The organism is Streptomyces sp. NPDC090021 (assembly GCF_044748225.1).
Lineage (GTDB): Bacteria > Actinomycetota > Actinomycetes > Streptomycetales > Streptomycetaceae > Streptomyces.
The window spans coordinates 55091-110305 of the sequence record NZ_JBIVFO010000003.1; the positions used below are offsets into that span (position 1 = coordinate 55091).

54 protein-coding genes and 2 pseudogenes (1 of these 56 running past the window's edge) are annotated in these 55215 nt (G+C 72.6%); 26 read left to right on the forward strand and 30 right to left on the reverse strand.

Annotated elements, in window-relative coordinates; genetic code table 11:
• On the reverse strand, nucleotides 1-1046 hold the 5' portion of the coding sequence (egtB, locus tag ACIPXC_RS02635; protein WP_401612712.1) for an ergothioneine biosynthesis protein EgtB. It extends 259 nt beyond the left edge of the window; 1046 of the gene's 1305 nt are visible here — the first part of the coding sequence; the start codon lies at nucleotides 1044-1046; its stop codon lies beyond the left edge, outside the window.
• Nucleotides 1043-2371, reverse strand: a complete 1329-nt coding sequence (gene egtA, locus ACIPXC_RS02640; protein WP_401612715.1) for an ergothioneine biosynthesis glutamate--cysteine ligase EgtA — start codon at nucleotides 2369-2371, stop codon at nucleotides 1043-1045. The genes egtB and egtA overlap by 4 nt, the downstream gene beginning before the upstream one ends.
• Before the next feature lie 108 nt (nucleotides 2372-2479).
• Here egtA and ACIPXC_RS02645 point away from each other — a divergent pair, with 108 nt between their 5' ends.
• Entirely contained in the window at nucleotides 2480-3334 is an 855-nt protein-coding gene (locus ACIPXC_RS02645) for a TIGR02452 family protein (RefSeq protein WP_401612718.1), read from the forward strand.
• 255 nt (nucleotides 3335-3589) lie between these two features.
• On the opposite strand, the gene ACIPXC_RS02650 is transcribed toward ACIPXC_RS02645, so the two are convergent.
• From ACIPXC_RS02650 to ACIPXC_RS02675, 6 genes are all read right to left on the reverse strand, one after another.
• Complete coding sequence (locus ACIPXC_RS02650; RefSeq protein ID WP_401612721.1) at nucleotides 3590-4054, reverse strand: type II toxin-antitoxin system PemK/MazF family toxin; 465 nt, start codon at nucleotides 4052-4054, stop codon at nucleotides 3590-3592.
• A 189-nt stretch (nucleotides 4055-4243) separates the two neighbouring features.
• On the reverse strand, nucleotides 4244-5083 hold the full coding sequence (locus ACIPXC_RS02655) for a hypothetical protein (protein ID WP_401612724.1): 840 nt from the start codon (nucleotides 5081-5083) through the stop codon (nucleotides 4244-4246).
• A 147-nt stretch (nucleotides 5084-5230) separates the two neighbouring features.
• Complete coding sequence (locus tag ACIPXC_RS02660; RefSeq protein WP_401612727.1) at nucleotides 5231-5671, reverse strand: hypothetical protein; 441 nt, start codon at nucleotides 5669-5671, stop codon at nucleotides 5231-5233.
• A gap of 415 nt (nucleotides 5672-6086) precedes the next feature.
• The gene (locus ACIPXC_RS02665; protein ID WP_401612730.1) at nucleotides 6087-7532 is read right to left on the reverse strand and encodes an amidase; all 1446 of its coding nucleotides are present in this window, start codon (nucleotides 7530-7532) and stop codon (nucleotides 6087-6089) included.
• A 362-nt stretch (nucleotides 7533-7894) separates the two neighbouring features.
• On the reverse strand, nucleotides 7895-8677 hold the full coding sequence (locus ACIPXC_RS02670) for a DUF4190 domain-containing protein (protein WP_401612733.1): 783 nt from the start codon (nucleotides 8675-8677) through the stop codon (nucleotides 7895-7897).
• An 18-nt stretch (nucleotides 8678-8695) separates the two neighbouring features.
• Nucleotides 8696-8839: a hypothetical protein gene (locus ACIPXC_RS02675; protein ID WP_401612736.1), complete on the reverse strand. Its 144-nt coding sequence runs from the start codon at nucleotides 8837-8839 to the stop codon at nucleotides 8696-8698.
• A 264-nt stretch (nucleotides 8840-9103) separates the two neighbouring features.
• Between ACIPXC_RS02675 and ACIPXC_RS02680 the strand changes: the two genes are divergently transcribed.
• The 6 genes from ACIPXC_RS02680 (at nucleotide 9104) to ACIPXC_RS02705 (ending at nucleotide 16315) form a co-directional block, all read left to right on the forward strand.
• Entirely contained in the window at nucleotides 9104-9319 is a 216-nt protein-coding gene (locus ACIPXC_RS02680) for a hypothetical protein (protein WP_401612739.1), read from the forward strand.
• Nucleotides 9320-10022: 703 nt separating this feature from the next.
• Entirely contained in the window at nucleotides 10023-11042 is a 1020-nt protein-coding gene (locus ACIPXC_RS02685) for a LacI family DNA-binding transcriptional regulator (protein WP_401612741.1), read from the forward strand.
• Between the two features lie 478 nt (nucleotides 11043-11520).
• Complete coding sequence (locus tag ACIPXC_RS02690) at nucleotides 11521-12720, forward strand: thiolase family protein (RefSeq protein ID WP_401612743.1); 1200 nt, start codon at nucleotides 11521-11523, stop codon at nucleotides 12718-12720.
• A gap of 155 nt (nucleotides 12721-12875) precedes the next feature.
• The gene (locus ACIPXC_RS02695; RefSeq protein WP_401612746.1) at nucleotides 12876-14315 is read left to right on the forward strand and encodes an aldehyde dehydrogenase family protein; all 1440 of its coding nucleotides are present in this window, start codon (nucleotides 12876-12878) and stop codon (nucleotides 14313-14315) included.
• A gap of 117 nt (nucleotides 14316-14432) precedes the next feature.
• The gene (locus ACIPXC_RS02700; protein WP_401612748.1) at nucleotides 14433-14840 is read left to right on the forward strand and encodes a thioredoxin family protein; all 408 of its coding nucleotides are present in this window, start codon (nucleotides 14433-14435) and stop codon (nucleotides 14838-14840) included.
• A gap of 41 nt (nucleotides 14841-14881) precedes the next feature.
• Nucleotides 14882-16315: a dihydrolipoyl dehydrogenase family protein gene (locus tag ACIPXC_RS02705; RefSeq protein ID WP_401612750.1), complete on the forward strand. Its 1434-nt coding sequence runs from the start codon at nucleotides 14882-14884 to the stop codon at nucleotides 16313-16315.
• 33 nt (nucleotides 16316-16348) lie between these two features.
• Here ACIPXC_RS02705 and ACIPXC_RS02710 read toward each other — a convergent pair whose 3' ends face one another.
• Complete coding sequence (locus ACIPXC_RS02710) at nucleotides 16349-16549, reverse strand: DUF5988 family protein (protein ID WP_401612753.1); 201 nt, start codon at nucleotides 16547-16549, stop codon at nucleotides 16349-16351.
• Between the two features lie 174 nt (nucleotides 16550-16723).
• Here ACIPXC_RS02710 and ACIPXC_RS02715 point away from each other — a divergent pair, with 174 nt between their 5' ends.
• Nucleotides 16724-17263 carry a hypothetical protein gene (locus ACIPXC_RS02715; RefSeq protein WP_401612756.1) on the forward strand — a complete coding sequence of 180 codons (540 nt, stop codon included), beginning with the start codon at nucleotides 16724-16726 and terminating at the stop codon, nucleotides 17261-17263.
• Between the two features lie 55 nt (nucleotides 17264-17318).
• Entirely contained in the window at nucleotides 17319-19244 is a 1926-nt protein-coding gene (locus ACIPXC_RS02720; RefSeq protein ID WP_401612759.1) for a hypothetical protein, read from the forward strand.
• A gap of 58 nt (nucleotides 19245-19302) precedes the next feature.
• Here the strand turns inward: ACIPXC_RS02720 and ACIPXC_RS02725 are convergent, their stop codons facing one another.
• The 7 genes from ACIPXC_RS02725 to ACIPXC_RS02755 all read right to left on the reverse strand — a co-directional run bounded on the left by ACIPXC_RS02725 (nucleotide 19303) and on the right by ACIPXC_RS02755 (nucleotide 24111).
• Nucleotides 19303-19656, reverse strand: coding sequence for a DUF2087 domain-containing protein (locus ACIPXC_RS02725; protein WP_401612761.1), 354 nt, complete (start codon nucleotides 19654-19656; stop codon nucleotides 19303-19305).
• Between the two features lie 106 nt (nucleotides 19657-19762).
• Nucleotides 19763-20413 (reverse strand): hypothetical protein, encoded by a 651-nt coding sequence (locus tag ACIPXC_RS02730; protein WP_401612763.1) that lies wholly within the window; start codon nucleotides 20411-20413, stop codon nucleotides 19763-19765.
• Complete coding sequence (locus tag ACIPXC_RS02735) at nucleotides 20410-20973, reverse strand: DUF6114 domain-containing protein (protein ID WP_401612766.1); 564 nt, start codon at nucleotides 20971-20973, stop codon at nucleotides 20410-20412. The genes ACIPXC_RS02730 and ACIPXC_RS02735 overlap by 4 nt, the downstream gene beginning before the upstream one ends.
• Nucleotides 20964-21593: a DUF6230 family protein gene (locus tag ACIPXC_RS02740; RefSeq protein WP_401612769.1), complete on the reverse strand. Its 630-nt coding sequence runs from the start codon at nucleotides 21591-21593 to the stop codon at nucleotides 20964-20966. Before ACIPXC_RS02740 ends, ACIPXC_RS02735 begins: the two co-directional genes overlap by 10 nt.
• A gap of 107 nt (nucleotides 21594-21700) precedes the next feature.
• Nucleotides 21701-22474 (reverse strand): MerR family transcriptional regulator, encoded by a 774-nt coding sequence (locus tag ACIPXC_RS02745; RefSeq protein WP_392574951.1) that lies wholly within the window; start codon nucleotides 22472-22474, stop codon nucleotides 21701-21703.
• 28 nt (nucleotides 22475-22502) lie between these two features.
• Nucleotides 22503-23702 (reverse strand): methyltransferase, encoded by a 1200-nt coding sequence (locus ACIPXC_RS02750; protein WP_401613114.1) that lies wholly within the window; start codon nucleotides 23700-23702, stop codon nucleotides 22503-22505.
• A gap of 58 nt (nucleotides 23703-23760) precedes the next feature.
• Nucleotides 23761-24111 (reverse strand): tetratricopeptide repeat protein, encoded by a 351-nt coding sequence (locus tag ACIPXC_RS02755; RefSeq protein ID WP_401612773.1) that lies wholly within the window; start codon nucleotides 24109-24111, stop codon nucleotides 23761-23763.
• A 105-nt stretch (nucleotides 24112-24216) separates the two neighbouring features.
• On the opposite strand from ACIPXC_RS02755, the gene ACIPXC_RS02760 reads away from it, so the two are divergent.
• Nucleotides 24217-25182, forward strand: a complete 966-nt coding sequence (locus ACIPXC_RS02760) for a pirin family protein (RefSeq protein ID WP_401612776.1) — start codon at nucleotides 24217-24219, stop codon at nucleotides 25180-25182.
• Between the two features lie 667 nt (nucleotides 25183-25849).
• On the opposite strand, the gene ACIPXC_RS02765 is transcribed toward ACIPXC_RS02760, so the two are convergent.
• The 5 genes from ACIPXC_RS02765 to ACIPXC_RS02785 all read right to left on the reverse strand — a co-directional run bounded on the left by ACIPXC_RS02765 (nucleotide 25850) and on the right by ACIPXC_RS02785 (nucleotide 27721).
• A complete protein-coding gene (locus ACIPXC_RS02765; RefSeq protein ID WP_401612779.1) occupies nucleotides 25850-26155 on the reverse strand; it encodes a transcriptional regulator in 306 nt (101 codons plus the stop codon).
• Entirely contained in the window at nucleotides 26152-26649 is a 498-nt protein-coding gene (locus ACIPXC_RS02770) for a hypothetical protein (protein WP_401612782.1), read from the reverse strand. Before ACIPXC_RS02770 ends, ACIPXC_RS02765 begins: the two co-directional genes overlap by 4 nt.
• 211 nt (nucleotides 26650-26860) lie before the next feature.
• A complete protein-coding gene (locus ACIPXC_RS02775; protein WP_401612785.1) occupies nucleotides 26861-27139 on the reverse strand; it encodes a transposase family protein in 279 nt (92 codons plus the stop codon).
• Nucleotides 27140-27364: 225 nt separating this feature from the next.
• Nucleotides 27365-27490 (reverse strand): hypothetical protein, encoded by a 126-nt coding sequence (locus ACIPXC_RS02780; RefSeq protein ID WP_401612788.1) that lies wholly within the window; start codon nucleotides 27488-27490, stop codon nucleotides 27365-27367.
• A gap of 15 nt (nucleotides 27491-27505) precedes the next feature.
• A complete protein-coding gene (locus ACIPXC_RS02785; protein WP_401612791.1) occupies nucleotides 27506-27721 on the reverse strand; it encodes a hypothetical protein in 216 nt (71 codons plus the stop codon).
• A gap of 202 nt (nucleotides 27722-27923) precedes the next feature.
• On the opposite strand from ACIPXC_RS02785, the gene ACIPXC_RS02790 reads away from it, so the two are divergent.
• From ACIPXC_RS02790 to ACIPXC_RS02805, 4 genes are all read left to right on the forward strand, one after another.
• Nucleotides 27924-29972 carry a SpoIIE family protein phosphatase gene (locus ACIPXC_RS02790; RefSeq protein WP_401612794.1) on the forward strand — a complete coding sequence of 683 codons (2049 nt, stop codon included), beginning with the start codon at nucleotides 27924-27926 and terminating at the stop codon, nucleotides 29970-29972.
• A gap of 432 nt (nucleotides 29973-30404) precedes the next feature.
• Nucleotides 30405-30554 (forward strand): hypothetical protein, encoded by a 150-nt coding sequence (locus tag ACIPXC_RS02795; protein ID WP_401612796.1) that lies wholly within the window; start codon nucleotides 30405-30407, stop codon nucleotides 30552-30554.
• A 159-nt stretch (nucleotides 30555-30713) separates the two neighbouring features.
• Nucleotides 30714-32117 carry a hypothetical protein gene (locus tag ACIPXC_RS02800; protein WP_401612799.1) on the forward strand — a complete coding sequence of 468 codons (1404 nt, stop codon included), beginning with the start codon at nucleotides 30714-30716 and terminating at the stop codon, nucleotides 32115-32117.
• 167 nt (nucleotides 32118-32284) lie between these two features.
• Entirely contained in the window at nucleotides 32285-33628 is a 1344-nt protein-coding gene (locus ACIPXC_RS02805) for a class E sortase (protein ID WP_401612801.1), read from the forward strand.
• A gap of 107 nt (nucleotides 33629-33735) precedes the next feature.
• Here ACIPXC_RS02805 and ACIPXC_RS02810 read toward each other — a convergent pair whose 3' ends face one another.
• Nucleotides 33736-33882, reverse strand: coding sequence for a hypothetical protein (locus ACIPXC_RS02810; RefSeq protein WP_401612803.1), 147 nt, complete (start codon nucleotides 33880-33882; stop codon nucleotides 33736-33738).
• Between ACIPXC_RS02810 and ACIPXC_RS02815 the strand changes: the two genes are divergently transcribed.
• Nucleotides 33881-34399, forward strand: coding sequence for a pyridoxamine 5'-phosphate oxidase family protein (locus tag ACIPXC_RS02815; RefSeq protein ID WP_376468562.1), 519 nt, complete (start codon nucleotides 33881-33883; stop codon nucleotides 34397-34399). The genes ACIPXC_RS02810 and ACIPXC_RS02815 overlap by 2 nt on opposite strands.
• A gap of 30 nt (nucleotides 34400-34429) precedes the next feature.
• On the opposite strand, the pseudogene ACIPXC_RS02820 reads toward ACIPXC_RS02815, so the two are convergent.
• From ACIPXC_RS02820 to ACIPXC_RS02830, 3 genes and pseudogenes are all read right to left on the reverse strand, one after another.
• Nucleotides 34430-34567, reverse strand: a pseudogene (locus tag ACIPXC_RS02820) (AAA family ATPase); the annotation flags it as partial.
• Between the two features lie 427 nt (nucleotides 34568-34994).
• The gene (locus tag ACIPXC_RS02825; protein ID WP_401612807.1) at nucleotides 34995-36095 is read right to left on the reverse strand and encodes a peptidoglycan-binding protein; all 1101 of its coding nucleotides are present in this window, start codon (nucleotides 36093-36095) and stop codon (nucleotides 34995-34997) included.
• 180 nt (nucleotides 36096-36275) lie between these two features.
• Nucleotides 36276-37397 carry a hypothetical protein gene (locus ACIPXC_RS02830; RefSeq protein ID WP_401612810.1) on the reverse strand — a complete coding sequence of 374 codons (1122 nt, stop codon included), beginning with the start codon at nucleotides 37395-37397 and terminating at the stop codon, nucleotides 36276-36278.
• Nucleotides 37398-37669: 272 nt separating this feature from the next.
• On the opposite strand from ACIPXC_RS02830, the gene ACIPXC_RS02835 reads away from it, so the two are divergent.
• Nucleotides 37670-38077: a hypothetical protein gene (locus ACIPXC_RS02835; protein WP_401612813.1), complete on the forward strand. Its 408-nt coding sequence runs from the start codon at nucleotides 37670-37672 to the stop codon at nucleotides 38075-38077.
• Between the two features lie 80 nt (nucleotides 38078-38157).
• Here the strand turns inward: ACIPXC_RS02835 and ACIPXC_RS02840 are convergent, their stop codons facing one another.
• Complete coding sequence (locus tag ACIPXC_RS02840) at nucleotides 38158-39762, reverse strand: sigma-70 family RNA polymerase sigma factor (protein WP_401612816.1); 1605 nt, start codon at nucleotides 39760-39762, stop codon at nucleotides 38158-38160.
• A gap of 351 nt (nucleotides 39763-40113) precedes the next feature.
• A complete protein-coding gene (locus tag ACIPXC_RS02845) occupies nucleotides 40114-41106 on the reverse strand; it encodes a hypothetical protein (RefSeq protein ID WP_401612819.1) in 993 nt (330 codons plus the stop codon).
• A gap of 371 nt (nucleotides 41107-41477) precedes the next feature.
• On the opposite strand from ACIPXC_RS02845, the gene ACIPXC_RS02850 reads away from it, so the two are divergent.
• On the forward strand, nucleotides 41478-41759 hold the full coding sequence (locus ACIPXC_RS02850; protein WP_401612821.1) for an isoamylase early set domain-containing protein: 282 nt from the start codon (nucleotides 41478-41480) through the stop codon (nucleotides 41757-41759).
• 34 nt (nucleotides 41760-41793) lie between these two features.
• Here ACIPXC_RS02850 and ACIPXC_RS02855 read toward each other — a convergent pair whose 3' ends face one another.
• From ACIPXC_RS02855 to ACIPXC_RS02865, 3 genes are all read right to left on the reverse strand, one after another.
• Nucleotides 41794-42273 (reverse strand): OsmC family protein, encoded by a 480-nt coding sequence (locus tag ACIPXC_RS02855; RefSeq protein ID WP_401612824.1) that lies wholly within the window; start codon nucleotides 42271-42273, stop codon nucleotides 41794-41796.
• Nucleotides 42274-42527: 254 nt separating this feature from the next.
• On the reverse strand, nucleotides 42528-43184 hold the full coding sequence (locus ACIPXC_RS02860) for a CBS domain-containing protein (protein ID WP_401612826.1): 657 nt from the start codon (nucleotides 43182-43184) through the stop codon (nucleotides 42528-42530).
• 330 nt (nucleotides 43185-43514) lie between these two features.
• The gene (locus ACIPXC_RS02865) at nucleotides 43515-44933 is read right to left on the reverse strand and encodes an MBL fold metallo-hydrolase RNA specificity domain-containing protein (protein WP_401612829.1); all 1419 of its coding nucleotides are present in this window, start codon (nucleotides 44931-44933) and stop codon (nucleotides 43515-43517) included.
• A 194-nt stretch (nucleotides 44934-45127) separates the two neighbouring features.
• Between ACIPXC_RS02865 and ACIPXC_RS02870 the strand changes: the two are divergent.
• The 9 genes and pseudogenes from ACIPXC_RS02870 to ACIPXC_RS02910 all read left to right on the forward strand — a co-directional run.
• Nucleotides 45128-45274, forward strand: a pseudogene (locus ACIPXC_RS02870) (alcohol dehydrogenase); the annotation flags it as partial.
• Between the two features lie 5 nt (nucleotides 45275-45279).
• Nucleotides 45280-45966 carry a helix-turn-helix domain-containing protein gene (locus tag ACIPXC_RS02875; RefSeq protein WP_401612832.1) on the forward strand — a complete coding sequence of 229 codons (687 nt, stop codon included), beginning with the start codon at nucleotides 45280-45282 and terminating at the stop codon, nucleotides 45964-45966.
• A 326-nt stretch (nucleotides 45967-46292) separates the two neighbouring features.
• Nucleotides 46293-46742, forward strand: a complete 450-nt coding sequence (locus ACIPXC_RS02880; RefSeq protein ID WP_401612834.1) for a universal stress protein — start codon at nucleotides 46293-46295, stop codon at nucleotides 46740-46742.
• A gap of 456 nt (nucleotides 46743-47198) precedes the next feature.
• Entirely contained in the window at nucleotides 47199-49640 is a 2442-nt protein-coding gene (ppsA, locus tag ACIPXC_RS02885) for a phosphoenolpyruvate synthase (protein ID WP_401612836.1), read from the forward strand.
• A 465-nt stretch (nucleotides 49641-50105) separates the two neighbouring features.
• Nucleotides 50106-50378: a hypothetical protein gene (locus ACIPXC_RS02890; RefSeq protein ID WP_401612838.1), complete on the forward strand. Its 273-nt coding sequence runs from the start codon at nucleotides 50106-50108 to the stop codon at nucleotides 50376-50378.
• Complete coding sequence (locus ACIPXC_RS02895; RefSeq protein ID WP_401612839.1) at nucleotides 50371-53037, forward strand: cation-translocating P-type ATPase; 2667 nt, start codon at nucleotides 50371-50373, stop codon at nucleotides 53035-53037. The genes ACIPXC_RS02890 and ACIPXC_RS02895 overlap by 8 nt, the downstream gene beginning before the upstream one ends.
• Nucleotides 53038-53054: 17 nt before the next feature.
• Nucleotides 53055-53360 carry a dsRBD fold-containing protein gene (locus ACIPXC_RS02900; RefSeq protein WP_401612842.1) on the forward strand — a complete coding sequence of 102 codons (306 nt, stop codon included), beginning with the start codon at nucleotides 53055-53057 and terminating at the stop codon, nucleotides 53358-53360.
• Nucleotides 53361-53450: 90 nt separating this feature from the next.
• Complete coding sequence (locus ACIPXC_RS02905) at nucleotides 53451-54368, forward strand: ABC transporter ATP-binding protein (RefSeq protein ID WP_401612845.1); 918 nt, start codon at nucleotides 53451-53453, stop codon at nucleotides 54366-54368.
• Nucleotides 54365-55186 (forward strand): ABC transporter permease subunit, encoded by an 822-nt coding sequence (locus ACIPXC_RS02910; RefSeq protein ID WP_401612848.1) that lies wholly within the window; start codon nucleotides 54365-54367, stop codon nucleotides 55184-55186. Before ACIPXC_RS02905 ends, ACIPXC_RS02910 begins: the two co-directional genes overlap by 4 nt.
• Nucleotides 55187-55215: the final 29 nt, after the last annotated feature.

Here is a 55215-nt window from a genome sequence, read left to right on the forward strand (position 1 = left end):
GCCGGGTAGCTGCCCGCGCGGGACGGGCGCAGGTGCCGCTGTCCCAGGTTGGCGTGGGCCGGGGTCGGGTCCGCGTCGCCCCACGGGTAGCGGGCCGAGCGACCGGTCGCCGGGTCGAAGCGGGCTGCCTTCTCCCACTCGGTCTCCGTGGGCAGCCGCCGACCCGCCCACCGGGCGTAGGCGTCCGCCTCGTACCAACTGACATGCAGAACCGGTTCTTCATCGGGGACGGCCTCGGTGACCCCGAAGCGGCGGCGCAGCCATTCGCCGCCCTCCCGGTGCCAGAACAGCGGCGCCTCGATCGCGTGCCGGCGGATCTGGTCCCAGCCGGCCGCCGCCCACCATCGGGGTTCGTGGTAGCCGCCGTCCGCGATGAAGACGCGGTACGCGGCGTTCGTCACCGGCAGCGTGTCCATCCAGAACGCCGCGGTGTCCCGCTGGTGCGCCGGCCGTTCGTTGTCCAGCGACCACGGCTCCGTGGAGGTGCCCATGGTGAACGGGCCCGCAGGTATGAGGACCTCGGGGGCGCCCGGAGGATCGTAGGGCGCGTCCGGCTCCGGCGCGGTCAGCACGGGAGCGCCACGCCGCAGCTGATGGGTGATCAGCATGGTCTCGTCGTGCTGCTGCTCGTGCTGGGCGACCATCCCGAAGACGAAGCCGTCGTCGAGGAGCGCACTGCCCTCCAGCGGGGACTTCTCCAGGAGGTCGAAGACCCGGCCGCGGACCTCGGCGGCGTACCGGCGGGCTTCCTCGGGCCCCAGCAGCGGCAGCTTCGGACGCTCGGCACGCGGGTGCTCGAAGGCGTCGTAGAGGGGATCGATCTCGGGACGCATCGACTCGCGTCCGGCGACCCGGCGGAGCAGCCAGAGCTCCTCCTGGTGGCCGATGTGCGCCAGGTCCCAGACCAGTGGGGACATCAGGGGGGAGTGCTGGGCGGTGAGGTCGGCGTCGGTCACCGCGTCGGTGAGCGCCGCCGTCCGGGCCCGCGCGGCGGTCAGCGACGCCGCCGCCCGCTCCCGCAGCCCGGGGTGGGATTCGGTGGTCATCGCAGGGCCTCCTTCCCTTCGGGCCGCAGCTGCGGCGGTTCGTCACCCGGACACCGGCCGCGCAGGACGAAGCGCTCGGTGAACGCCCCCACGGTGTCCCGGACGTGCGGGGACGCACCGAGCCGGGGCAGGGCATCCGCGGCCGCGCGGAAGCAGGTCTTGGCGGCCGCCCGCAGTTCGGGATCGGTCAGAGCGTGGCGGGCCGCGGACCGCCACAGCGGATTGCGGGGAGCGGGCTGCGCGCCGTAGGAGTCGGCCAGGGCCTTGGTCACCCGGTAGGCGGTCTCGGCGGCCTCCGGGTCGTCGAACAGCGCGTGCACGACGGCCACCGGAACCAGCCAGCCGTTGTCGCCCGGCTGCGCGTCGATCATGCGCAGCTCCATGTGGCCGCGCGGCCGCACGGGCGGGAACAACGTCGTGAGGTGGTAGTCCAGGTCCTCGGCGGTGGGCGCCCGCAGGGCCTGCCCGTCGTCGCCCGCGCGCAGCCAGTCGCGGAAGGTCGTACCGCGCGGGACGTCCCACGCCTCGCCCTCGTACGACCGTACGCACATCACCTCGGTGTCCAGTGCCTGGCGGACCCAACCGTCCCGCGGCTCCACGTCCAGCGGTGGGGCGAGGGTGCGCCGGGCGTCCAGGTCGTTCCAGATCCCCTGACGGGAGCACCGCCAGCCGGCGTACGGTCCCTCGTCCGCGGGGGAGTTGGCGAAGGCGGCCACCAGGACCGCGCCGAGCAGGTGGGCGAGGCGCCAGCGCCGGCCGTGGCCGAGCACCCCCGGCTCCTCGTACCCGGCGTCCACGCAGACCTGCACGGAGGCGGAGGCGCACATCATGGCGCGGCCGGCCGGGCCGGTGCGGTCGAAGTAGGCCTCCATCGCGTCGTAGCGCGGGCTGTCCAGCAGCCGCCGGTACGGCAGGCGGGGATCACGGCCGAGGCCGCGCAGCACCAGCCCCTGCTCGCCAAGGGCGGCGCGGACGGCGGTCAGGTCGTCCTGGAGCCCGTCCACGCAGCCTGTGAGGGAGGTGGCGGGGGCCGAGCTGAGTTCGAGCTGTCCGCCCGGTTCGACGGTCACCCGGGAGTGCAGGGGCAGCGCGCGGGCCGCGGTGTGCGCCGCTCGGAGCCGCTCGGGGGACACGGTCAGGGCGGGCCGCTCGGCGTCCACGACCAGCCATTCGAGTTCGGCGCCGACCAGACGGGGCGGGCCGGTCTTGAAACAGATCCCGTGGATCAGGTGCTCCGCCTGTTTCTCGCTGATCGAGGGGGAGGGCGGGGCGTCGGAGGGTGGCGCGTCCGGCGCGGGTGGGGGAACGGGTGGGTCGAGGGGCATGACCGGGTCCTCTTCTCCTGTCGTCGGCCGTGACATCACCCGTGCCTACCCCTCCCTCGGGCACAAAATCCTTTGCCGCCGGGAAAGTGAGGTGTGCAGGATGGAGGCGTGAGCGGCAGATTGCGCGAGATCGCGCGGGAGAACGCGGAAATCCTGGCGGCCGGCGGGTACCGGACGCGGTCGGGGCGGCAGGTTTCCCTTGCCGCCGCCCTGGCGGACGCCAAGGCAGGAACCAGAATATATGGGCCGAACCAGGTCATTCCAGGCGAGCAACCCCTGGGTACGGGTCGCACGACGGTCGTCGAGGTCACCGGGGAGAGCAGTACGGTCGCTGCCCGTAGGCTCGCCGCGCATGCTCCGGCGGGTCCGGGGGCCGGGCGGTCCGGGGCGCCGGTGGCGGTCCTGAACTTCGCCTCGGCCCGGAATCCCGGGGGCGGCTACGTCCGCGGGGCCAAGGCGCAGGAGGAGGCCCTGTGCCGCGCCTCCGCGCTGTACGAGACGCTGCTGGAGGCTCCGGAGTACTACGCGGTGCACCGTGCGGAAGTCAGCACCTTCTACACCGACCGGGTGATTCACTCGCCCGGTGTGCCGGTCTTCCGTGACGACCGGGGCGAGCTGATGGAGTCGCCGTTCCTGGCCGGTTTCCTGACCTCGCCCGCTCCGAACGCGGGCACGATCCTGCGGCAGGAGCCGGAGCGGGCCGCCGAGATCCCCGCGGCGCTGGCCCGGCGCGCGGAACTGGTCCTGGAGGTGGCGGCGTCGCACGGGTACCGGCTGCTGGTGCTGGGGGCCTGGGGGTGCGGGGTGTTCCGCAACGACCCGGCCGAGGTGGCCGAGGCCTTCCGCGGGCTGCTGGCAGGCCGGTTCGCGGGGACCTTCGAACGGGTGGTGTTCGCGGTGCTGGACCGCAAGCCGGACACCCGGGAAGCCTTCGAGCGGGCCTTCGCGGACGTCGCGGCCTGACTCCGGGGAGCCCCGGCGGCACCGGAACGGGCGGCCGGGCCGCCGGAGCGGCCGCGGGCGCCGCCGGGCCGGGAGCCTGCCAGGTCGGGAGCCCGCCGGGCCGGATGTGTCGTTGAGCCGCTGGGGACGGGCCGCGGTCGCCGGGCGGTCGCCGGCCCCGCCGTGGCGTGGGCCCGCCGGTCCGGAAAGGCCGCCGGGCGGCGGGCGCCGCGCAGCCGGGACGGTTCGCCGTCCCGGCCCGGTGCGTTCCCGCGGCTACTGCCAGCCGTAGCGCTCGCGCAGCCGGTTCACCACCAGCCCGAAGCGTCCCCGGTCCAGTGCGCAGGCCTCCCGCCGCATCCCCGACTCGTGCACCCGCAGCACCCGGTCGACATCCACCCACGACTCCCGCCCCGCGCTGTCCCACGGGCCCGTCCCGATCGGCACCCACTCGTGGTCGCGGTCGTGCCGCTTGCTGGACAGCTGTACGGCGAACAGCGTCGGGCCGCCCGGCTCGCGGGCCACGACCAGCACCGGCCGGTCCTTGCCGCGGCCGTCGTTCTCCTCGAAGGGCACCCAGGTCCACACGATCTCGCCGGGGTCGGGGTCGCCGTCGGGATCCGGGGCGTACTCGGTCCGTACCGGCCCGATGGCGCGCGGATCGGCCTCCGTGGTGGCCGTGGCGCCGTCGCGGCCCGGTTGCTCCGTGTAGCCGCTGCTGTGCTGTGAAAGTGCCGTCATTGCGGGGAGATTACTGGTTTCCCGGCGTGAGGGACAGCCGCGGGGGGTCACGCTCCGTATCCGTCGCGCATCCTCCGGCGAAACCGCTGTGCGCAGGTGTGGCGAGAAGCGCGCCGTCTGAGGGATCGTGCGGCCGGTTCACCGTGGGGTTGCGCCGCGACTCACCGGCTTGACGCAACGGTGTTGATGTCAGCCCCCGGGCCGGGCTTCGACCGGTGAGAGACGGTCGTTGGCGGTCGGCAGCAGCGCAGAGGACGGCAGAGGGCTGAGCACGTTGCGCCGCCACGTCGCGACGAGGACCACGGGGATCAGCACAAGCGAGAACCGTCCCATGAAGAGGGTCACCGGCTCCGTCTCCAGCAGAGCAGGGAGGGCGAAGTAGGCGAACATGAGCCCGACCGTGAGGACGAGGACGAGGGCTCTGGCGATCCGCTCCGGCTCGAATCGGCAGGTGCCCAGCGTGTACGGCAGGATGTCGCGGTAGAAGTCGGTGATCGCCCAGATGACACCCCACGTGCCGACGACGAAGATCCACCACCGAGACACTCCGCTCGCCAGGACGAAGTGCGTCACATCGCCGTCGGGTGCGAAGTTCCGCATGGGAACGTAGTCGTAGAGATTCGCCAGGCTGCTGAAGAAGTACCAGAACAGCACGTACAGGACAACCGGGCGTCGGGCGAGCCAGGTTCGCTTCATGAGCCCGAAGCGAACGATCAGGTAGGGCAGCAGGTTGCCGATGCCGAGGCCGGCGAACGCAACTACCGCGACCTGGGTGTTCTTCCCGGCGGCCAGCGCGGCGCCGTAGTCGACGTTCTCGTCGATGTGCGCGAGGAGCATGACGTTCCAGAGGCTGCTCCCTCCCCAGTCGATGTTGCCCGGCTCGTTCTTGATGCCCAGCATCCAGGCCGTCACCGAGTGGGAGAACTCATGCGGGAGGACCGCGAGATAGTGCGTCAGCACGAAGATCAGAGGTGTGAGGCCGGTGAGCCACCACACCAGCCGTGAGTCCGTTCGGGCTTTCGTCTCCACCTTGACACCTCACACCTGGACGATGCGCAGCCTTCCTGCCCCCGCCGTCCCCGAGGCTCCGGCCGCCCGGCGGCTCGGCCGGTTCGCCAGGTCGAGCCGCCGGGCCTCGTCGGTCCTCGTCGGGCCGACGGGGACAGACAGGGCAGGTCAGGGCGCGTCCGCCTCGTGGTGCGCGCCCGTGCACAGGGCCCAGATGACCAGGATGTTGACCGCGATGAGCACCAGTGCCCACAAGGGGTAGTACGGCAGCCACAGGAAGTTGGCGAAGGCGCCCAGTCCGGCGACGGTGATACCCAGATAGCGCGCCCACAGGGCGCCGGTGAAGAGGATGGCGCAGCCGGCCGCGACGAGGACGATGCCCAGGATCAGGTGGACCCAGCCCCAGCCGGTCAGGCTGAACTCGAAGACGTAGTGGCGCGTCACGACGAACAGGTCGTCGCTGGCGAGGGCGGCGATCCCTTCGAAGAACGCCATCGCTCCACCGAAGATCATCAGGACTGCCGCCGCGACGGTTCTGCCCGACGTGGCCGCGTGCCAGGGGTCCGGGTGTGTGCGGGCCGCCTGGGGCCTGCCGGCGTCAGTTGCCATTTCGGTCTCCTCGGGTGGCAGGGCCGGCCGGGCGGGGCCGGAACCGGCGTGATCCCCCTTTCAGCGTGTCACGGGGGCCTACCCTCGGCATTCCGACCTGCCCACCGCCCGCTGCCCGCCCGCTCCTGCCTGCCCCGCCGCGACCTGTCCGCCCCGCGGCGATCCGCCTGCCCCGCCGCGATCCGTCCGCCCCGCTGCGATTCGCCCGCCCTGCGGCGACGCGCCTGCCCCGCCGCGACGCGCCTGCCCCGCCGCGATCCGTCCGCCCCGCTGCGATTCGCCCGCCCTGCGGCGACGCGCCTGCCCCGCCGTGACGCGCCTGCCCCGCCGCGATCCGTCCGCCCCGCTGCGCCCCGTCCGTCCCGCCGCGATCCGCCCCGCCGCGCAGCCGAGGCTTCCCGCCGTCGGCTTCCCCTCAGCCCGGGCGGCGCGCCGCCCAGCCCTCGACCGCCTCCACCTGCGCCGCCAGCCCCAGCAGCAACGGCTCCGAGTTCGCGGGCCCGAGCAACTGGGCCCCCATCGGCAGCCCGTCCTCCGTCAACCCGGCCGGGATGTTCACCCCGGGCCAGCCCAGGACGTTCCACGTCCAGGCGTACGGGCAGGCGGCGATCATCGCCCGGTCCGTCGCCATGGCCCCCAGCCCGGCCAGCGCCCCGACGCGCAGCGGCGGAGTGGCCGTCGTAGGAGTCAGGACCACGTCGAAGCGGCCGAAGATCTCGCCGACCCGCCGGCGCAGCAGGGTCTCCGCCCGACGGGACACCCGCAGCGGCAGCCCGCCCAGCAGCCGTCCCGTCCGTACGGCCTCGTGCGTCCGCGGGTCCAGCAGCGTGGGATCCGGTATGCGCGCGGCCCAGTCCCGTACGCCGCTGGTCGCGCGGGGCACGAAGGTCAGGCCGATCGGGCCGTAGCGGGGGTCCTCCGGGATCACCTCGTGACCCAGCGACTCCAGCCGGGAGGCCAGCCGCTCCACCGCGGAACGCACCTCCGGGTCGAGCGACTTCGGCGTCGCCGTGAACGCCATCCCGAAGGACAGGGCGATCCGCAGCCGGCGCGGGGTGCGCCGGGCCGCCTCGACCGCGCAGATGCGCGCCGGACGGTGCAGGTCCTCGGGGTGCGGACCGCTCGCCGCGTCCAGCAGGAGCGCCGCGTCGGCCACGGTCCGGGCCAGCACCCCGTTGACCGTCAGCCCGTTGAACGACTCCGGCTCCGGCCAGGTCGAGATGCGGCCGCGCTGCGGTTTCACCCCGACCAGATGGGTCCAGGCGGCGGGGATCCGCACCGACCCGGCGCCGTCCGAACCGAGCGCGGCCGGGACCAGGCCCGCCGCCACGGCGGCCGCCGAGCCGCCGGAGGAACCACCCGGTGTGTAGGACCGGTTCCACGGGTTGCGGGTCTCGCCGAAGGCATCGCCCTCGGTGAAGGGCCACTGGCCCAGCTCCGGCGTCTGGGTCTTGCCGACGATGACCGCACCGGCCGCCCGCAGCCGGCGCACCGCCTCGCTGTCGGCGGTCTTCGGGGCGAAGGATCCGGCGCAGCCGAACGCCGTCGGCTGCCCGGCCACGTCCATGTCGTCCTTCACCGCGAGCGGCACGCCCAGCAAGGGCAGCCGCTCGCCCGCGGCGAGCCTTCGGTCGGCCGCGTCCGCCTCGGCGAGCGCGGCTTCCGCGCGCACGGTCCGGAAGGCATTGAGCCCGGGCTGCGCCGCCGCGATCCGGCGCAGTGCCTGCTCGGTCAACTGCCGTGCCGATACGCTCCCTTCGGCGAGCGCGGCGGCCATCGCGACCAGTCCGCCGTCCGTCGCCGACTCCGCCGCGGACCGAGCCGGGACCGCCGCCGCGGCAGGACCCGAGGACTCCGACATCGTGAACCACTCCCCCCATTACCGATCGGTAGGAAGACGGTAACGGGGAGGGGGAGCCACGTCATCCGTCAGAGTCAGAGCAGATGCGAGACCTCCTCGCCCCACGACGCGAGCGTGTCGACGGCGCGCAGGCGGTGGGGGCCCTCGCGGAGGCACGTGGTGTCAAGTGGCCCACCGCATACGCGGCCTGCGTCGGCAGGGCCTCACGCAACCGACGGGACCGGGAAGCCGCGCACCGCGTGGTGCCGCGCCGCGGCCGACACGAGTAGGTCCGCGTCCGGGCGGGGCGGAAGTGCAACAGCGCGGGGCCGCCACCGGGTTCGGTGGCGGCCCCGCGCGGGGGTGGCGTCGGCGACCGCGGGTCAGGAGCCGGTGGCGCGGGCCGATCCGGTGGCGGCGCCGCTGGTGTCGCCCAGGAAGCAGGTGACCTCGCGGTCACCGAGGGCCCAGGTGGCGGCCTGCGGGAAGTAGTAGAAGACTTCGAGCTTCTCGGAGAGCTTGGGGTCCTTGCCCACGTAGTCCGTCAGCAGCGTCCCGGAGCACTTCTCCTCGGCGAGCGCGGTGACCTTCTCCGTGCCCGGGTACGCCCCGTTGTCCAGGTTGAAGACCGCGTACGCCTCGCCCTCGTGCGGCTGGTCGCAGGGCAGCACGCGCACCGAGAAGGAGGCCTGGCCGCCGTCCTCGTCCTGGTACTCCGCCAGGTCCCCGCCCGTGTTGAAGCAGTCGCCCTTGCGGATGTCGCTCACCTTGCTGGAACCCGAGCCGGTGACCTGGCCGTTGGTGTCGCGCTGCGGCGACGGGCCGTCGTCCAGCGCGCCGGAGATGCCGAGGACCAGGAGGATCCCGTAGAAGGCGATCGTCACGCAGTGGATGACGATCGCGGCCACGGCGAAGCCCTTGCCTTTCTCGCCGCGCTTGCGGATCTGGGAGAGCGCCACGATGCCGAGGACGAGCGGGACCAGCGGCAGTGCGCACGCGAGCGACATCACGAACGCGACGATGGCCAGCGCGTTGTTCTTCTGCGGCGCCTGCGGCGCGTACCAGCCCTGCGGGCCGCCGTACGGCGCGGGCTGCCCCGGATGTCCGTACGGTCCCGGCTGCGGGTACGGCTCGTGGGACGGCGGGGGACCGGGCGGTATGGACATGCGAGGGGAGCTCCTTGCTCAGAGGGTGAGCTCGATGGTCGCACGGGGCACTGACACCCCGGACCCCGGTATCCCCGTGAACCAGCGCGGGGGTGCGTCCAGGACCCACCCCTCCAGCGAGGCCGTGGACCCGTCGAAGCCGTCGTGGTGGATGGTGGTCACCCTCGCCCCGGGTCTGCGTGTGCGTCTGCGTGTGCGTGTGCGTGTGCGACGGCACGGTGGTGCCCATCTCGGTGGCGTTCGGTGAACGGCGAATTTCGGTCGAAGGCATGGACCAATGGGGTACGGACCAGAGGGGCTCGGCGCCCGCCGCGGATCGGCTTGACGGCCAGGGCTGCGGCGGCCGCAAGTACGGCTGCGACGGCGAACAGTGCGGCGGTCCGCGGCCCGGCGTCGGCGACGTCGAGCACGCCCATGTCGCGAGCGGTGACCTCGGCGCCGGCCTACGCCGGCGTCACGAGCGCGGTGTCCACCGCCGTGCAGCAGCCCGACGCCGGCCCGTGGACGGCGGCGAAGGCCGGCAACGCGGCCGACTCGTGGAGAGCGCGGGGCGACCAGCGGGGCGGCCGACAGGACGGCGCGGCCTCGGGCCTCCTACCGCAGGGGAGCACGGTGTGGTTCTGCGGGACGCAGAGCCGGTAGCCGCTCACCGCGAACTACCCGAGGACGAGCAGGGCCCGGCCGATCAACGCCCTCCGGAAGTCGTGGTCGTGGCGGCGCCCGCCACGAGCGCGCCGGGGACGAGGCAGCCGGTGCGGCGGTCCTCGGAGAGGCCGCCCCGATCAGGCGACCGTGACCGGCAGGTTCGTGTCGGCGAAGCCGAGCAGGAACATCGCCGGTACGGCGGCCGGCCCGCCGCCTCGTCCGCCGGGTCGACGTCCTCGGCCTTGAAGTGCGAGCAGGCTCCCCGCCACCAACGTACAGCGGGTACGTGGCGCTGTTGCCGACGAGCAGCAGAGGGAGCGGGCCGCGCCGCGGCGCGGGTCCGGCGGAGGCGGGGAGATCGGCGCTGCCGGGGGGAGGAAAGGGCCGCGCACCCTCCTGGGCGGGGTGCGGGTGCGGGTGTCGGTGGGTGCTGGTAGGGAGGGGCCGGTGGTGGTGTCCGCGCAGGTACGGCGAGGGGTGCGCGCCGCCCTGTCGCGACGGCGGGGGTGCGACGGAGCGCGACGGGGCGGCGGCACGACGGGCCATGCGCCAGGTGCGGTGACGCATGGGTCACGGCGGTGCGATGAGGATGCAGCGCAGGATTTACACGTGTCAATGGCTCGTGTCACCACCCTGTGGTATCCGTTTCCGGCCATCCGCCGGACCCGGGGTGCATTCGTTCTGGAAAGATGCCACGGCCATGTCTGAGTCATCGAAGTCGCCGAAGCCGCTGCCGCTCCCCGTGCCCACCAGCGCCGATGTGGCCCGCCGCGCGGGCGTGTCCCGTGCGACGGTCTCGTACGTGCTGAACAACGCCGAGGCCGTCCGGATCAGCGAGCCCACCCGCCGCAGGGTCCGCGAGGCCGCCGAGGAACTCGGGTACGTCCCGCACGCCGCCGCCCGCAGCCTGCGCGCCGGACACACCAGGATCGTGCTGCTGCCCACCCCGCACGTGCCGATCGGCCCCCTGTACAGCACCTTCCTCAACGAACTCCAGTGGGCGCTGCGCCGGCTCGACTACACCGTCGTGCAGTACGGGAGCCTCGGACTCGACGGGGACGAGGCCGTGCGGGCGTGGGCGGAACTGCGTCCCGTGGCGGTCATATCCCTCGGCGAGATCACGCTCTCCTCCCACAACGTCGCCACCCTCAAGCGGGCCGGTGCCCGTGCCGTGATCACCATGGGCCCGGTCGGTGTTCCCGGGGCGCACGCCCTGGTCATGGACCAGCAGGAGGTCGGCGCCCGGGCCGCCGCGCACCTGGTCGGGCGGGGGCGCCGCAGGATTGGTGTGGTGGTGCCCCGGGAGGAGGGCATGGAACTGTTCTCCGTACCCCGGCTGGCGGGTGCCCGACGGGTGGCGGGCGCGGAGGTCGAGGCCCTGCCGATGGCGTACTCGGAGGAGTCCGCGGCGGAACTCGCCGCCCGATGGCGCGGGCTGCGGCTGGACGCGGCGTTCGCGTACAACGACGAGTACGCGATGCTGCTGATGCGGGCCCTGCAGGACGAGGGGCTGCGCGTTCCCGAGGAGGTCGCCGTGATCGGCGCCGACGACCTGCTCATCGGACGACTGCTGCGGCCCCGGCTGAGCACGGTGCGGATCGAGATGCCGACGGGCGACCACCTGGCGTCGCTGGTGGACCGCGCGGTGCGCGAGCCGTCGGAGGTCACCGAGCAGCACGACCTCATGACCGCCGAGGCCGTTCACCGCGAGTCGACCTGACGCCACCCGGCTCCGCCCCCCCGGCCTGCCTGGGTCCGTCCCCCGGCCCGCCTGGGTCTGTCCCCCGGCCCGCCTGGGTCTGTCCCCCGGCCCACCCGGCTCCGTCCCCCGGCCCGCCTGCGTCCGTCCCCTGGCCCGCCTGCGTCCGGTCCCCCCGGCCCGGCCGCTCGGCCCGCCCCGGCCCGCCCGCGTTCGGCCCCGGCCCGCCCGCGTTCGGCCCCGGCCCGCCCGCGTTCGCCCCCGGTCGCGCCCCGCCCCGCCCCACCCCGATCGGCCGCCCCCGGGCCCGCTGCCGCCCGGCCGCACCGGCCGCGCGGGGCCGTCCGGCGGCCCGCATCCCCGGGGGGCCGTTGACAGGCGGTGACCTGCGGACGGAGACTGCGGGCGCGCCCCACCGGGCGTGCCCGGTGGCGTGCCCCGGTGCCGACACCGGCGCCGATGCGCCGGCGCCCGTACGGATCCGCCCAGGAGAGACCCCATGAGCATCCGCACCGTCCGCGACGTCTACGTCGTCGACGCCGTCCGCACCCCGATCGGCAAGTTCGGCGGCGCCCTCGCCGGGGTCCGGCCGGACGACCTGGCCGCGCACGTGGTGCGCGCGCTGGTGGACCGTACGCCCGACCTCGATCCGGCCCGTATCGACGACGTCGTCTTCGGCGACGCCAACGGCGCGGGCGAGGACAACCGCGACGTGGCCCGCATGGCGGTGCTGCTCGCCGGTCTGCCCGTCACCGTCCCCGGGGTCACCGTCAACCGGCTCTGCGGATCCGGCCTGGAGGCCGTGATCCAGGCCGCCCGGGCCATCGCGCTGGGCGACGCCTCGGTGGCCATCGCGGGCGGCGTCGAGTCGATGAGCCGTGCCCCCTGGGTGGTCCAGAAGCCCGAACGGGCCTACCCCGCCGGTCACCAGCAGATGTGGTCCACCACGCTGGGCTGGCGGATGACGAACCCGCGGATGCCCGCCGAGTGGACCGCCTCCCTCGGTGAGGGCGCCGAACTGATCGCCGACAAGTACGCCGTCACCCGCGAGGCACAGGACGCCTTCGCGCTGGAGAGCCACCGCAAGGCCGCCGCCGCCTGGGCCGCCGGCCTGTACGACGGCGAGGTCGTGCCCTACGCGGGCGTGGACCTGGCGCGGGACGAGTGCATCCGCGAAGGCTCGACCCCCGAGGCGCTGGCCAAGCTCAAGCCCGCGTTCCGGACCGACGGCCGGGGCACGGTCACGGCGGGCAACGCCTCCCCGCTCAACGACGGTGCGGCCGCACTGCTGCTGACCGACGAGGCGGGCCTGGCCGCCACCGGACGGGAGCCGCTCGCCCGCATCAGTGTCTCCGCCGTCACCGGCATCGAGCCCCAGCTCTTCGGCCTCGGCCCGGTGGAGGCGGTGCAGCGCGCCCTCGACAAGGCCGGACGCGGCTTCGGCGACCTGTCCGTCCTCGAACTCAACGAGGCTTTCGCGGCCCAGGCGTTGGGCTGTCTCGCGGCCTGGCCCGAGCTGGACCCGGCCGTGGTCAACCCGCGTGGCGGCGCCATCGCGATCGGCCACCCGCTCGGTGCCTCGGGCGCCCGGCTGGCCGGCTCGGTCGCGCACCAGCTGGCAGCGGCGGGCTCCGGTACGGGTATGGCGGCGCTGTGCATCGGCGTCGGGCAGGGCATCGCGCTCGTCCTGGAGCGCTGACCCCCCTCCCACCAGGGCGTCGATCGTTTCCGGTCAGCGTTCGTCGCCAACTGCCCAATAACTGAACAGAAGTGGCGCCTCCGGTCTGGCACGATGGCGCGTGCTGCCGCCCCCCGCCCGGCATCCCGCCCATCCCCACCCGGAGGCCCCGCGCCATGCCGCTCCTCGACCCGACGTTCTGGCAGGACGGACCCACACTCACCGGCGGCGCGGCCCCGGTCGTCGAACCCGCGACCGGCCGCACCCTCGCCACCCTCGACCTGGCCGCGCCCGCCGACGTGGCGGAGGCCGCCCTGCGCGCCCGGGCGGCGCAGCGCGACTGGGCGCGCACCACCCACCCGGAGCGGGCGGCCGTGCTGCGCCGCGCCGGGGACCTCTTCACCGCCCACGCCGACGAGTTGCGGCAGTGGCTGGTGCGCGAGTCCGGGTCGATACCCGGCAAGGCCGACTTCGAGCTGCACGTCGCCGCGCAGGAGTGCTACGAGGCCGCCGCGCTGGCCTCGCGCCCGACCGGTCAGGTGCTGCCCAGCGAGGCCCCGCGGCTGTCCTTCGCCCGCCGGGTCCCGGCCGGTGTCGTCGGTGTCGTGGCTCCCTTCAACGCCCCGCTCATCCTGGCGATCCGTTCGGTCGCGCCGGCCCTGGCGCTGGGCAACGCGGTGCTGCTCAAGCCGGACCGGCGCACCGCGGTCTGCGGCGGACTCGCGCTCGCCGCCGTCCTCGCCGGCGCCGGACTGCCCGACGGGCTGCTGCACGTCCTGCCCGGCGGCGCCGCGACGGGCGCCGCGGTCGTCGCCGACCCGCTGGTGCGGGTGGTGTCCTTCACCGGATCCACCGCGGCCGGCCGTACCGTCGGCGAACTGGCCGGCCGCCATCTCAAGCGCGCACACCTGGAGTTGGGCGGGAACTCGGCTCTCGTCGTACTCCGCGACGCCGACGTCGGGGCCGCTGTCGCCCAGGCCTCCTGGGGCTCTTTCTTCCATCAGGGCCAGATCTGCATGACGGCCGGCCGCCACCTGGTGCACGCCTCGCTCTTCGACGAGTACGTCGAGCGGCTCGCCGCCCGCGCCGAGGAACTGGCCGTGGGGGATCCGTACCGCGAGCAGGTCCACCTGGGCCCGCTGATCGACCGTGCCCAGGTGGACCGCGTACACGGCCTGCTGCAGGCCAGCACCGCGATGGGCGCCAAGCTCGTCGCGGGCGGCACGCACCGGGACCTCTTCTACCGGCCCACCGTGCTGGCGGGCGTCGCCGACGACACCCCCGCCTACACCGAGGAGGTCTTCGGCCCGGTCGCGCCGGTACGGTCCTTCGCGACGGAGGACGAGGCGGTGGAACTGGCCTCGGCGGGACCGTACGGCCTGTCCCTCGGGATCGTGACCCGGGACATGGGGCGCGGACTCGACCTGGCAGAGCGGATCCCGACCGGGATCGCGCACGTCAACGACCAGACGGTGGGTGACGAGGCGGTCGCCCCGTTCGGCGGTGTCGGCGCCTCCGGCACCGGCGCCCGTTTCGGCGGGGAGGCCAATCTGGACGCCTTCACGGAACTGCGCTGGACCACGGCCCGCAGCACCCCGGCGGGCCACCCGTTCTGAGGAGTGTCCCGCCGCTCCGTCCGGCGCCCGCCGCACGCGCCGGACGGAATCGCGGAATGCCGGGGGCGGGCCGTTCGTTCCACCAGCAGACGCCAGACATCAGGAGGTCCGGACACCGTGGCTACAGTCGAGCTCACCAAGGAAAACTTCGACCGGACGGTCAGTGAGAACCCGTTCGTGCTGATCGACTTCTGGGCGGGCTGGTGTCGGCCGTGCCTGCAGTTCGCGCCGGTCTACGAGCGCGCCTCGGAGGCCCACCCCGACCTGGTCTTCGCCAAGGTGGACACCGAGGCCCAGCAGGAGCTGGCCGGTGCCTTCCAGATCACCTCGATCCCGACGCTGATGATCGTCCGGGACCAGGTGGCCATCTTCGCCCAGCCCGGCGCCCTGCCCGAGGCGGCCCTGACCGACCTCATCGGGCAGGCGCGTGCCCTCGACATGGACGAGGTGCGCGCCAAGATCGCCGCCTCGCAGCAGGGCGTGCGGGATCCCGGCGCGCAGGGCACCGGCACGCCGGAGGCCTGATTGCGTGACGCGGCCGCCGATCAGCGGTGAGACTGGGCCGCATGACTGAAGCCCTGGAGTACGACGTCGTGGTGCTCGGCGGGGGACCGGCCGGCGAGAACATCGTCGACCGGACCCGCGCCGCCGGGCTGAGCACGGCCCTCGTGGAGAACGAACTGGTCGGCGGGGAGTGCTCGTACTGGGCCTGCGTACCCAGCAAGGCGCTGCTGCGCCCGGTGCTGGCGCGGGCCGACGCCCGCCGGGTGCCGGGTCTGGCGGGCGCCGTCGCGGGCCCCCTGGACACGGCGGCGGTGTACGCCCACCGCGACTACTGGACGGGCGACTGGAAGGACCAGGGCCAGATCGACTGGCTCGACTCCATCGGTGCCGACGTCCACCGCGGCCACGGCCGTCTCGTCGGGGTCCGCACGGTGGCGGTCACCGGCCCCGAGGGCGAGCGGCGCACGCTGTCGGCCCGGCACGCGGTGGTCGTCGCGACCGGGACCCGGGCCGTGGTCCCCGACCTCCCGGGGATCGCGGGAGCCCGCCCGTGGACGAGCCGGGAGGCGACCTCCGCGCGGCAGGCCCCCGGCCGGCTGGTCATCGTGGGCGGCTCCGTGGTCGCGTCCGAGATGGCAACGGCCTGGCAGGGGCTCGGCTCGCAGGTGACCGTCCTGGCGCGAGGCTCCCGGCTGCTGCCGCGGATGGAGCCCTTCGCGGGGGAGCTCGTCGCCGACGCCCTGCGCGAGGCCGGGGCAGTCGTCCGTACGGGTGTGGCCGTCGAATCGGTCGTACGGGACGACCCCACGGGCCCGGTCGGCGTGGTGCTGGCGGGCGGGGAGGTCGTGGAGGGCGACGAACTGCTGATGGCGACGGGTCGCGCGCCGCAGACCGAGGACATCGGGCTGGAGAGCGTCGGACTGACCCCCGGCGGCTGGATCGGGGTCGACGAGACCTGCCAGGTGCCCGGTTTCGACTGGCTGTACGCCGTCGGGGACGTCAACCACCGGGCTCTTCTCACCCACCAGGGGAAGTACCAGGCCCGCATCGCGGGCGCCGCCATCGCCGCCCGTGCGGCGGGCACCCCGCTGGACACCGCGCCCTGGGGCGCCCACACGGCCACCGCCGACACCCACGCCCTGCCGCAGGCCGTCTTCACCGACCCGGAGGCTGCCGCGGTCGGCCTGACCCTGGCCGAGGCCGAACAGGCGGGCCACAGGGTGCGCGCCGTCGACTACGACCTGGGCCGGGTCTCCGGTGCCGGGCTGTACGCCGACGGCTACCGCGGCCGGGCCCGGATGATCGTCGACCTCGACCGGGAGGTCCTGCTGGGAGCCACCTTCGTCGGCCCCGGCGCCGCCGAGCTGGTGCACGCGGCCACCATCGCCGTGGCCGGGGAGGTCCCGGTCGCGCGCCTGTGGCACGCCGTACCGGCCTTCCCGACCGTCAGCGAGATCTGGCTGCGCCTGCTGGAGGCCCACCGCGACCAGGGATAGCCCGGGGGCCGTCCCGGCCGGCGGCGTCCGGGCTCATTCGGCGATCTCGGTGCGTTCCCACCACTCGTAGACCGGGAGCCGTCCTTCGGGGCCCTCCCGGGTCCGCGACGTGCTGCGGAAGTGCTCGTATCCGCCGCGGTGCGCAATCTTGAGGTCCTCGCCGGGAGGGGGAGCCTCGACGATCCGTTCCTGCAGATCGTCCGGGCCGCCCTCCAGGGCTGCCTTGTTCGCCATGCCACCAGTGTTCCCATCAGCGCGCCCGCCCGCATCAGGAGAGCCGTCCGCGGGGGCTCGTGGCCCGTTCCGACAGGTGGTCACGTGGCGTGAATCAGCCGTACACGCTTGATCGAGATTAGGTTAGCCTTACCTCAGTTCCGCTGATTCCCGCACCCGAAAGGTGTTCCCGTGATGCGTGCCGCCTCCCTGCCCCGAACCGCCGCCCGCGCGGCCGTCGCCGCCTCCGCCACCGTCGCGCTGGCCGTCGGAGCGGCCGGTTCCGCCTCGGCCGCCACTTCGACGCGTACGGTCACCGACGGCTCGACCACCTACAACCTCAGCGTCACGGCGCCCTCCTCGGCCGCCGCGGCCGGACAGAACATCACCGTCAGCGGCAGCGGTTTCAACACGGGCAGGGGCATATACGTAGGACTCTGCGCGGTGAACGGCCCGCAGGGCGCGAGCAAGCCCACCCCCTGCCTCGGCGGTTCGGACCAGTCCGGGACCACCGGCGCCTCGCACTGGATCAACAACATCTTCGGCGGCACCCTCGCCAACACCTCCACGTACGGCCCCGGTGGCACCTTCAGCGTCACCATCCACGTGAAGGCCGACCTGGGCGGCGGCCAGATCTGCGGCGAGACGGTCGAGTGCGCCGTCGTCACCCGCGCCGACCACTTCAACTCCTCGAAGCGCACGTACGACGTCCACGTGCCGGTGACCTTCAACTGACGCTCCCGCGAGCCCTGTCCGTACCGCAGCCGGTCCGCCCGTCGACGAGGAAGCCATGACACCCCGACACCCCCTCACCCCCGGCCGCGCCGGAGCCGTCTCCGCGGCGCTCGCGCTCGTGCTGACCTCGGCCGCCGCCGGCAGCCCCGTCCGGGCCGCCGGGGGTGAGGGGGGCGACATGCCGCAGGGCACCGTCGTGTACCGGGCGAGCGCGCAGTTCACGACGGCCGGCCGGGCCCGCGACCTCCTCCTGCACCCCGACTCGAAGAAGCTGTACGTCGGTTCGGACGACCTGCCCGAGACCACCGGCTCCAACGAGAGCGGCCTGCACGTCCTCGAACCCGCCGACGGCACGCTCCGCAGCACCGTCAGCCAGGCCCCGGGCCCCACGGGCACGCTCGGCCACCGGGCCGTGCGGCAGCTCGTGGCGCCCCTGCCCGGGGACGGGGCCGTCTTCGTCTATCCGCTGCGCGGTATCGGTACCGCCCAGGACGGGGACGCCGCGGCGGCCGGGGCCTGGGTGCCGGGCGGGCCCGTCACCGACGCGGCTCCGGGCCCCGGCCCCTCGACGGTGCTGGTGGCGCAGGGCTCCGTCCTGTCGGAGGTCGACCTCGCCACCGCGGCCGTCAGGCGCTCCCTCACCCTTGAGGGCGGCGACCGGTTCGCGTACGACCGGGCGCGCGGCACGGTGTGGTTCACCGACTTCGCACAGCGCCGGATGCACCGCGTGGACCTCGCCGCCTTCCAGGTCGCGGCGACCGTCGAACTCCCGGCGGGCGACGGCTTCGGGGGCTTCACCGAGGTCGATCCCGAGACCGGTGCCGTGTGGGTCGGACTGGACACCTCCGTCGTCGTCCACGACGCGGCCGGCCGACGGATCGGTGCCATCCGGGGCGGTGGCGGGGCGGACATGCCCCGCGCGGCCGGTTTCGACGCCGCCACGCACGAGGCCTTCGTGGTGTGGCAGGACCCTGGGGACACCTCCCAGCCGGGCAGCGACGACAACGGCGCGCTCACCGTCCACCGCACGCGCGACCTCCAGGAAGCCGCGAAGCCCGTCGTACTCCCGGGCAACCACGCCCAGTCGGGCAGTGCCGCCGTCGCCGTCCAGCCCGGCGGCGCCACCGTTTTCGTGTCGGACCCGGCCGCCGGCCGGATCACCCGGCTGGAGCGCTCCACGTCACCCCGGATCACCCGGAGCCCCGAGGACCGGACCGTCACCGCGGGAGCGGAGGTCTCCCTGACCGCGGGGGCCGAAGGGACCCCGGCTCCCACCGTCGTCTGGCAGGTCAGCACGGACGCGGGCCGGACCTGGCGGGCCGTGCCGGGCGCGACCTCCGCCACGTACTCCTTCAAGGCCGCGGCCACCGACAACGGCCGCCGCTACCGGGCGGAGTTCACCAACGACGCCGGTGTCGGCCGCACCGAACAGGCCGTGCTCACCGTCACCGCCGCGGACAGCGCGACACGCGGCGGTGGCACGGCGGGCACCTCCGACGGCGCCGACAGCTCTGACGGCTCCGACGCCACCGACGGCTCCGCGGCCACCGGCGGCGGGGCCGGTGCGGCAGCCGGACCGGCCGGGGGTCAGGCAGGCGGATCGGCCGGGGGGCCGGCCGGTGGGGCATCCGGCACCACGGTCGGCGGTACGGGCACCACCCCCGCCGGCGGCGCGCTCGCCTCCACCGGAACGGCCGTGGCCTCCCTCGCGGGCGCCGCATTCGGGCTCACGGCGGCGGGATGGGTACTGGTACGCCGCACCGCCCGAACCGGGCAGGCTGAACTCCGGCGACGGGAACGACCGGGCGTTCAGGTCTCGTTGACGCGTCCCCGTGCGGCCACGCCCACACCGAGGCCGCCGCCTCCTTCGCGGGCCGGCCGCTCCTGGTGGCGCCCGGTGCCGTGTCCACCCTCCGGCTGCCGTGGGAGGGACGCACCGGGGCCTCCGAGCACGTGCACCTCGACGAACCGCCGTCCGTAGCCTTCCACTTCAACTTCAACTTCCACGTGCTCGGTGACGGCGGCCGGCCGACCACCCCTTACACGGTGGTCGTCGACCGCCGGTAGCTGCGGCCGTCACGGGTCCGCGTGAGCAGGCCCGAGGTGATCAGGTAGCGCCGCAGCGCCGAGCAGTCCTCGTGCACCGTGCGCAGGGCCTCGTTCACCTCGGGCTCCGTGTAGGTGCGGCCGGCCGGGAAGAGGGTCTGCGCCAGGTGGACGAGCAACTGCTCCCGCCGGGCGGCCTTGCGCGGGATCGTGACGAGACGGCCGCCGGAGAAGAGGTCGCAGACATCCCGGCGGACCGGGCGCGGGCCGGACTGCTGCGGGTCGGACTGCTGCCGGCCGGACTGCTGCCGGTCGAACTGCTTCGGGTTTCCGGTGCTCTGTGACATGCCGTCGACCCTCTCGCGGCCGGTACGGTCGGGCAACGCAATTTCCCGTCCGGCCCCGGAGCGCTCCGGGGCCGGACGGGTCTGCTGTCGTACGGGCGGGGCGCGGTCAGGGGCCGACGGTGATGTCCTGCGCCGGGTCGGTGACGTCGGAGACCTTGTAGACGGCGTTGAAGACGGACGCGGTCGCGCTCGTCGGGCAGCCGAACCCGCCGGTGACCTTGACCGGTACGGAGGCGTTGGTGAAGGTCAGGCTCGACGGACTGCCGTTCGCCCAGGCGCCGGCGACGCTCGCCGGGGCCGTGGGCGCCGCCGTGACCGTACAGGAGGCGAGTCCGGTCGTCTTGAGCACCAGCCCGCCGGTCGGCACGGTCATGGTGGCCGTGATCGGCGAACCGTCCTGCATGGACACCGCCCACGCACCGCTGGTGGTGACCGTGGGGGTCACCCCCGGCATGCTGGAGGTGCAGGAGCTGTACGTCGGCGGCGAGATCGGAGAGGACACCGGCCCGGCCGGGTTGCTGTTGCCGGGGGCGGCCGGCACCGTTCCGGTGGAGACGGAGACCGTGCAGGTCACCGTGACCGAACCGGCCTTGAGGGTGGCCTTACCGCTGAGGACGGCCTTGAAGTCGTGGCCGGCCGGGGTGACCGTGGTCGACCCGGCCAGGGGCGCGGGAGCGGCGGAGGCGGTGATCGAGGCGAGCGCTATGGCTCCGGCGGCGGCCGTCCCGAGGGCGAGCGCGGTGCGCGTGCGGCTCATGGCTGTGCTCCTTGGGGATCGGAGTGCGGGGTGGGGGGAGCGGTCGCGCTCCGGGGCGGGGCCGGAGCGGATACCGGGGTCCGCGGTGGGGACGTGGCGGGGACCGGGGTGAGGGCGGGAGAGGGGCCGGGTTGCGTCCGCTCTCCGGCGCCGCCCGAGGCGCCGGCTGCGTCCGCGCCCCCGGCGCCTCGCCCGGCGCCTCGCCCGGCGGCGTACGGCTGCCAGGCGAACATCAGGCCGCCGCCGAGGATGCCGAGGAGGGTGCCGATCAGGAACCCGCCGAGGTTCGACAGGACCAGCGCGGCCGTGGCGATCACGGTGGTGAGGACACCCGCGAGACCGCGCTGGGGCGGCGAGAACCAGGCGGTGAGACCGAGGACGACCATCACGATGCCCATCAGGACGGACGGGATCCCCGCCACCCCCTGCTGGAGCATGACCTTCAACGGTGCCAGCGGGAGGACGCAGATCCACGCCCCGGCCAGGATCGCGAACAGCCCGCCCCAGAAGGGCCTGCTGCGCCGCCACCGGCGCAACCGCCGGCGGCGGCTCAGAAGCATTCCTTCTTGCCCTTGCTGACGTTCATGCTGAGGCCGGAGAGCTTGAAGGTGCCGGCGTTCGTCGCCCACGCCGTCTGCTGGAGACCGGTGATGCGGACCGTGTCGGCCTGTTGGGCGAAGAGGTCCTGCATCCCCTGCGCGTCGGCCGGCCCCTTGTCGAGGGTGGAGGCGTCGCGCCCGATCTCGATGTTGCTGAACACGGCGTCGCCGGCGAGCTGGGTCGCGTCGACGAAGAGGTTGCCGGCCTCCACCGGGGTCTTCTTGCCCGCGGTGAGGTTGAGCGAGATGTCCCCGATCACCGGGAGCGTGGTGACCACGGACTGGCAGAGGTTGTTGAGCTTCGCTTCCCGGATGGCGGTGACGGCCACCGGGATGAGCTCGCCACGGGCGTTGACGTCGACGCTGCCGTACTGGGCGAAGCCCTCGCCCTCCAGGCTGCTCGCCGACACCTTGAACTGCTGTCCCGACACGGCGAACGAGGCGGCCAGTGCGCCCTGGGCGAGGGCGATGCCGAGGCCGGCGGTCACCGCGACGGCGGGGACGGTCAGGACGGCGAACCGGCGCCAGCGGACGCGGCCGGAGTCACTGTGCTCGTCGGATAAATGGGGGGAACCGGTCATGGAATCGTCCCTTATATCGGCTGTGCACCGTTGTTACCGACGAGTTGAATGTAAGAGTGCCAATGGCGGTTGGCAAGGTTGTGCGAGTGCACCCTTTGAGCCGTCTCCTACTGCTCCGTACGCAGCAGTTCGGCGACCTCCGCATCGACCCGCCGGGCCATCGCCCGGGCGAACTCCGTGGCCACGACCTCACCCGCCACCGGCCGCAGGGCCGTCACCGCCGCCGTGACGTGCTGGATCCGGGTGGCCGAAAGCAGCTCCAGCCCCTCCGCGCCGATCACATGCCGCCGGAACAGTCCGACGAACCGGTCGGCGAGGGCGGCCGCCTGCGCCTGTACGAACTCCCCGGCGTCCAGGATCTCCGTCAGCGGCACCCCCTGCCGCACCAGCGCCAGCGTCGCCTCCAGCAGCCGCCGGCTCGGGTAGGTGACCAGCTCCCCGTCGACCGTGACGTAGCCGAGTTCCGCGGCCCGCCGCGTGTCCGCCGCGGTGGCCGTCGGGCCGAACAGCTCGCGCAACTCGGCCCGGGTCAGCGTCACCGGCTCCTCCTGCACCCAGTCCCGGGTCATCTCCCGTTCCAGGCCCAGAAGTTGTGACAGGCCGCCGCCCTCCTCCCACGCGTTCAGCAGCTCCGCGATGCCGTTGACCGTGTAGCCGCGGCCCAACAGGTCGCTGATCAGCCGCAGCCGGGTCAGGTGGTCGTCGGAGTACCAGGCGATCCGTCCCTCCCGGCGCGGCGGCGGGAGCAGCCCCCGCTCCTGGTAGTAGCGCAGGTTGCGCACCTTGACGCCGGCCGCCCGGGCCACGTCCTCCCGGCGGTAGCGCCCGCCACCGCTCGCGTCCCCCACCTGACCGCTTCCGTCCCCCACCTGGCTGCTCACGCGCCAGAGTGTAGGACGTACCGGCAGGTCACATGGGGCGCGTGCCGCGCGGACGGTCCTGCTTGACCGCCCGCAGGACCACGAACTTCGGCTCGCTCGCGACGACTTCGCTGTTGCCGAAGAGCCGGCGCAGGTGGGTGTGGTAGCCCATGTGCCGGTTGGCGACCACCCACAGCTCGCCGTGGGGCCGCAGCACCTTGCGGGACTGGGCGAACATGCGCAGCGCCGTCGCGTCCGTCGTGGCCTGGTGGGAGTGGAAGGGCGGGTTGCACAGGATCAGGTCGACCGAGCCCGGGTCCAGCATGGCCACGCCGTCGCCCACGAGGAAGTCGGCCCGCTCGCGCTCACGGTGCACGTTGGCGCGGAAGGTGGCCTTCGCCGAGGCGACCGCCTGGTACGACTCGTCGGTGAACACGATCTCCGCGCGCGGGTCCGCGACGGCCACGGCGGTGCCGACGATGCCGTTGCCGCACCCCAGGTCCACGACCCGGGCGCCGTTCGTGTTGGTCGGGATGCTCTGCAGGAAGAAGCGCGTGCCGACGTCGAGCCGGTCCGCGCAGAAGATCCCCGCGTGGTTGACGGCCGTCAGCCCGGCGCCGGAGCCCGCCTCCTGGTCCAGCTTGTACGTCACCGGCCACGGGTCCTCGCCCTCGCTCCGCGCCGCGGTGGCTCCGGGCGTGCAGAAGATCAGCCGGGCCTTCCGCTCGGCGAGGGAGGTCCTGGTCGGGCCGAGGATCCGCTCGAAGAGGTTCAGCGTGGAGGTGTGGATCTCCTTGACCATGCCCGTGCCGACGATGACGGTGCCCGCGTGCACGTGCGGGGCCAGCCGGTACAGCTGGTCCTCCAGCAGCGCCAGGCTCTTGGGCACCCGTACGAGGAGTACGTCGATCCGCTCGGGCGGCGGGTCCTGCGTGGTCAGCAGCCGCACCGTCGACTTGGCCGTACCGATCCCGGCCCGGTCCAGATTGGCCGCGGTACCGGCCCGGGAGAGGTAGGAATCGGTGATCTGCGTCGGGTGGTAGGCGGCCAGTGCCGTCGTCAGCGCACCCCAGCGGTCACCGAGGATGGTGATCTGCCCGGCGCCGGCCAGGTCCACCGGACCGCGTTCCCCCGTACCGGAGTCGAGGTGGCGCAGCAGGTACTCGTCGGCGGCGTCCCAGGCGCGGAGCCGGTCGCGCGGGTCCTCGGGGAAGCGGGTGAGCTCGTAGGAGCCGAAAGGCGTGGTCAGACGGTTCATCGTGCTCCCAGGCTAACCGAGGCGGCCGCCCTGCCCCGCACCCGCGCGGCTACTCGGGGAAGTCGCCCGCCATCGCGGCGGCCATCCGCAGATGGGGACGGGCCTCGTCGGACCGCCCCAGGCGCTCCAGGGTGCGGCCGAGCATCAGCCGGGCGTAGTCCTCCACCGGCCAGCGCTCCAGGACGGCGCGCAGTTCGCGCTCGGCGCGGGAGAGCTGCGCGGAGTGGTAGTAGGCACGGGCCAGCAGCAGCCGCGGAGCCAGCTGCTCGGGGACCTCGCCGGCCAGCGGCTCCAGGATCCGGGCAGCCGTCGTGTACTCCCGCGCCTCGAAGAAGAGCTGGGCGCGCGCCCAGCGCTCGGCCGCCGTCCCGTGCTCGTAGTACTCCGTCGGCGCGTTCATCGTGCCCCTTCCGCCGTTCAGGTGGTTCCTCCGCCGGCTCCAACACGCTCGGCGAGTGGAACATTCCACTCAACACGGCCGCCCCTGCGGGGCTAGGTTGTGCGCATGAGCAATCTCGATCGCCAGCCCGCTCTCTCCGCCTGCGGAGGCCGCGGATTCGTCGTGGCCGAACCGGTGCGCGAGCTCCTCAGCCCGCGCACGGTCAAGCTGGGGGAGTCCACCGAGGTACGCCGACTCCTGCCGAACCTGGGCCGCCGCATGGTGGGCGCCTGGTGCTTCGTGGACCACTACGGACCGGACGACATCGCCGACGAGCCCGGCATGCAGGTCGCACCGCATCCCCACGCCGGACTCCAGACGGTGAGCTGGCTCCACGAGGGCGAGGTGCTGCACCGCGACAGCGTCGGCAGCCTGGAGACGATCCGGCCGCGCGAGCTGGGCCTGATGACCTCCGGCCGGGGCATCAGCCACTCCGAGGAGAGCCCGCGCCCGCACGCGCGTTTCCTGCACGGCGCCCAGCTGTGGGTGGCCCTGCCGGACGCACACCGGAACGTGGAACCGCACTTCCAGCACCACGCCGACCTGCCGACGGTGACGGCCCCGGGTCTGACGGCCACGGTCATCCTGGGCACCCTGGACACGGCGACCTCGCCCGGCACGGCGTACACCCCGATCGTGGGCGCGGACGTGGCCCTGGCCGCGGGCACCGGGACCCGGCTCCCGCTCGACCCGGACTTCGAGTACGCCGTCCTGTCCATGTCCGGCGAGGCCCACGTCGACGGCGTCCCGGTCCTCCCGGGCTCGATGCTCTACCTGGGCTGCGGCCGCACGGAACTCCCGTTGCGCGCGGCCACGGACGCGGGCCTGATGCTCCTGGGCGGCGAACCGTTCGAGGAGGAGATCGTGATGTTCTGGAACTGGATCGGCCGCTCCCACGAGGAGATCGCCCAGGCCCGCGAGGACTGGATGAGTGGGTCGAGATTCGGCGAGGTGAAGGGCTACGACGGCCCTCCGATTCCGTCCCCCGAACTGCCGCCAACTCACCTGAAACCCAGGGGAAGACTGCGTTGACCTGCCATTTCATGCCGCCCCAGACTGGGCGCAGCGCGCGCGGCGCCCTTTCCGCTTCTTGTTGCCGAACGGGGGTCGTCGGACATGGTCCGACGGCCTTCGGGGTGCGCGATCGAGTCTCAGGTGTTGTCGGCTGTAATCAACCCTGGTTGGACGAATGCTGACCTTGCGCTGACTTTACTGACGAGTGGTCAGATCGGTCCTAGGTTTGCGCTGGATTGCCTTGCCCGCAAGGGAGGGCAGATATGTCCCTTGCCTCGTCGGCTCCGACGGCCTTGTCGGCGGAGCCGGCCAGGCCGTTCGATCTGTCGCCGGAGTGGACGCGTGGGCATGTGCTGGACCTTGTGGGCAAGCCCGGCGGCCTGCCGCCCGGTCGGCCTCGGTCCGGTCCGGGTGACGACCGTGGAGTGGACCCCGGAGGGACGTCCTGCCCGCGGGGCCGGACCCGCTGGGCTGACCCTCGGCGCGGGACCCGTCCGAATACTCCGAGGAACACAAGGTGAGAGTGCCGAACACGGCAACGACCGCAACGGCGACGGTGGGCGACGTTCTACGCGTCGTGGTCGCCATGGAACCCCGCCCCGACTGGAACCTCCCGGCCCTCGCCCAGGCAGGCGCGCCGCCAAGACGCCCTGGGGTGGACATTCGCCCCCACGCAGTTGGCACGCTATGGCCCGACGATGGCGCGCAGGGCGGCGAGGTGCGCCTGATACGCCTCGCGCCCGTGCCGGGTCAGGCGTAGCCAGACGCGTTGGCGGGTGTTGCGCACGGCCTTGCGCTGCTCGACGTAGCCGGACTCCATCAGCACGGTGACGTGCTTGCTCAGCACGGAGGCAGAGACGTCGAGCTGCCGCTGGACCACTGCGAACTCGGCCTCGCCGGCCGTGTCGAGCAACGCGCAGATACGAAGCCGGTTGGGCGCGTGGATGGTGGCGTCGAAGCCGTCCATGGGGTTGGTGGCGCCGCTGTTCACGAGGCTTTCCGGTGCACGCGTACGAAGGCGAGGTGGAAGGCGATCGACACCGCGGCGCCGATGGCGGAGGCGGCGAACAGCCAAAGAGGCTCCCGGCTGGCGCGGAAGGCGAAAGCCGAGCCCACCAGCAGCGCAGGCAGCCCGATCCCGAGCGGTACGGTGGCGCGCTTGGGCAGCACATCGAAGCGCAGCGCCACGCCGGTCTTCTTGCGCCAGTTCACGCCCGCGACACTGAACAGCACCATGTACGCCGCGGTCATCACCAGCATGATGACGCCCCAGGCGAGGTTGGGAAGCAGCCACCGGGGACTCGCCAGCGTGCCCCCATAGACCGGCGGTATGGCAGCGATGTACAGCGTGAGAGTAATGGCGAACCAGCGCGGCCAGGGGGTGGCGGACAAGGCGGCGACGGATGCCCGGACCTGCTCAGTGTCGGCCAGCGCGGCGCGTGCCTGTTGTGCGGTCGGGCGAATGGCGTCCTCGTTAGTTTCCATGACGGAAAGACTAGTGATGTGTTTCCGTCACGGCAAGTTGAAACTTTCTGTCACGGAAAGACTCTTCTCCAGTCCGCGGGCAGCGTCCTCCGCCCAGGGCTGCCCTGGGGACCCTCCCGAGGCGCATGTCTGCGCTGCGGCCACCCTCGATCACGCGGTCTTGTAACCACTTCGCTGGTTGGAGTTCAGCAGACTCGCGGGCAGGGCTGATTCAAAGTCGCGGTGATCTTGTTGTGGTGCTGGTCAGCTGATGCCCAGGAGCTTGGGTGTTCTGCGGCGCCGCCTTGGACCACTGACCGATCGCCGCCCATGTGCGGGCACCGGCTGTCACCGCGCACGCCGCGACCAGCAACACCGCCACGAACGGGTGACGCACTCCACGCCGCCGGCGCGGATCGGGCAGCACCGCCAGCCGGTCCACGAGCGACGGCAGCACACGATCTGACGCGACGGCGACTTGATCAAGCAGAGGGTGGCAGACTGGCGGCACATCGAAGCTCCGGCTGAGAACGGCGACCTGGCAAGGTCATCCGTCTTCAACCGGAGCTTCGATGCATCCGTCGTGGCCCCCGAACCGATCGTCACATCCCTGCGGCCAGGCACCCCACAAGATCACTACGACTTTGAATCAGCCCTGGGCAGGCAGCAGAGCGACGTCGGGGGCGAGGCGGGCGTGGTGCCGGAACAGGAATCCGGGCCGAGTCGGAGTAGATCTTCAGCTGTGCCCGCGGGATGAGACCGGCGAGCAGGCGGGAGTAGCGGGGAAGATCATCGGGTTGCCGTTGCCGTTGCCGTTGCCGTTGCCGTTGCCGTCGCCGTCGCCGTCGCCGTCGCTGTTCACGACGTACACCGGCGCCTATGTCGTGGTAACCCGTTCCAGGAGCGAGGTGTCGGGGCTGCCGCAGGCGGTGACCGCGTCGTACTGCGCCCGGTGCGTCCGCCACGCGGTGCGCACGCCCAGTTGCTCCCGCGTGAACATCCGGCCCGTGGCCTTCTCGCCGGCCGACCGGATCTCGGATCCGCCGCCGCTGATCCGCGGATGCCCTTTCCGTACCGCCGTCGTCGACGGCAACGGGAGAATTCCCGGAGGCTGCCCATCTCGCCCGGCGGCGCAAGCCTTCCGTCCTCACTCATGTACCCGACACGAGGCCCCATTCTTCGTGTTTGAATGGAAAATGGCGCAATAGGGATGCCGCTATGACCAGGTAGGGGCCATGGAACCATCTCCGCCCAGCCCCGGGGCCGGCCCCGGTATGGAACACGTGGAAGCTCTCATGGCCGAGGTGATGCGGGAGACCGGTGCGTCGGCCGGCTTGCTCTACCTGCTGCCGCCCGGGGACCGGCTGCTGTGGCTGGCTCTGCTGTCCGGTGTGCCCCGGCAGATCGCCGCGCCGTGGTCCCGCGCCTCGCTGGACGCTTCGACCCCGGTCACGGACGCCATCAGGCAACGGGGCCCGGTCTGGCTGGAGAGCCAGGAAGAGGTGGCTCGTCGCTACCCGCAGCTGGGCCTCGTCCTGCCCTACGACTTCACACTTGCCGCGGCTCCCTTCACCAGCGACACCCGGGCATGGGGCGGCCTGGCGCTGCTGTGGCCGGTCGGGCACCCTTCCCACCTGAGCGCTCAGCAGCGTGCGGCCGTCACCGCACGCTGCCGGCAGACGGCGCTTCTTCTGCAGCAGGCCGCCGATCAGGGCTACCCGCTGCTGCCACCCGAGGAACCCCGCTACCTTCCTGCTCCCCCCGAGGACGCGGACCCCGCCCGGGCCGCGGCCGCGCTCGGCTTCACCGAACGCCTTCCCGTGGGCTGCTGCGCACTGGACCTGGAGGGCCGGCTCACCTTCATCAACTCCGCGGGGGCCGATCTCGTCGGCGCCGATGCCGCCTTCCTCGCGGGCCGCCGACCCTGGGAAGCACTGCCGTGGCTGCACGCACCGGTGAGCGAGGAAAGCTACCGCGCGGCTGTGATCACCCGCCTGCCCACCTCGTTCACCGCTACGCGGCCCCCGAACGCGCCGTTGCTCTTCCAGCTCTACCCCGACGACAGCGGGATCAGCGTCCACATCACCCCTGCCCCGCGACGGGCGGCCACCATGCAGGCCACGCCGTCCGGTGAATCAGTCGGCGCCCTGGGCCTGTACCACCTCACATACCTGGCGGCCGCCCTCACCGAGGCAGCCACCGTCCAGGACGTGGCCGGCGTCGTCGCCGACCAGATCGTGCCCGCCTTCGGGCCCCAGGGTCTCGTCCTCATGCTCGCCGACGAAGGGCGCCTGCACATCGTCAGCCACCGCGGCTACAGCACCGAGTTCATCAACCGCTTCGACGGCACACCCCTGACCTCCCGTACCGTGACCACGCACGTACAGGCAACGGGCGATGCTGTCTTCTTCCCCAGCTTCGCCGACTTCCGGCGCGCCTATCCCGACGCACCCCGCTACGACGCCAGGAAAGCCTGGGCGTTCCTGCCACTGACCGTCTCCGGCCGCAGCACCGGCTCCCTCGTCCTCTCCTACGACCAGCACCGCCCCTTCCCCCCGGCCGAACGGGCTCTCCTCGCCTCCATGGCCGGACTGATCGCGCAAGCCATGGACCGCGCCCGCCTCTACGACGCGCAGCACTCCCTCGCCCACACCCTCCAGACCGGCCTGCTCCCTCCGGCCCTGCCGCACGTCCCCGGCCTGGACGTCGCCGCCCGATACCAGTCCGTCGGCCACGGCACGGACATCGGCGGCGATTTCTACGACCTCATCCACGGGCCCGCCGCGACCACAGCCGTGATCGGCGACGTCCAGGGCCACAACACCGCCGCCGCCGCCCTGATGGGACAGGTCCGCACCGCTGTCCACGCCCACGCCAGCGCCGGCACCTTCCCGGGCGAACTCCTGGCCCGCACCAACCGCCTCTTGGTCGACCTCGACGCCGGGCTGTTCACCAGCTGCCTGATCGCCCGCCTCGACTTCGCCCGTCACCGCGCCAGCCTCGCCACCGCAGGCCACCCCCCACCCCTGCTCCGCCACCCCGACGGCCGCACCGAAGTCCTCAGCGTGCCCCCCGGGCTGCTGCTGGGCATCGACCCCGACGCCGAGTACCCCACCACCGAGATCCCGCTTCCACCCGGCGCCGTACTCGTCCTGTACACCGACGGGCTCGTGGAAGTCCCCGGCACCGACATCGACCACGCCACCGATGTCGTCGCCCGACACCTTGCACAAGCAGAAACCCACAGCCTCGACGACCTCGCCCAGAGCCTCCTCCGCCACGCCGAACACTCTGCGGGGCACCACGACGACATCGCCCTCCTGCTCATCCGCCCCCACCCGTGACTCGGGGCTCCGTCACCCCGCTCCCCGGTTGCCGCGATCGACGACCCCGCAGTGCCGCGGAGAAGGGCCCGCACGGACAGTTGGGTGCGGGCCAGGGGCAGACCTTGTCGACAGGTGAGGTGACGCTGATCCGCCCAGGAGGGACAACACCCGCATCGGACAGGAGGAGGCGGCGGTCGACGGCAATCGGATGGTGTTCCGGCTGCCCCCGGGCACCGAGGCCCCCCCCGCGGAGCTGAACATCTTCTTCCCCGCCCGCAAGGCGCTCTGCATGGCCGAGACGCCGCCAACAACCTGCCGACCCCGCGCGGCGCCCAGGTACGCGACCCTCACGTGTCGTCGTGCCACCTGACCGGGGCGATCAATCCGTACGGCGCGGACGCGGAGGTCGCGTTCGCCTCGCACCACTGACCGGAGTGGGGCCGCAAGCGGGTGATCTCCCTCCCACCGGAGCAGCGCGCCCTGCGCGACCAGACGCTGCGAATGCTCAACCCCGGCCTGACCGGCCAGGAGATCGCCGAGCGGATGCAGGTCCCGCCCATGCTGAAGAAGGCCTGGCGCACGCATGGCTGCGCGTGTTGACGCGGACGACCAGCGGCCGCAGGTCACCGACCGCCCGAGGCGACTTTCGCAGCGGCCGCCCCAGCCGAAGGTAACGAGTAGGTAACGCCGCACCAGGGTGCGGCGGGCGTTCGCTCTTTTCCAGTGAATCAGCCTTCGAGACACGGGAGCACAGAGCGCATGAACACGAGAATCGGCAGGGTCCTGGCCGCCGCGGCGTCCCTCACCACGGTGGCGGTCGGGACCTCGGCCTCCCCGGCCGCGGCTGACGACGCCAAGACCGGGCGCGTCCTGGTCGTCGTGGCGAACTTCGCCGACCGCGCGCACCCGGACGCGGCCGCGATGCGGGCGGACGCCCTGGACAAGTACTTCGGTCCGGGCGAGTCGCTGTCCACCTACTTCAGTGAGACGTCGCGTGGCCGGTTCACCTTCGGGCCCGCGGCCAAGGAGAAGGTCCTCGGTCCGCTGACCCTGAAGGAGAAGGCCGGCTGCGGCGGTAACGGCCAGCTGCGGATGGTCCGTGAGGACGTCGAGGCGCAGGTCGCGGCGAAGGGCCTGGTGCGGGGGAAGGACTGGGACTACCTGTCCATCGTCCTGCCCCACATCAGTTGCTACTGGTCCGGCATGGGATCCGTCGGTGGCCGCTACACCTGGCTGAACACCGGCAACAACAGTGTCTCCGAGACGACGATCCGTCACGAGTTCGGCCACAACATCGGCTTCGGCCACCAGGTCCGTTACCAGTGCAAGGACGGCAACCTCGTCGCCTGCAACGACCGTGCCGCCGTGGAGGGCCGTTCGCCGATGGGAGGCAACGGGGCGGCCGGGCTGTCCGCCAACCAGCTGATCCGGATGGGCTGGCTGGAGACCGCCGAGCACCAGCGGGCTACCGGCTCCGGCACCTTCAGCCTCAAGGCTCTCTACGGCTCGCAGAAGGGCACCCGGGCGCTGGAGATCCCGATGGGGGACAAGCAGAGCCTGCTGCTGGAGTACCGCCGCCCGTCCGGCCACCTCGACAAGAACCTCGACGGCGTTTACGCCTACCGCGTCACCGAAGGCCAGTACCACACTGCTGTCCCGATCGGCCTGGCCGCGACCGAACGCAACGCCGGCGTCACCGAACTCCGTGACGACGCCTCCAAGGTGACGGTGAAGATCACCGGCAAGACCGCGGACGCGGCCACCGTCGCGGTCGGCCTCGACGGCAAGGCCCCGGCCGCCGGCGCCGCGCCGAGCACCGCCGTCGCGCCGGAGGACGCGGCCGACAAGACCGCCCCCATGGAGGTGACCGACCCGACCGTGCCCACCGGTCCCGCCGACGTCGACGAGAGCGGCACCGACGGCTCGCACGAGAACCACGAGCAGGGCGGCAACACCCCGGACGTCAAGGGGTCCTCGGAGGCCGCCGCGTCCGGGAAGGTCGGCAAGGCTCCCGGCCTCGCGGGCCAGAACCTCGCCGCGACCGGCAGCGACGGCACCACGCTCACGCTGACCGCCCTCGGCGGCGGTGCGCTCCTGATCGGCGGCGCGTTCGTCGCGACCCGCCGCGCCCGCTCCCGGCGCGGAGCCACCCCGGCCAACTGACCCTTCTCCAGGCGGCGTCCGGCCCGGCCGGACGCCGCCTCCGTCCGCCCTGGCCCCGTGGCTTGCCCCCCTCCCGGGCATCACGGAGGCCCGGGCCGGCCCCGACCGGGGCGTCCGCTCCATCCCGCCGGGACCGCCCCGGCCGAGTCGCCGGAGGCATCCCGCCCATGACCATGACGCATTCGGAGGGCGCCGCGCACTGGGCCGGCCCACCGGCTGACCGGCAGCAGTATCCCCACGACCTGTCATCGGACGTCTGGTACACGGGGGTTCCGCCCCAGCCGCCCGGTACCCGGTACGGCCACGAGGCGCTCCCGTCGCCCGACAGCTGGTACCCCCAGGAACCGCAACCCTCACCGGACACCTGGTACACCTACTCGCCTCAGGCGTACGCGCCGCCCCCGCACTTCTACGAGTGGCCCGACCCACCGCACCCTTATGCCCCTGCGGCACACCTGCCGCTCCAGCCGGACGGCACCTGGTACACCGAGCACCCGCCGCACTCGCCCGGCGCCTGGTACACCGCCGTGCCGCTCCAGTCGGACGGCACCTGGTACGGCCATGAACCGCTCCCGCTCCCGTACCCGTACCCGGACACCTGGGAGGTCGGCCAGGAACAGGCGTACGCCTCCGCTCCACACCTCGGCGAGTGGCCGGCCGGCTCCGGGGAGAACGACGGCCTCGGGCCGCCGCTCCCGTCGGTGTCGGCCCAGGAGCCGGAGGCGATGCCGCCGGAGGCGGAGCAGGCGCCCGCCTCGCGAAGGGCCGGAGCCCGGCGGGCAGCGGCCTCCCGTGCCGCTTCGGGGCGACGGCGGACCGCACGCGGTCGGGCAGGTTCAGGACGCCGCCGCAGGCAGCCGCCCTCCACAGTCGCCGCCCGGGCGGCGAGCACCGTGATGGTCACGTCCGGACTGGCCATGGTCCTCTTCGTCGTCAACCAGGTGTTGTGGAGCAACGTGCAGGCCCGTACGGAGGCCGACGAGGCCCGGGCGAGACTGGAACGAGCGTGGAGCCAGGGGGCCGCGGAGTCCCGCGCCGGTGGTGAGGACGCCGGGTTCGCGCCGGGTGAGGGCTTCGCGATCATCCGTATCCCGAAGCTGGACCTGGAGTTCCCGATCGCCGAGGGCATCGGGACGCAGCAGGTCCTCGACAAGGGGCTGGTGGGCCACTACCCGGGCACGGGAATGCCCGCGGACGCCACCGGGAACTTCGTGCTGGCCGCGCACCGGAACACCCACGGGGAGCCGTTCCGGGAGATCGGCCGGCTGGTGCCGGGGGACCGGATCGTGGTGGAGACCTCGAGCGCCTCGTACACCTACGAGGTGTCCGGCCGTATCCCGGAGACGCCTCCGACCGACGTGAGTGTGCTCCGGCCCGTCCCCGGCGGGTCGCCCTTCACCGTGTCCGGCCGCTACATCACCCTGACGACGTGCACGCCCGAGTTCAGCACCCGGGGGCGCCTGATCGTCTTCGGGAAGCTCGTCGAGGAACAGCCCAGAGCCCAGGTCTGAACGCCCGGGCGGGCCGGTGTTAAACGACGTCGACTTCTGCCCCGGACCGCCCCGGACCGCCCCGGGCGTGGCGGGGGCGTCGGCGCGCCGCGCCCCGAGTGTCCGTTTCAGCCGACGTTGACGGCGCCCCAGGCCTGTTCCACGGTCCGGTACTCCTTGCTGCCCTTGCCGTGCAGGTCCCGTACAGGTCCCGTGCACGGTCGTGGCCGTCCCGGCTGGAGAGCCCCGGGACGCAGCGTGGGATACTTGATCATGCCTGTGACCAATCCGTGGCTGGCCGGCCCGTCACCGAAGCAGCGGCTCGATCGCGAGCGGCTGGAAGAGCGAATACTCAATCTGCTGTCATCGCAGAACATGTGCGTGATTGCGACGGCGGGACCGGAGGGGCCACTCGCGACGCCGGTGCGGTACTTCCACCTCGACTTCGCGGTGATGTTCTCGACAGCCGCTGGTTCGCCGAAGATGAGGAATCTCGCCGCGGATCCCAGAGTGTCGGTGGGGATCTTCGCTCCGCTGGTCGGGCAGGCCAGCAGCCGAGGTGCCCAGCTCTTCGGCAAGGCTCGCGTACTGTCCGAAGACGACCCGGACTTCGAGCACTATTGGCCGGCTTTCCGCTGGCAGTCCGACCATGTCGAGCGGTCGCGTTCTCTCGACGAACCGCCGTCGGGGCCGCTCGTCGTGATCGAGGCCGAGCGGATCGTCTATACCGAGCACTGGCTGCGGCGCGAGGGGTTCGCGCCGCGTCAGTTCTGGACCCGCGCGGACACGTAGCCGGGATCTTTCGGCCGGCTGTCGGGGCGGTCAGCCGGCCTTGGCGGGTTCCTCGGCTCGGGCTCGGGTGCCGGTGAGGCGGTAGGAGCCGGTGCCGGTCTCGATGATGGTGCCGTTGAACGTGAGCCGGTCGACGATCGCCGCGCAGAGCCGGGGGTCGGTGCACGTCGACAAGCGACGTCACTACTGCTCGACAAAGCCGTCTCCGTGGGTCGGCGAGGACGGGGCGGACCGGGCGGCTGCGGGTGCACCTCGTGGTCAGGTCGGCTCCTTCGCCGTTCCGGGGCCCATCCGAGAGGCCACGGGGAAGGGCGGCCCCGGTCACGGCTCGGACCGTCGCGGTACTCCTCTGCACCCGCACGACCGTCCGCCGACTCTCCTGCCGGGTTGTCCGAGCGCATGATGATGGACGAAGAGAAGGCGCACCTCAGAGACATGGCCGGTCGGTCCGCTGCGGATGCTGCCCGGTCCCGGTCCCGGTCCCGGTGCAGGGTGGGGGCTGCCGGGGATCCCGGGCTCGTACGAGACCACCCTGATGTATCTGCTGCACAAAGCCCTGATGTCCGGAGTTCCCCGGCGCCGGGCCTTCGGCGCGTCAGTAGTAGACGAGATCGGGGACCTCGCGCTGGAGGGCGGTTCGGGTGGCCGGTCCGTACTGGCCGGAGGGGTCGGCCGTGATCCGGCGGAGTTTCTGGTAGGCGGCGACCGCATTGGCCACGCGCCGACTGTAGACGCCGTCGGCCTCCGCCTTGTAGAGGCCGAGGAATTGCAGCCGGTACTGCAGGGCGGTCACTTCGGGGCCGTCGGCGCCGCAGCACAGGCTGACGGGTCCCCGTGAGGGTGATGCGGTCCCCGGCCCGCTGCTGGACGGGCACGGTGATCCGGGGAGATGAGGGACGGTGCACCGGCTGGCACTCCCGTCGGAGGGGGCGGGCGCAGCGAGGCGTGGAGAGGACGGGGGCGCGACCGTCGGGGTGGTGGTGCGGGGGTCGGGCCTGTCCCCGTCGACCGGACTCGGCTGTCTCCCGGCCGGTGGTGCCGCAGGCGTCATGGCCGGCCCGGCGTCCGGGGGCGAGGCGGACGTCACCACCGGCACGGCTCGCTGCGCGGTGCCGCCCGGACCGGCCGGGCCTCCGGTGAGCGCGGTCGCGCCGGCCACCGCCGCCAGCACGGTCATCGCTCCCGCGACCGCGGCCGTCCGGTGCCGGTTGACGGCGCGGCGCGTACCGGGCGTCGCGTCGCGGGGATGGGTGACTGCCAGGCTGTGGCGGATCGGGTGCAGGGTGAGGGTGTCGTCCTCGGACGGGTTGGACGGGTGTGCGGCGGCGGAGGCGTCCTCGGGGCGCGTCGGCACGTCCATGGGGTGGGGTCGCCGCGCAGCCGAGGCCTCGCGCGGCGTCACAGGCGGCTCGGTTTCCGGGAGGTTCCAGCCTGTTTCCCGGGTAGCGGGCTGCTCGGACAGGTAGCCCTGCATGATGCCCCACACCGGGCCGGGGCCGGTGACCGTGTCGGGGGGCTCCACGTCATGCGGCGGCTCCATGTAGGGGCGCACCCGGGTCCATGCGAACGGCTCGGCCTCGTCGTGCGCGTGGGCTTCGCGGTCGGTATGTGCGTACGCACCGGCCGCGACGCAGGGGCAGTCGTCACCGCACCGTGGTGAGGCGGCATCGCAGTGGGGGCTGTGCGGTCGGGGCACTCTTGTGCGTCCTCTTCTCGCAGGTGCTCGGTGCGGGCGTTCCGCGCCGGTGTTCTGACAGGCGTCGTGCCCCGAGGTGTCGTTCCCTCGAGTACCTGGTACGGGACCGGCCGGGGATGATGCGGTCCCCGGGCCGGTTTCGGCCTCGCCCGGGCGAGGCCGCCCGGCGCGGGACAGGTGTCAGCGGCTGTCGCGCCCGCGTCTGGCGATCCCCAGAAGGAAGACGCCGCCGAGCAGCAGCAGGGAAGCACCGATGGTGGCCAGTACGGTGGTGCCCGTGCCCGTGCCCGTGTCGTTGCCGGCGGCGGCCAGGTGGATGCTGTCCCCGGTTTCGACGCCCGTGCCGGGGGGCACTGCGGCGGCCGGTGCGGGCACGCCGTTCAGGCTGATGGCGACGGTGGCGCCGGCTGCGTGCTTCGAGGTGACGGAGACCGTCAGCTTGCGGGCGCTGCCGGTGAAGCGGGCGACCGCGCTGTTCCGGTCGTCGGCGGTGCTCCAGCGGATCGGGTCGGCGGCGCGGTAGGAGTCGCCGGTCACGCGGTAGGCGTGGACGCCGTCGAAGCACCTGTCCAGGCTGCCTTCGGGACGCGGGTACTCCAGCACCGGCCGGTCCTGGTCCAGAGGGGCTTCCGGGGTCCGCAGGCCGTCCTGCTCGCCGTACAGCGGCCGGGGGGTGAACGTGCCGGATACGGTGACACGCCAGTGTTCGGACGCGGTGAGGTAGCCGCTGTCGACAAGCGGTGTGGTACTGAGGTTGATCTCTGCGCTGAAGCAGCTCATCGGGGACTTGCGCCCGGGGCCGTCCGTGCAGTCGGTGAGGTCGCCCTCCCGGCACAGGATGCCGGGCTGGTGGAGGTGGCCGAGGTGGTGGCCGAACCCGTGGACGGCGACGGGTGGGTCGGCGATGCCCTTCGACGTCTGGATCCAGGTGATGGGGCCGCCGGTGGTGCCCGGTCCGGCCCAGGAACAGCCGATGGTGGGCAGGACCCTGGCCAGGCCGGGCGCCTCGAAGGGGCCGATCACCTCTTCCGGAACGGCGGGTACGCAGCCGATCCGCCCGCGCGAGGAGACCCGCTCGTCGTAGGGCGTCAGCGAGCCCTCGGTGCCGAAGTGGCGGGCGGCGAAGTCCTCCTTGGCCGCTGCCGGTCCGGTGTCCGCCCGGTGCTGCAAGTCCGGCATCACGACCAGCACACGGTCCGGCCCCGCTCCGTCTGCGGGGGCGGACGACGCCGCCGCCGAACCCGCGCACAGCGCCGCCGACGCCGCCACCGCCCCGGCCACTCGCTTCAGGCCGAATCCCATGTCGCTCCGTCCTCCGTTGCCTCGTTCCTTCAGCAGAAGAGAGCGACGAGGCATCCGGAGCCTCCCGGCGCATTACTCTTCCTTTACTTTCGGCGGGCAGCTCGGCCTCTGAGCGGAATCGACCACGACCGGTAAGTAAAGGGTGGGCAAAGGGATGGGATGTGTGGCGGCCCGGCGACCTCTGTAGTCATGTGCCCTGTGGCCACCGGCGGACGACCACGACCTCCCGGGACGGACGGCCGACGGCACTCGACGACTGGAGGAACCTTCCGATGAACGATCCCCGCATCAACCCCGTCCACGCCTTGCCGGACGGCGAGGCCGAAGTCCACGTGGTGCTACGGCTCCAGTGGGACGACGTGGCCACACTGGGCCGGGACGCCGGCCGGCTGGCGGCCCGGCTGCAGCGGCACGTCACGCTCGACGAGGCGGTGAGCCACCGCCTGCGCGCCACCAGCTTCGGCGTGCCGGCGGTCACCGAAGGATCGTCCCGCACCGGCCCCCTGGCACAGAGCGTGGCCCTGGGCGGCCTGTCGACGGCGGGCCAGGCGAACGAGGCGGGCCAGAAGGCCACCCCGCAGGCTTCCGTTGACGCGCCTGCCCACGCAGAGGCCGCCGGCCGGGTACCCGTCCCGCGCACTCTCGGATCCCCGGAACACGCTCGGCACGCCTCCGCCTGACCGCGCCCCGGCAGCCGTGCCCCAGCACATCCGTGGCGCGCACGGGACTTCGCGCCACCGCCGGGGCACGGCCTGCCCGGTCACCAGTCGGTGCGGAAGTGCAGGGACGGGGAGGCGTAGTAGTGGGGGGAGGTGACGATGAGTGAGCCGTGTGCCTCGCCCCGGGCTGCGGGGGCCCAGTCGTCGAGGCCGAGGTACATGCCGTCGCTGGTGAAGATCCCCGCGGTGCCCTTGTCGTCGTGCCGGTTGATGCTCCACACCTGGAGAGGGTCGGCGGGGTCGCAGACCGCCTGCCGCACGGGGGCGCCGTCGACGGTGGTGCCGGTGTGGGCGAGGCACATCCCGGTGCCCGCGTTCCGGAGCATCACCCGGCGGCGCTTTTCCTGCGGGGTGACGTCCCACTCCTGGTGGGCCGCGCCGGTGCACGCCGCCTCCCTCGGCTGCGCACCGACTGCCGTGCTGCCGCCGGGGATCTCCATGCACAGCCCGGTGGAGTCGATCCGCAGCCGGGTGCGGTCACCCGAGCGTGCCAAGGCTGCCGTCGCCGAGGTGGTGGCCGCGTCCGCCAGGGCGACGGGCGGCAACGAGGAGGCGGAGCCGGAGGGGGTGGCGCCCGGGGCGGCCGTGGGAGTCGGCTCAGCGGCCCCGGACGCGGCGGCTCCGGGAAGCCTGGGAGCCTCCCGGACGACGGGCGGGGCGGCCCTGCCGGGACCGTCCGCCTGGGGGACGGTGACGTAGACCAGGGCGCCGATCGCCGTCACGGCCGCCAGCGACACCCCGGCGAGCTGGGCGCCCGCCAGCCCCGAGCCGCCGGCTGCGGCAGCATTGCCGGCCGCCGCACCCCCGCTCCCCGCGGCAGCGGCCGTGGCGGCCGTTGCGACGTAGGAGGAGAGGTACTTCTCGGCCCCCCACAGCAGCACGGCGCCGGGCAGCACCAGCCGCAGCCGGGAGTTGATCTCTGTCAGATCGCGGAACGCATCGCGGCAGTTCGGGCAGTCGCCGAGGTGGCGGTCGAGTCGTCGGCCGGTGGGCCGGCGGCCGCGGCGCACCGCCGCGGCCATGAGGGGGCTGAAGCGGCGGCATTCGACCGACGCCCGCGGGCCGTGCGCGTGCTCCGACAGATAGGCCTCGCGCAGCCCTTCCCTGGCCCGTTCCGCGAGCGACCACACTCCGCTGGCGCTGAGTCCCAGCATGGTCCCCACCTGCTGGGCGCTCTCCTGCTCGACGACGGTGTGCCACAGCACGGCCTGCCAGCGCTCGGGCAGCGTACGGAACCCGCGCAGGACCAGGTCGTCCTCCTCGTCGCGGAGCGCGAACTCCTCCCCGTCCCGGGCGTGGGGAGCGGCCTCCTCCCAGCGCTCGACGTCCTCCGTGAGCTCGGACCGTCGCGCCGTGGCCGTCCATGCCACCGCCGTCCGCCGCACCACGGTCAGCAGGTACGGCCGCCACGGCCCCGTCGGGCCCCCGCCCGACCGCACCGCCTCCAGCGTCCTGGCGAACGCCTCGGCAGCCAGGTCCTCGGCGGTGTGCGCGTCCCGGCAGCACGAACGCGCGTAGGCCAGCACGGCGGACCGGTGGCGCGCGTAGAGCTCGGCCATCGCGCCCTGCTCCGAACCGTCGCGTATCGCCTGCGCCAGTGCCTCGTCGGAAAGTTCGGCGACGGAGGGTCCCGCGTACTCAGTCATGGTGCTCCTGAAGTTCGGCCGGACGACGCGGGATCGCGTGAACCGGAAGCGTCGGCCGACGGCCCCGTCGAGGGGCTCGGCAGCCGGTCGCTCCCGGTACGCCCTACCGGAATCCATGAGTCCGGCAGGCGTCGTCCGACGAGAATAGACATACGTTCGACAGATGGGGCACCCGCGGTCACGCGGGTGCAGACAGGCACACGGCGGCGGGGCACCCGCCGCCGGGTCCGGCCGGAATCGGCCGGGCGGCCGGGCGGCCGGATAAGCCCCGACCGTCCCAGGACGCCCGCGTCCGACCCTCCGGGACATGTCGGGCCGGCCCGGTGGCGCGCCGGGCGGGCCACCGGGGTCTCACCGGGACGACCCGGGGCCCGCGAGGCGGCGCTTGAGGGCGAGCGCGCCGCCGCCCGCTCCGAGCATGAGCAGCCCCGCCAGGGCGTACACGCCCGCGCCGCCCGCGCCGCCCGCGCCGGTCCACGCGAGTTCACCGTCCGGACCGTCGGGTCCGCGCCCCGTCCCGCCGGTGTCCGTCCCCGGGGTCGTGGGGCTTGAGGTGGTGGGGGTCGGCGGAACGGTGCTCGTGCCCGGCGGGGGCACCGCCACGCCGGGACCGGACGGGGACGGAGCCGTCGGCGGCGACGGGGCGGCCGGCCCGCTCGGCTGCGGACCCGTGGGTTCGCCCGGTTCTGTCGCAGCGGGCTTCGACGGGACAGGCTCCGGCGTCCGCTCAGGGACGCAGTCCCGCGTGCCCCCGTTCCACGCCGCGATCAGCCGGTCCTTGATCACGGGCCGGTCCGGTCCCTCGGGCAGCGGGCCGTGCCGTTGCCCGTCCCGGGCGTCCAGCCGTCCGTCGCACACGACGTCGTCCCGGTACAGGTCCACCTGCCCGAAGCACCCCGCGTCCGGCACGGAGATCCTGAGCACTCCCTCGGCTCCGCCCGCGACGGTGACCGTGTTCCAGTCGTGGAAGGCCTGCAGGCCGGAGGACTTCCAGGTCGCGCCGTGGGTCCGGTACGAGGCCAGCGAAGCGACGCAGCTCTCACGCCCGGCCGCACGGACCCGGATCCGGACGGTGCCGTCCCGGCCGGGCTTCAGGCGGTCAGGCCCCAACTTCACCCGCCCCCGCCAGGCCACGCCGTCCACGGAGAACTCACAGGCACCGGCGGGAGACACCACGCCCGCGCCGTCCCCCGGCTCGTAACCCGCCGCGTCTCCGGTCTCCCAGCCCCGGCCCGGCGGAGTGCCATCGGCCCGGGCCGCGCCGGAGAAGCCGGCCCGCAGGGCGAGTGCGGCGGTCCCGGAGGCGGGCAGGCGCAGGGACACTCGGAGTCCCGGATCGTTCATGGACTTACCCGTCCTTCTTCTTGTGTGGGTGTTCACAAGAACCGATGTGTTCAGCTCCGCTCCCTCCCACCCCGTTACCGAACCGTTACCGAATGTCGTCGGAGCATGGGAAGGCAGCCGGTCATGCGCGTCAGCCGACGCACAGGGCGCCATGCGGCACCTGCTCCGGCCGGTGGGCGGTGGGCGGCGTGCTCCGGGCGTCGGCCGAAGCTCCTGCGGGTCCCCGTTCGGCTGACGATCCGCCGTCCGGAGTACCGCGCCCCCCGTCTGCGATCTGCCGCTCGGGTGCCCGGCCGTCGTGGTGTCCGGTGGCTGACCGCTCTGGGTACCAGGATGCGGTCAACGTTTCCCGACTCGGTAGGAGGCTTCCCGTGCTCGAGCGCAAGAACGGCAAGGGTCACAACCAGACTCAGATCACCTTCGTCCTGCCCGCCGATACCCCGCCCGGGCCGGTCAGCGTCGTCGGTGACTTCAACGGTTGGCAGCCAGGCAGGCACGAATTGCGGCCGCGCAACGACGGCACGCGAGCTGTCACCGTCGCCCTGCCCCGTGAAAGCACACACGCCTTCCGCTACCTGGCCGCAGGCGACTACTGGTTCAACGACGAAAGCGCCGATGCGCTCGACGGCTCCAACGGCCTCCTGCACACCTGACCGACCACAACGGCGTCCGCCTGTGTCGTCCGGGCTATGTCGTCCGGGGCGAAGTCACGGCCTCACGATCGTGGTCCAGCTCGATGTCGACCTGCGGCGCCCGCTGGAGCGTGTTGTGGACGGTGCAGTGCGAGGCGACGGCGAGAAGGCCCGGGCGCCGCTCCTCGGGCAGCTGTGGGGGCGGCACGATCACGAGGCGTACCGCGGTCACCCGGGCGGGGCGGTCGGTGGCCATGGCGAATTCCGCCCGCACACCCAGACCCTCGCAGGGCAGGTCGTGGCGGAGCAGGTAGCGCCCCGCGTAGAAGGCGACGCACGTGGCCAGGGACGCGGCGAACAGCTCGGTCGGCGTGGGCGCGGTGTCCGTCCCGCCCGCGCCGGTGGGCTGGTCGACGCGGAGGCGATGCCCGCGCACCTCGACCACGTAGACATCGCCTTCGAGGTGAGTGACGTCGAGCCGGTGGACGTCCCCTGGGGGCCGCGTACCGGTCCGCTCCGGTGTCGTGTCCGTCATGACGGACCTCCGATTCCTGTCGGTCGCTGCCATCGTGGGGGATCCGTAGGCCCTGGGCATGAGCCCTTCGGGCAGGTGTCCGGCCCGGTCGGCCCCTCGCGCTGCTGCGGCCGGCGCGCGAGGGCGCAGGACGCACCGAGCCATGCCGCGCCGGCGTGCGGAGGCCCTCATGAAGGTTCAGGTCACCGCAGGTCTGGACGGATCCCGGACAGCTCGGCATCACCTGCGTACCGGCTCAGGAGGTCCACCGGAACTCATGATCCGGTGTGAGCTCGCAGCCGGCATCGGACGTCTACGACGCCTTCGACCGACCGGGCGAGGCGTTCGGCCATGGGGATCAGGTGGTCGTCCCGGACGCTGCCGGTCAGGGTGGCTGTCCCTTGTGTGACGGTGACGGTGATCCCGTCGTGGGAGATCGGGAAGAGGCGTTCGACGACACTCCGCTGGATCTCGAGGGCGAGGTCTTCGTCGGTGCGGAGGAAGACCTTGAGGAGGTCCGCGCGGCTGACGATGCCCTTGAGGGTGCCGTCGGCGTCGACGACCGGGAGCCGTTTGATGTGCCGGTTGGCCATCAGGTGGGCGGCTTGGGGGAGGGTGGCGTCGGGGCGGATCGTGACCGCGGGGGTGGTCATGAGGTTCTCGGCGCGGGTGGAGCCGGCCTTGGCCGTGTCGCCGAGGCGGCGCATCTGCTCGATCATGCCGGGGCCGTGCTCGTGGAACTCCTCCTTGGGCAGCAGGTCGGCCTCGGAGACCACGCCGACGACGTGGCCCTCGCCCTCGACGACGGGGAGGGCGGTGACCTTCCACCGTTTCATCGCGGCGGCGATGTCCTTGAAGCCGGTTGTGGGGGTGACGGCGATGACCTTGGTGGTCATGACGTCGGCGACGGTGTAGGGGGTGGTGGAGGTCATGGCGGGATCCTCAGCGTGCGTAGGCGAGCGGGATTCCGCCGCCTTGAGGGGCGAACAGGTCGAGGAGCCGGGTACGGGCGGAGTCGAGCCGGTCGGCGATGACCGCTGACACGGCGACGGCGACGGAGCGGCCGACAGCCGAGTCCTCCTTGCAGAACTCCCGTACGGCTGTGGGCGAGCAGGGCCTCGCGCGCTTCCGCAGTCATCTGTTCGAGGACGCTGTGCAGGGTGCTCATGGTGTCCCTCCAACCCTTCGCCTCCACCGTGCTCGGTGGCCACCGTGCCCGTCAGGGCCGTGCGGTGCACACCGCGGGGTCCGTACGGCCCCGGTCAACGGACCAGGACGGCCTCTCCGGATTTGGGTACGACGGCCGTCCAGCCCAGTTCGTGGTCGATCCGGTCCCGCAGGGTCTCGGCGGCGCTCTCTTCGCCGTGGACGAGGTAGGTGGTGTGCGGGGGAGGGGCGGCGCGCAGCCAGTCGACGATCTGTCCGGCGTCGGCGTGGGCGGAGAAGTGCGGAACGTCGGCGACCTCGGCGCGTACGGGGACGTATTCGCCGAACATCTTGAGCGCGCGGGCGCCGTCCACCAGGTCGCGGGCGCGGGTGCCGGCGGCGGCGAAGCCGACGATGACGACGGCGTTGCGGGGGTCGGGAAGGGTGCGGTGGAGGTGGTGCAGGACGCGGCCGCCGGTGGCCATGCCGGCGGAGGAGACGATGATCGCCGGTCCGGTGGTGTTGTTGATGTCGATCGACTCCTGGACGGTCCGGGCGGCCAGGAAGGGTTCCGGGCTGATCGCCGCCTCGCCCTGGGCGAGGATGCCGGGGCGTATCTCGGGTGAGCGGGCGCGCAGGGCGTCGCGGTACACGTCGAGGGCGGCCAGGGCCATGGGGCTGTCGACGTACACGGGGACGTGGGCGGGCAGTGTGCCGTCGGCGCGGAGCGCGGCGAGCTCGTGGAGGACGACCTCGGTCCGGTCGATCGCGAAGGAGGGAATGACAACGGTCCCGCCCCGCGACAGCGCGCGGGTGATCACCGAGGCGAATTCCCGACGGGCGCTCTCGTGGTCGTGCCGCCGGTTGCCGTAGGTTGACTCCATCAGCAGCACGTCCGCCCCGCCGAACGGCTCAGGTGGCAGCAGAATCGGGTGCCCCGGGCGGCCGAGGTCGCCGCTGACGGCGAGGGTGTGCCCGTCCTCCAGGGTCAGGTGGGCCCAGGCGGAGCCGAGGATGTGGCCGCCGTGGTGCAACGTCAGCTTCGTGCCTGCCATGATCTCGACCTCGCTGCCCACAGGCACGGGGTCGAAGAACTTCACCGTGTGGTCGACGTCGTCATCGTCGTAGAGCGGCCTGGCGGGGCGGTGCTTGGACCAGCCGTGCCGGTTGGCGTGCTCGGCGGCCTCCATCTGCAGGCGGGCGCTGTCACGGAGCACGATCTCGGCGAGCCGGGCGGTGGCGGCGGTGGCCAGGACAGGCCCGCGGAAGCCGTGCCGGACCAGGCGCGGCAGGTACCCGCAGTGGTCCAGGTGGGCGTGCGTCACGACGACCGCGTGGATGTCGCGGGCGTCGCAGGGCAGCTTGTCCCAGTTGCGGCGGCGCAGGTCCGCCAGGCCCTGGAAGAGTCCGCAGTCGACGAGGATCCGGGCGTGGTCGCTCTCGACCAGGAACTTGCTGCCGGTCACCGTCCGGACACCACCGAGGAACCTCAGCAGGGCGGGACGGGCAGCGAGGGACGGGGCCGACCGGGACATGGCGGCGACCCTCCTTCCGGGGACGGGTGCCTTGTTCCACCGTCGCATCGCTGCGCTGGAAGGGCGAGACCCGACCGGTCCCAGCGGTAGGGGCCGACCGGCCCAAGCGCTGCGGAGGCTCGCAGGCGCAGCCTGGCTGTGAGTCCACCCTCGCAGCACAGAGAGGCCGCGCCATGAAGGCACTCGTCACCGGGGCCGCGATGGTCACCCACCGGTTCGAGCTGGACCGGATGCAGGAGGCGTACGACGTCTTCTCCCGCGCTGGCGACACCGGCGCCCTCAGGGTCGTCCTCGGCGGACCGCAGCACGACACGGTCGCCGTACCACCTCAGGAGCAGTGAGTTCCATGACGAGCACACCGAGTATGCGCCCTCAGCAGTCCGGCGAGGCGGTCGGTCGTACCGACCTCGGCCGCCGTATCGCGGCCCGCCGTATCGCCCTCGGCCTGAGCCGTGAGGAACTGGGCCGGATGTGCAAAGCAGACGGCAACTACGTGGCGTACCTGGAGGAGCATGCCGCGTCCCCGGCCATCGGCACCCTCGTACGCGTCGCCCACGCCCTCGGCGTCTCGGTCGACGACCTGACCGGAGCGAACGCGGGCCGTACCCAGGGCCGCTCCACCGCCCGCCTCGACGCAGCGCTGGTGCCGCTGGCCGAGGAGGAGTGCCGAACGCTGCTGGGCACGCACGGAGTGGGACGCATTGCCGTCTTCACCCCCGAAGGCCCGGCCGTCCTCCCGGTCAACTACCTCGTCGCCGGGGCCGACATCGCGTTCCGTACCGCCGTGGAAGCGCTCGCGGCCCGAGCGGCGGGCACGGAGGTCGCCTTCGAGATCGACAACATCGACGACATCACCGCCGGAGGGTGGAGCGTCTTGGCCGTGGGTGAACTGGAAGCAGTCACCGACGCCCGGGAGATCCAGCACCTGACGGCCACGGCCCGGTCCCAGCCCTGGGCCGGTGGCCCGCGCACCCACTGGATGAAGCTCACGCCCGTCCGGCTCACCGGCCGTCGCGTCATGCACGAGTCATGAACGGCCTGGGCGCGGTCGTCTTCGACACCGGACACCGACGGGGTGCGCGCCTTCCTCGCCTCCCGTCGGACCGGGCTGCCTCCGGGGGCGTCGCAGGACGCACCCGGATGCGCAACCGTCCATGCCGTCGCGGCCCGCAAAGAGGAGACCTTGGACCCCGAGACCTTCTGCCAGTCTCTTCGAACCGAAGAGACTGAAACAGAGGATTCGGCCGCTCCCGCCGGCCCGAACCGGTGACAGGTGGCGGCGACCATGGCCGCTTCGCGTGGCGGGGCGCACCCCTCTCGCACACTGTGGAGATACAGCCATCGAAAGGGTGAGTCGGGATGGACAGGCAGCTTGAGACTCCGCGCGTCGTAGTGGGTGTCGACGGATCGCCTTCGTCCCAGGCCGCGCTGCGCTGGGCGGTCCAGTACGCAGGCCTGGTGGGCGGGAAGGTGGACGCGGTCACCGCCTGGGACCTGCCCGGCGCCGGATCGTGGTCGGCCCCCGCGGTGGACACCGACTTCGACGAGGAGGATGCCGAACGGCGTCTGGTCGAGGAGGTACGGACGGTCCTCGGCGAGGACGGCGCCTCCCAGGTGCACGAGCGTCTGGTACGCGGCAACCCCGCCGAGGTCCTGGTGGACCAGGCAGAGGGGGCCGACTTGCTGGTCGTCGGCAGCCGCGGCCGTGGCGGGTTCCGGCGGGCCCTGCTCGGATCGGTGAGCCAGCAGGTGGCACTTCACGCCCCCTGCCCGGTCACCATTGTCCGACCGGACGCTCCCGCCGGGTAGCCGCAAGTAGCCGCACGTGTGGTGAACCCTGAACCCGACCGGAGACGCGTAGCGGGCTGACGCGTGCGGACCGCTGCGTGACGGTTCGTCCCCTCCGCGGGTGGTCCGCGTCCAGGCACTCCCCGCCAGGCGATCTTGATCCTTTCGGACTGCTGCTCGGTTGCCGCACGGGGGCCGATCGGCCCATCGGGAAAGCGGCCTGGTCGGCCCCTTGCGAGTGGCCCCGTCGGCACTGCGGCACAGCGGCCTGGTGGCCTGATCGTGGAAGCCGGACGCCGCCCCGACGCCGTTTCCCCGAAGAGGCCGTTCCCCCGAAGAGGGTGACCACGATGCAGCGCATACGGATGCAGTCCCGCCCCAAGGATCCCCGCAAGCCCGCTCCGCTGGATCTGCGCACACCCTCCGGCCGCCCGCTGCCGTACTGAGCCCCATCCGCATGCAGCCCCGGAGGACGTCATGGGACACACACGACGCGTCATACCGTTCACCGAACTCGGCCGCGCGGACGTGGGCCGAGTCGGCGGGAAGAACGCCTCACTGGGTGAGCTGACCGTACGGCTCGCCGCAGCCGGTGTCCGAGTGCCGCCCGGTTTCGCCACGACCGCCGAAGCCTACGGGGAACTGCTCGACGCACACGCGCTGCGCATCCGGATCCAGGACCGGCTCGACCTCCTCCGCGAAGGAACCGCGCTTGAGGACGTGGGCGCCGGCATCCGATCCATGATCATGGGCGAGCCGTTGCCCGACTCGCTGTGCGCCGAGGTCACCGAGTCGTACGCGGCTCTCGGCCGGGAGCTCGGCCGTACCGACCCGGAGGTCGCGGTGCGCAGCAGCGCCACGGCCGAGGACCTGCCGGAAGCCAGTTTCGCCGGTCAGCAGGAGACGTACCTGAACGTACGCGGCACCGAACAACTGCTGACTGCCGTGCACCGGTGCTTCGCCTCGCTCTACACGGACCGTGCGATCGACTACCGCGAGCGGATGGGGTTCGACCATCTCCAGGTCTCGCTGTCCGTCGGTGTCCAGGTGATGGTCCGCTCCGATCTCGCCGGGGCAGGGGTGATCTTCACCCTCGACCCCGAGAGCGGATTCCCGGACGTCGTCGTGGTCAGTGCGGCCTGGGGGCTGGGCGAGACCGTGGTCAGCGGGCAGACGGACCCCGACGAGTACACGGTGTTCAGGCACGGCCTTCAGGACCCGTCCCTGAACCCCGTCATCGACGTGCGGATCGGTGCCAAGCGCCGCAAGGCCGTCTACGCGGAACGCGGGCTGACCGACACCGTCGACACCATTCCTGAAGAGCAGGCCCGACGTGTCCTGTCCGACGGCGAGGTACGTCGGCTCGCCGAGTGGGCCGTTGCCGTCGAGGACCACTACGGCTGCCCCATGGACCTGGAGTGGGCGAAGGATGGCATCACCGGTGACCTGGCGATCGTGCAGGCCCGGCCGGAGACCGTGCAGTCCCGACGACGCAGCACGACCCTGCGGCGCTGTCGCCTGACCGCCGCTCCGGGCGATGCCCTGGTCGAGGGGATCGCGGTGGGCGAAGCCATCGGATCCGGCGCTGTGTGCCGGATGGACACGCCTGTGGACCTGGACCGCTTCCCGGCCGGAGCCGTGCTCGTCACCTCGATCACCGACCCGGACTGGGAACCGGTCATGAAGCGCGCCGCGGCCATCGTCACCGACCACGGCGGTCGCACCTCCCACGCCGCGATCGTCAGCCGGGAACTCGGGGTGCCGGCGGTCGTGGGCACCGGGAACGCCACCGAGCTGCTGCACCAGGGCGCGGACGTCACCATCTCGTGCACCGAAGGCAGCCGGGGGAAGGTGTACGCGGGGCGGCTCCCGTACGAGGAGAAGGAGACGGACCTGTCCGCCCTGCCCGCCACCCGTACCCGGGTGATGCTGAACCTCGCCGACCCGTCCGCCGCCTTCCGCTGGTGGCGGCTGCCCGCGGACGGGGTGGGTCTGGCCCGCCTGGAGTTCATCGTCGCCCACCAGGTCAAGGTCCATCCCATGGCCCTCCTGCACCCCGAGCGCCTGGACGCGTCCGACCGCTGCGCCGTCGACCAGCTCACCGAGGGCTACCTCGACCGCGGCCGGTACTTCACCGACCGCCTCGCGTACGGCATCGCCCGGATCGCCGCCTCCCGCTGGCCGGACCCCGTCGTCGTCCGCACCAGCGACTTCAAGACCAACGAGTACGCCAAGCTCCTCGGCGGCCGCCCCTTCGAGCCGGTGGAGGCCAATCCGATGATCGGATGGCGGGGGGCCAGTCGCTACTACAGCGACGGCTACCGGGAAGGCTTCGCCCTCGAATGCCAGGCCTTGCGCCGGGTGCGCGACGAGATGGGCCTCACCAACGTCATCGTCATGATCCCGTTCTGTCGCACGCTCGAAGAGGCCGACAAAGTCCTTGAGGTGATGGCGGACGAAGGCCTGCGCCGCGGTGAGAACGGCCTCAGGGTCTACGTGATGGCCGAGATCCCCGCCAACATCCTCCTCGCCCAGGACTTCGCCGAGCGCTTCGACGGGTTCTCCATAGGCAGCAACGACCTCACCCAGCTGACCCTTGGCGTCGACCGCGACTCCGAAGCCCTCGCCCATGTGTTCGATGAGAATGATCCTGCCGTGACCACTCTGATCCGGATCCTTCTCCCACGGGTCCAGGCCCTGGGACGCCCGGTGGGTCTGTGCGGGCAGCGTCCCAGCGACGACCCGGCCTACGCCGCCTTCCTCGTCCGTGCCGGCATCGACTCGATCTCCGTCGCCCCCGACAGCTTCGCCGCGGTCAAGCAGCACATCGCCGCCGCCGAGGAGAGCCGCTACGGGGAGGACCGAACGGCCCCCACCGGGGTCCGTCCGGCCCAAGCGGACCGGCCCCCGGCCGCGTGACAGTGGCATCAGCCTGACCCGCCAGGGCAAGGGAGGGGACTTCCGCAACCCCGAGCGGATCCAGAAGTGGGCCCACCACATCAGCGCCGAACTCGCCGCCTGAGCGGGCCGGCCGGTACTCGCGTCTCGGAGGCTGCCATGCACCATCGCTCGCCGGCAGCAAGAGGAGGAAACCCGCTCCGCCGTGACGCCGACCGCACCCGCACCCGTCTGCGAGCCGCCTTCGTGCTGGCCTGTGTGCTGGCCGTGATCTGCGGCGTCGCGGTCGGCCGAACCGCTTGGACGGACGCCGGACGCGACGCGGCGGAGATCGCACGCCACCGGCACCCCGTCGCGGCCGTAACGGTCGGTGAAACCACGCACCGGGCGGGTGACGGGCCGAGCGCGCGCCCCGTCACCGTGGCTCGTGCCACTTGGCGGGATCGTGAACTCCGCGTTCACACGGAAACCGTTCCCGTCCCTGCGGTGACCCGGAGCGGAGACACCGTACGCCTCTGGGTCGACGACCTCGGCAATGCGGCGACCGCCCCGCCCGGCACGCCCGACATCGCTCTGGATGCCATCGGTCTCGGTACCGGCGTCGCCGGTGCCGTCGTACTCGCAGCGGGCTTGGCCCTCTCCGCACGCCGGCGGATCGTCGACGCACGCAGCGCGCAAGCGTGGGAACGCGAGTGGGAGAGCGTCGAGCCCCGATGGTCCGGCCGCCTGCGCCCCGGGCACGGAGCCGGCGATGACTGAGACCACCGACGGCCAGGACCTCGCACCGGATGAGGCGCCGGACCCGCTGGAGCCCCTTCCCCTGCTCCGCCGCGAACTGCACACCGGCCCTCTGGGCCTGTCGAGCCGAGAGGCCGAACGCAGGCTGGCCGTCCACGGAGCGAACGAGGTCCGCCGCACCACCCGCACGAGCATCCTGCGCGAGCTCCTGAGACAGCTGGTCCACCCCCTGGCGCTGTTGCTCTGGGCTGCGGCCGTGCTCGCCTTCGTCGCCGACATCGACGTACTCGGGTGGGCCGTCGTCGCCGTCGTCCTCGTCAACGCCGCGTTCGCCCTCGTCCAGGAACAGCAGGCGGAGAAGGCCGTCGAGACCCTGGCCCGCTACCTTCCCGCGCAGGCCCACGTGATCCGCGACGGACGCCCTCAGCAGGTTCCAGCGCGTGACCTCGTACCCGGTGACCTCCTGGTCCTCGACGAAGGAGACCGGGTACCGGCCGACGCCCGGCTGACCGAGGGCGGCATCGAAGCCGACCTGTCCATGCTGACGGGAGAGTCCACTCCCGTGGAGCGTCTCGCCGGCCCAGGTCTTCAAGGAGTGTCGCTCCTGCAGGAACCCAACCTCGTCTTCAGCGGTACCACCGCCACCGAGGGTCAGGCCCGGGCGATCGTCTACGCCACCGGCGACCACACCGAACTCGGCCGCATCGCCGCCCTCAGCCAGCGCACCCGCCGCGAGCCCAGCCCGCTGGAGACGCAGGTCAAGAAGGTCGCCTGGCTGATCGCCGCCGTCGCCGTCGCCCTGGGGACCGTGTTCCTGGTGGCGGGCGTCGCCGTGGGGCTGCCACTCACCGACTCCCTGATGTTCGCCATCGGCCTGCTCGTGGCCAACGTGCCCGAAGGGCTGCTGCCCACCATCACCCTCGCCCTCGCGGTCGGCGTGCGCGTCCTCGCCCGGCAAGGAGCGGTGATCAAGCGGCTGAGCGCCGTGGAGACCCTCGGCTGCACCAACGTCATCTGCACCGACAAGACCGGCACCCTCACCCGCAACCGGATGCACCTCCACTCCCTGTGGACACCGCAGCACGCCACCCGACCCGGACCGGGGACCGCGGACCTCGTCCGAGCCGCCGCCCTGTGCACCACCGTTGCGCGAGAGGGCGATGGCACGCTGCTCGGCGATCCGACCGAGATCGCCCTGGTGGAGGGAGCTGAAGAACACGCGGCACCGATCGACCTGGCCGACCGGGACGCCGGCCGCAGCGCCTGTTTCCGTTTCGACCCGCGGCTGCGCCGCATGTCCGTGGTCCAGAACACGGGGACCGGCCACCCCTGCGTCATCGTCAAGGGGGCCCCGGAAGCCGTTCTGCCCCTCCTCGGCACCGGAGAGCCGGCCCAGGAAGCCCAGGACGCCGCGGACGACCTGGCGAAGGACGGGATGCGCGTACTGGCCGTCGCGGTCCGTGCACGGCCACCCGGCGCCGAACCGCCCGCGCTGCGCCGGTCGGCCGAGCAGAACCTTCACCTGCTCGGCCTGGTGGGTCTGTACGACCCTCCGCGCCCGGAAGTCGCCGCTGCGGTCAAGCGCTGCCATCAGGCAGGCCTCACCGTCCACATCGTCACCGGCGACAACGGGTCCACCGCTGCCGCCGTGGCCCGTTCTGTCGGCATCGGAACGCGGCACCTGCACGTGGTCGCGCAGTCCGAGGGGATCGACGACCACCAGCTGGACCGACTCCTGCGACAAGAAGGCACGGAGATCGTCTTCGCCCGCTCCTCGCCCGAGACCAAGCTGAAGGTGGCCGACGCCCTGCGTGCGCACGGGCAGATCGTCGCCATGACCGGCGACGGCGTCAACGACGCACCGGCCCTGCACCGCGCCCACATCGGCGTCGCCATGGGCCGCTCCGGCACCGATGTGGCCCGCGAGGCGTCGACCATGGTCCTGACCGACGACAACTTCGCCACCATCGTCACGGCGATCGAATCCGGTCGCCGGGTCTACGACAACGTCCGCAAGTTCATCGTCTACATCTTCGCCCACCTCACCCCCGAGGTCGTCCCCTTCGTCGTCTTCGCCCTCTCCGCCGGGGCCGTCCCCCTCCCGCTGACCGTCCTGCAGATCCTCGCCATCGACCTGGGGACCGAGACGCTGCCCGCGCTCGCCCTGGGCCGCGAGCGGGCCGAGCCGGGGGTCATGTCCAGACCGCCCCGGCCCAGTTCCCAGAGCGTGATCAACAAGGACATGCTCGTCCGCAGCTGGGGCTGGCTCGGCTGCGTCTCCGCCGTCCTGGTCATGAGCGGCTTCTTCTACGTCCTGTGGCGGGCGGGCTGGCAGCCCGGCGACCCCACCGGACCCGGAGCTCCGCTGCACCACGCCTACCTGACCGCGACCACCGCCACGTTCGCGGGCATCGTCACCTGCCAGGTCGGCACGGCCATCGCCGCCCGGACCGACCACGCGGCCCTGCGCGACATCGGCTTCTTCAGCAACCCGCTCCTGCTCGCCGGCATCGCCTTCGAACTCGCCTTCACCGCGGCGCTCGTGTACGTCCCGCCGCTCCAGGACCTCTTCGGCACCGCAGCCCTCCCGCTGGACGTCGTCCTGCTCATCGCCGCCTTCCCGCCGCTGGTCTGGGGAACGGACGAGATCCGCCGCTGGGCCCTGCGCCGCCGCTCCTGAACCCATGGAGGAACACCATGCCGCACACGACCGAATGGAAGACCCACGTCTACCTCTTCGAGGAGGACCACACCACCAAGGTCCGCGTCGAACTCGACACCGGCACCAGCCGCCTCACGGGACACGGCACCGCCCGCTGCAACCCGACCGACAAGGACATCCCCGAGATCGGCGACGAACTCGCCGCAGCACGTGCACTGGAGAACCTGGCAGGACAGCTCAAGCGCCTGGCCCACCGGGACATGGTCGGGGCCGGAACCGCTTCCGAGCGCGACTCCCTGAAGCCCTACGGCGGCTGGACGGACGGTGAAGGCGCCGGGTGACGGCGGCCGGAGCGGGCGAGTCCCCGGGCGGCGTCCGTGACGTCCACGGGCGATCAGGCGAGTTCCGCCGGGCAGGCCCAGACTGGACGCATGGGTGACCGGCCTGCGATCGAGCTGACCGGCCTGACCAAGAGGTACGGGCCTGTGGTGGGTGTCGACGGGCTGACTCTCAGCGTCCGCTCCGGCGAGGTGTTCGGCTTCCTCGGGCCGAACGGCGCCGGGAAGACCACCACGCTCCGGTGCCTCATCGGTCTTCTCCGGCCGACCCGGGGGCGCGTCCGGGTGCTCGGCCTCGATCCGGTGGCCGATCACCTGCGAGTCGCACCCCTTCTCGGCTATCTGCCGGGCGAGCTGCGCCTCTACCCCGAACTCTCCGGCGCGGAGACACTCGACCTGCTGTCGGCCCTGCAGGGCGCGCCCGTGCCGCGCCGCGGCGAGCTGTGCGAACGCCTGGGGCTGACCCCCGAAGTCCTCGCCCGCCCCGTCGGCGGATACTCGCGAGGCATGAAGCAGAAGCTCGGCCTGGTGCAGGCGCTGCAGCACGACCCCCGGCTGGTGGTCCTCGACGAGCCGACCGAGGGGCTCGACCCGCTGGTCCAGGAGACGTTCTTCGCCTTGCTGAGGGAAGCCGCGACAGCAGGCCGGACCGTTCTGCTGTCGAGCCACATCCTGCCGGAGGTGCAGCGGACCTGCGGGCGGGTCGCGATCGTACGGGACGGACGGCTGGTGACGGTCGAGAGCGTGGCCGGCCTGCGTGAAGCGCGAGCCCGGCGGATCCGGCTGGCCTTCGCGGACGGCCTGGGACCGCGGCCCCTGGGTGATGCCGAGCGATGGAACCCGCACTGGGAGCAGGATCGCGTGGAACTTCTCGTACCGCCGAGCGAGGTGGTGGGCGCGTTGCGGGGGCTGCTCGGTCTGCCGGTGGCCGACGTGACGGTGGAGGAGGCAGGACTGGACGAGGCGTTCCTGGACCTCTACCGCGACAACGAGCCGGGGGAGCAGCCGTGAGACGACGATGGCCGTTGCTGTGGCTCGCCTTGTACCGGCGGCGCAGGATGCTGTTCGCCCTGATCGTCGGGATGGTCGTCTTCGAGGCCCTGATCGTGGTCGTCACCAACACGATCCCTGCCGGGCAGCTCTTCTCGTCCGGCGGCAAGGGGCCGCCCTCGGCGTACCGCGCGTTCAGCGGGTCCAGCGGCGACGTCTCCATCGCCAGCCACCCGGGACTGCTGGGCGCCGGCCTCACCCACCCGTTCTGGATCGCCATGCAGCTCACCGCGATCGGCTCGCTCGCGGCGGCCGCGGTGGCGGCGGACGTGGAGTCGGGAACGGTGGAGCTGGTGATGGTGCGTCCGGTCAGCCGCAACCGGCTGTTGGCGGAACGGACGGCCGCACTGGTGCTCGCGGCCCTCGCCCTCAACGCGGCGGCCACACTCACGGTCGCGGTGGGGGTGGCCCTGTCACCGGGCATCCACCGGGACGTGCCGATCGGCGGCGTGTTCGCCGCCGGGGTCATGGGCCTGGGGTTCGCTCTGTGCCTGATCGGGCCGGCGATGGCCGTGTCGGCGGCGGGACGACGACGGGCCCAGGTGGTCGGGGCGACCATCGCGATCGGAGCGGTCGGGTTCGCCGTCAACTTCATCGCTCTGGCCTGGTCGCCCGCCGCACCCCTGCGCTTCGTGAGCCCGTTCCACTACTACGCACCGGGCGACGCCCTCGCTCAAGGCGGCGTGCTCTGGGCCCAGCTGGGCATTCTGGTCGGGGCGGGCGCGATCGGCCTTCTCGCGGCCCATCTGCTGCTCCGACACCGCGACCTCGCACCGTGAAACCGTGATCCGGTTCCACATGGCGTACC

Bases quoted from the DNA above. Each gene is read 5' to 3' on its own strand.
- egtA (WP_401612715.1), bottom strand. From the start codon at position 2,371: ATGCCCCTCGACCCACCCGTTCCCCCACCCGCGCCGGACGCGCCACCC.
- ACIPXC_RS02650 (WP_401612721.1), bottom strand. From the start codon at position 4,054: ATGACGGCACTTTCACAGCACAGCAGCGGCTACACGGAGCAACCGGGC.
- ACIPXC_RS02660 (WP_401612727.1), bottom strand. From the start codon at position 5,671: ATGGCAACTGACGCCGGCAGGCCCCAGGCGGCCCGCACACACCCGGAC.
- ACIPXC_RS02665 (WP_401612730.1), bottom strand. From the start codon at position 7,532: ATGTCGGAGTCCTCGGGTCCTGCCGCGGCGGCGGTCCCGGCTCGGTCC.
- ACIPXC_RS02670 (WP_401612733.1), bottom strand. From the start codon at position 8,677: ATGTCCATACCGCCCGGTCCCCCGCCGTCCCACGAGCCGTACCCGCAG.
- ACIPXC_RS02685 (WP_401612741.1), top strand. From the start codon at position 10,023: ATGTCTGAGTCATCGAAGTCGCCGAAGCCGCTGCCGCTCCCCGTGCCC.
- ACIPXC_RS02690 (WP_401612743.1), top strand. From the start codon at position 11,521: ATGAGCATCCGCACCGTCCGCGACGTCTACGTCGTCGACGCCGTCCGC.
- ACIPXC_RS02695 (WP_401612746.1), top strand. From the start codon at position 12,876: ATGCCGCTCCTCGACCCGACGTTCTGGCAGGACGGACCCACACTCACC.
- ACIPXC_RS02705 (WP_401612750.1), top strand. From the start codon at position 14,882: ATGACTGAAGCCCTGGAGTACGACGTCGTGGTGCTCGGCGGGGGACCG.
- ACIPXC_RS02710 (WP_401612753.1), bottom strand. From the start codon at position 16,549: ATGGCGAACAAGGCAGCCCTGGAGGGCGGCCCGGACGATCTGCAGGAA.
- ACIPXC_RS02715 (WP_401612756.1), top strand. From the start codon at position 16,724: ATGCGTGCCGCCTCCCTGCCCCGAACCGCCGCCCGCGCGGCCGTCGCC.
- ACIPXC_RS02720 (WP_401612759.1), top strand. From the start codon at position 17,319: ATGACACCCCGACACCCCCTCACCCCCGGCCGCGCCGGAGCCGTCTCC.
- ACIPXC_RS02725 (WP_401612761.1), bottom strand. From the start codon at position 19,656: ATGTCACAGAGCACCGGAAACCCGAAGCAGTTCGACCGGCAGCAGTCC.
- ACIPXC_RS02730 (WP_401612763.1), bottom strand. From the start codon at position 20,413: ATGAGCCGCACGCGCACCGCGCTCGCCCTCGGGACGGCCGCCGCCGGA.
- ACIPXC_RS02735 (WP_401612766.1), bottom strand. From the start codon at position 20,973: ATGCTTCTGAGCCGCCGCCGGCGGTTGCGCCGGTGGCGGCGCAGCAGG.
- ACIPXC_RS02740 (WP_401612769.1), bottom strand. From the start codon at position 21,593: ATGACCGGTTCCCCCCATTTATCCGACGAGCACAGTGACTCCGGCCGC.
- ACIPXC_RS02755 (WP_401612773.1), bottom strand. From the start codon at position 24,111: ATGAACGCGCCGACGGAGTACTACGAGCACGGGACGGCGGCCGAGCGC.
- ACIPXC_RS02760 (WP_401612776.1), top strand. From the start codon at position 24,217: ATGAGCAATCTCGATCGCCAGCCCGCTCTCTCCGCCTGCGGAGGCCGC.
- ACIPXC_RS02770 (WP_401612782.1), bottom strand. From the start codon at position 26,649: ATGGAAACTAACGAGGACGCCATTCGCCCGACCGCACAACAGGCACGC.
- ACIPXC_RS02790 (WP_401612794.1), top strand. From the start codon at position 27,924: ATGGCCGAGGTGATGCGGGAGACCGGTGCGTCGGCCGGCTTGCTCTAC.
- ACIPXC_RS02800 (WP_401612799.1), top strand. From the start codon at position 30,714: ATGAACACGAGAATCGGCAGGGTCCTGGCCGCCGCGGCGTCCCTCACC.
- ACIPXC_RS02805 (WP_401612801.1), top strand. From the start codon at position 32,285: ATGACCATGACGCATTCGGAGGGCGCCGCGCACTGGGCCGGCCCACCG.
- ACIPXC_RS02815 (WP_376468562.1), top strand. From the start codon at position 33,881: ATGCCTGTGACCAATCCGTGGCTGGCCGGCCCGTCACCGAAGCAGCGG.
- ACIPXC_RS02810 (WP_401612803.1), bottom strand. From the start codon at position 33,882: ATGATCAAGTATCCCACGCTGCGTCCCGGGGCTCTCCAGCCGGGACGG.
- ACIPXC_RS02830 (WP_401612810.1), bottom strand. From the start codon at position 37,397: ATGGGATTCGGCCTGAAGCGAGTGGCCGGGGCGGTGGCGGCGTCGGCG.
- ACIPXC_RS02835 (WP_401612813.1), top strand. From the start codon at position 37,670: ATGAACGATCCCCGCATCAACCCCGTCCACGCCTTGCCGGACGGCGAG.
- ACIPXC_RS02840 (WP_401612816.1), bottom strand. From the start codon at position 39,762: ATGACTGAGTACGCGGGACCCTCCGTCGCCGAACTTTCCGACGAGGCA.
- ACIPXC_RS02845 (WP_401612819.1), bottom strand. From the start codon at position 41,106: ATGAACGATCCGGGACTCCGAGTGTCCCTGCGCCTGCCCGCCTCCGGG.
- ACIPXC_RS02855 (WP_401612824.1), bottom strand. From the start codon at position 42,273: ATGACGGACACGACACCGGAGCGGACCGGTACGCGGCCCCCAGGGGAC.
- ACIPXC_RS02860 (WP_401612826.1), bottom strand. From the start codon at position 43,184: ATGACCTCCACCACCCCCTACACCGTCGCCGACGTCATGACCACCAAG.
- ACIPXC_RS02865 (WP_401612829.1), bottom strand. From the start codon at position 44,933: ATGTCCCGGTCGGCCCCGTCCCTCGCTGCCCGTCCCGCCCTGCTGAGG.
- ACIPXC_RS02875 (WP_401612832.1), top strand. From the start codon at position 45,280: ATGACGAGCACACCGAGTATGCGCCCTCAGCAGTCCGGCGAGGCGGTC.
- ACIPXC_RS02880 (WP_401612834.1), top strand. From the start codon at position 46,293: ATGGACAGGCAGCTTGAGACTCCGCGCGTCGTAGTGGGTGTCGACGGA.
- ppsA (WP_401612836.1), top strand. From the start codon at position 47,199: ATGGGACACACACGACGCGTCATACCGTTCACCGAACTCGGCCGCGCG.
- ACIPXC_RS02895 (WP_401612839.1), top strand. From the start codon at position 50,371: ATGACTGAGACCACCGACGGCCAGGACCTCGCACCGGATGAGGCGCCG.
- ACIPXC_RS02900 (WP_401612842.1), top strand. From the start codon at position 53,055: ATGCCGCACACGACCGAATGGAAGACCCACGTCTACCTCTTCGAGGAG.
- ACIPXC_RS02905 (WP_401612845.1), top strand. From the start codon at position 53,451: ATGGGTGACCGGCCTGCGATCGAGCTGACCGGCCTGACCAAGAGGTAC.